We start from the raw sequence: 55,126 nt of genomic DNA on the forward strand, positions 1-55,126 counted from the left end.
ACAAAATTGTGAAAAGGCTTTCATTTTTATTATAAAAAATTAAAAATAGAATTGAAAAAAGAAATAAATATGTGCTATTTTATTTGTGTACCAATTAGACAACTTGTTGTACAAGTTAAATGGTTTATATAAGAGTTGTCTATTTACTTCCTTGAAATGAAAACGCATTAATAATTCCAAGGAAATAGAGCACCTTAGTTTAGAACCTACTTAAAAAACTTATTTAAAAGGAGACTTATTCAATGAGTACAAAGCACAAAGAAACACCACACATAAAACCTAATGGAGTAGAAATTGCAGAAACAATCCTATTACCAGGGGATCCATTACGAGCTAAATTTATTGCAGATAATTTTTTAGAAGATGTAGTTCAGTTCAATGAAGTGCGTGGCATGCTTGGATATACAGGTACTTTTAAAGGGAAAAAAATCTCTGTAATGGGTACAGGTATGGGAACTGCTAGTATTGGTATCTATTCTTGGGAGTTAATAAATGTTTTCGGCGTTAAAAACTTAATTCGTATTGGGTCTGCGGGTTCAATTCAAGATGACCTAAACTTATATGATATTGTGTTTGCAATGGGATCTGCGACAGATTCTAATTACGCACACCAATTTAATCTACCAGGTCATTATTCAATTACTGCATCATATGAATTACTTGAAAAAGCTAAGAAGGTAGCTGATGAAAAAGGATATCCAGTTCGCATTGGGAATGTTCTTGCTAGTGATGTCTTCTACAATGCTGATCCAACAGCAATGGAGCGATGGAGTAAAATGGGCATTTTATGTGCAGAAATGGAGTCTGCTGCACTTTACATGAATGCTGCGCAAGCAGGTGTAAATGCTCTTTGTATCTTAACAATTAGTGACCATATCTTCAAACATGAAAAAACAACGCAATTAGAAAGACAAACAGCATTTACTAAAATGATGGAAATTGCATTGGAACTTGCTGAATAAATAAACTCTATTAACAATTGAAGTCTGTGGGAAAGGAAGTTGTCTATTTTCCCTCATTCTCACAGACTCTTTCATTGACAAAAAAATCTAGAAAAAAATTAATATTTCGAGAAGGAGAGCGCTAAAATGGAAGCAATAAATAATAATGCATCTGAAAATCAAAACTTTAATGCAAAAAAAGCCGTACCTGTTATACTGTTTTTCTTCCTTTTTGCCTTGATTATTGATAATTCGTTTAAACTTGTATCTATAGACATCGCAAAAGACCTTGGAATATCAGCAACTACAGTTAGTTGGCAAGCAACATTAGCAGGTCTAGTAATTGGTATTGGGGCAGTAGTTTATGCTTCGTTAGCAGACTCAATTAATATCCGTACGCTTTTAAGTGCTGGTATTATTTTTATCTGTGTCGGATCATTAGTTGGATATCTATTTAAAGACAATTTTGCAATGATTCTTTTTGGACGAATTATTCAAACAGCTGGTTTAGCATCTGCTGAAACATTGTATGTTATTTATGTTACGAAGCACTTACCTAAAGAGGAACAAAAGAAGTTCTTAGGATTAAGTACAGCTAGCTATGCAATGTCAATGTTAATTGGTTCTTTAACAGGTGGATTTATTTCGACTTACTTACACTGGACAACTTTATTCTTAATTGCTTTATTATCAATCGTTATCCTTCCATTCATCTTGAAGTTATTACCTAAGGAAGAGTCTAGGAAGGTTAATGTTGATGTAATTGGATTATTCTTAATCGCAGCAATTGCTACAACAGTTATGTTATATATTTCAGACTTTAACTGGCTATACCTAATCGGTTTTGCAGTTGCGTTGGTACTATTCTTAACTTATATCAATAAAAGCTCAAAAGCTTTAATTGATGCATCTTTCTTCAAAAACCAATATTTCATTCGTACGCTACCAATTGTATTTATTATTTACTCAGTACAATTAGGTTATATTTTCGTCTTCCCATTCATTTTAGAGGGGATATATGATTTAAAGTTAGATATGATTTCACTGTTATTAATTCCAGGTTATGTGGCGTCAGTTATCGTTGGTTCCCTTTCTGGTAAAATTGGACAGGTATTAAGCAGTAAACAAGCAACGATGATGGCATTACTTGGTATCGCAGTTGCGTTATTAATTCCAGGATTATTTACTGAAAGCAATGTTGTTATCTATGTACTTTCTATGATTATATTCTCAGGTTCATTCGCGTTAATGTATGCACCTTTACTTGATACTTGTCTTAGCACGATTCCTAAAGAAAAATCCGGAACAGCAATTGGTTTCTACAACTTAACAATCAATGTATCTGGTTCTATCGGTATTGCTTACACTGCAGCAATGCTTGATAAAACAGAAATTTCAACTATTCTAATTACCCTTTCAATTATTGTAGTTGCTGCTTTTGGTTTGTACTGGGTGTTATTAAAAAAATTAGCGAAATAAAATGAATATAAATCTTTCTTGTGAATGTGTCACAGTAAAATCTGTGACACATTTTTTACTATATATTTGAGGGATCAGAAGATTTAGTAAGCTTAAAATAAATGTTATAATACATATTAGAGGAAATAATTAGATGATGGTCCATGATCTGAAAATAGTATAGGTGTGTGAGAAGATGGAATTCAAAATCGCAAACATGCAAGAAAGAAAAAAACCATTATATATTAATGTGTATGATGAATTGTATAAGCTAATTATGAATGGTACGTTTTTGCCAGAAAGCAAATTGCCAGCCGAGCCTGAATTAGCAAAAATGTTCAAGGTCAGTAGAATGACATTAAGGCAGGCTCTTTCTCTTTTACAAGATGATGGATTGCTGAAAAGAGTACACGGTAAAGGGAATTACATTGCAAAGATTTCAAAGAATAATCCCAAAATTGGCTTAGAGAAAATAGGGAATCCTATATATAAATCTCATACGAAACAAATTGACGATGTTGAGATGAGTTTTAGAATTGATTTGGATAGTGAATATACTCAGCAAGTATTATGTAGGAAATCTGCAGCAGTTGTTGCATTTGAGCGTTGGTATAAGAGTGAAGGTGAAGTTGTAGCGTATTCCTTTACTTTTATGGCAATTGAAGCAATATCTGAATTGAATTTAGATTTACAAGATAATGATCAATTATTGGAAATGCTTGAAACTCGAATTTATGAGCTTGCGAATAGATCTACAACTGACATAAAGCGTTCCAGTTCTGTTAATTCTTCATCACAGAAACATAAAGTAGTTGGTGGAGAAGACTGTGATTTATTATTAGAGAGTGTTTTTATTCATGAGGAATATCCATTAGTTTATAATAAATACTATATACCTAAAGAATTTAGTCATTTAAGAATAAATGCTGTGAAGTAAAATGATAAGCCTCTGTAAGAAACTTACAGAGGCTATTTTTTATTCATTATCTTCTATAAATGGTTTGTTTACATAGTAGTACATGGAGGCCATAAACAATGTTCCTCCGATAAGATTGCCGATTGTGACAGGAATAATATTATGGACAATTCCAGCTATAGTAACTGCATCTGGATGTTGAGTTGCAATTGAAATTGAAAAGGTAACTAAATTGGCAATACTATGTTCATATCCAGAAATAAAAAAACAAAAAACAAATAATATCATCATGGCTATTTTTGGTCCATCGCCCTTAACTGAATAAGGAAGGAAAAAGGCAAGGCAAACAAGCCAGTTACAAAGAACGCCACGGAAGAACAATTCAAATGTTGGCACTAATGTCTTTCCCTTTGCAACACTAACTAAAAAACTATTTACCGAAGGATCATTGAAAAGTCCAGTAGCATATATCAACAATGCAAAAAGAATGGCACCGAGGAAATTTCCGACGTAACTATATGCCCAAAGCTTGCCTACATCCTTCCAGGCCATCTGCTTGCGTAAGGCAGCATATGTATAGTAAAAGGTATCACCAGTGAACAAGTCGCCACCACCATAATAAATCATGATAATCGCCACCCCGAAAGTCATAGCTGCAACCGGATAGGCAAATGGAGAATGTTCTAGGTAAAAGAAATTACCAGTTTTAAACGCTACAATCACACCAAAGCCAATGAACAAACTCGCAAGGATTGCTCTTAAGAGGTAAATGATAGAACTATGACGGTGAATAAATAATCGTTTTAATGCCAATGCTTCTATCTTTGATAATGGTTCTTTTTCCAATTGAAATCACCACGCTATTTAGTATAGATTGGATTTTGCCAATCTTTTTTACTCGTTTAGTATCTAATTTGTCGGCGCAACTTACGGTAACGCGAATTTTGTCGTTATGTAGAACTATTATTAACAATTAGGGTTGGATTTTATGCATGAAGGATTATTCCAGAGATAATTAAATAGAGGACAAGATTTGATTTTGTTCTTTTTAGTTAATTAAGAAATGCAATATAAAATAAAAATAAATTCACTCTTACTAAATGAAGTTGTTTAATCAAAAATCTTTCAATTTAAATGGGATTCTTATCAATTACAATCAAAAACACCCTGTTCAAAATGAAATTTTTTGAACAGGGTGTTTTTTGATATAGTATAGTGTCCAAATCACAATATCTTTCCTTATATAAAAGAAGTGATTTTTAACATTTTACTTATTTTTTGACGGCGTAAACAAGGTGAAAACAAGGGCTATAATAGCTAAAATTGTCATGAAATAATAAGCATCACTTGAGCCTAAAATGGAAGCAGCTGTTCGAATCATATCAGAACTAGCGCCTGAATTCTCCTGCACTATTGTAAGGGCATGGTCTGCAGACTGCGCAGTATAAATTGTAATTACTACCGCAGTTCCGATTGCTCCGGCTAATTGGCGAACGGTATTATTGACCGCCGAGCCATGTGTTCCAAGTTCTTTTGGTAACGCATTAAGCCCTGCAGTATTCAAAGGCATTGTGAGAAAGCTTAAACCAATGCGAAGGAAAATCGTCCGGATCATTAAATACAAATACGTTGTTGATTCTGTTAAATCTGTCACAGCCCACATGGAAGGAATAATAAACATTAGACCAACAATAAACAAAGGCTTTGCACCAAATCGGTCATATAATTTACCAGTAACAGGTGACATAAAAGCATTCACGAGTGCCCCAGGTAATAACAATAGTCCAGCATCAAATGCTGTGAAACCTCGGCCGTTTTGTAAATAAATTGGAAGTAAAATCATATCCGCATACATTATTATCGTAATTAACACGTTTATCAGAGAAGTTGCTGTAAATACTTTATTTTTAAAGACAGATAAATTTAACAAGGGATCCTCTGAATAGAATTGTCGAATACAGAAAACAGCTGTAATAATCAACCCTAATACTAATGAAAGAATTACAACTACATCGCCCCAACCTTTACTGCCAGCATAACTAAAACCATATAAAACCAAACCAAATCCAATCGTTGATAAGATAACACTGAACACATCCAGCTTAGCCTTAGATGTTTCCGATACATTCATTAAATATTTCAATGCAAGTAAAATAACGATTACTACAAGCACAGATAGTCCTATAAATAACCAACGCCAAGAATAATATTCAATGACAAAACCTGATAACGTTGGTGCAATGGCAGGCGCGAAAATTATTGCTAAACCTAATAGTCCCATGATACTGCCGCGTTTTTCAACGGGGAAAATAACCAACACGACTCCCATCATTAGAGGCATTATTATCCCAGCACCTGCAGCTTGAATCATACGTCCAGCTAAAAGTACGCCAAAGCTTGGTGCCAAAGCACAGATGATAGAACCAATTAATAAAAGTAGCATTGCGCTCAAAAATAACTGACGAGTCGTAAAACGTTTCATTAAATAAGCAGTTGTTGGTACTAACACCCCATTAACGAGCATAAATCCTGTTGCAAGCCATTGTATCGTCGTTGCCGAAACATTAAAAATGTCCATTAAACTACTTAAGGCAACATTTAATAAAGTCTGATTCAATGTAGATAAAAAACAACCAAGAATTAAAACCGTTAATAATATTCCTTTATTGATTTCTTTATTCGTTTGTAGCATTTATGAAATCCTCTCTTTATTGCTTAATTGACACATAGTCGATAAAATATATGATAACAGTATTAAAATAAGTTGCCTATTCACAATATTAATGAATTTGTCGACTAAACAACGAAATAATAATTTTTGTTGATTAAATAAATGATAATCGATAAAGAGGGATAAAATGTCTATGCATAAAAAACAAGATCCACGTGCATTGCGCTCTAAAAAAATGATGAAAGATGCGGTATTTTCGTTACTTTCCGAAAATCAGGATGTTGCTCAACTGACTGTACAAAAAATTACAAATCGTGCGGAGCTCAATCGTGCCACGTTTTATTTACATTATGAGGATATTAACGATTTGATAAGTCAAATTGTACAAGAAATCTTCGACGAACTGTCGTTGAAAACTGAACCATTACTCCAAATAAAGAATTTAGATAAGCAGGAATATTTGCTGGGATTTTTAGATTATATATATGAATATCGGAAAATTTTTGCTGTATTTATAGGGCACACCGAGTTCAAAAACAGCTTATTTGAATTTTTGAAAAATGTAATACACATGCGACGTAGTGAAAGAAACATTGCCACTACAGAGAATACTGTAGCTTTGGAGATCATTGCAGCCTCTCTTTTAGGAATTATTAATTGGTGGATAAAGGATGGAATTCAATATAGTTCAGAATACGTTGCTAAACAAATTACCTCAATGTACAAAAAGAAGCCGTTATAAGTCAAATACAACAATGAACAGTATATACAAAAAGGCGCCAAGTAAATTGGCGCCTTTTCAGCATACAAATTGTTGTTCTCAATAATTAATGTTCATTAATATCTTTGTAAATTTTCTTTTTATAGACATAAAAGTACATACTAAGTGGCCACCACATCACTAAAAAGATTGGGTAAATAGCCCATATTGTTCCAGGGGAGGAGACAAAATTTACTGTTATGAAAAAGATACTAATTAGTATGCTTGCGTAAATAGAAAACGCTACGAAAGTTCTTTTTTTAGCATGATATAAAGCTAATGGCCACCACATTATTAAGAAAGCAGGGTAAATAGCCCATGGATATTGTGGTGAGAGTGTAATGTTTAGTATTGAATAATAGATGATTGTGGTTGCACAGAATATAAGTGCGATTTTTATAGATTTAGCTTTTTCTCCTAAAATCATAAGAATAGGCCAACATATAATTGGATAAACAGCGTACAAAAACCATAAATGGTTTGGTGAATATAAATAATTTTCTATAATGAGGAAAGAAATCAACATAATACTACAGAAAATCGAATGTTGTTTGTACATTTTCTTAGACATGAAGTAAAGGGTAATTGGCCATAGAATAAGCAGTAAACTAGGATAAATAAACCAGATATCATCTGGTGATGTTATAAAATTGGTGATTACTAAAAATAGAATAGTCATAATACTACCAGCTGCGGCAAAACTAATGTAATTTTTCATTTTCTATTTACCTCATTTCTTACGTGACCATACGAAGTACATTGATAGAGGCCACCATAAAATAGCGAAGATTGGATAGATTGCCCAAATTGTATTTGGAGTATAGTACAGGTTGATAAAAACAAAAAAGGCGATAATTAAACCGCTTCCCCAAATGGAAAACTCTAAATTTAATCTAGCCATGTTTTTCTTGGCAGGCTGCTTCACACCTAATTCTTTTTTTAATTCTTCAATATCTCCAAATTCAACTATGGCTTTATTAATTGCATCTTCTTCTTCCTTTCCATGTTCCATTAAATAGAACACTTTTTCTTCGAGATTTTGTATAATTTCTTGCTTAACCATCACTGTTTCGTTATTGCTAGGAATGTCCTTAAATAACTCATCAATATGATTTTTTAATTTCTTCATTCTAAACCCTCCATAAACAAGTTGATAATTTCCTTTACTTCCGTCCATTCACTTACAAGCTCTTTTAGATATGCTTTTCCTAATGTGGTAATGCGGTAATACTTTCTTTTTCCTCCATGAGAGATATCACCATAATATGCTTCAATAAGTTCTCTTTTTTCTAATCGTTGAAACACTGCGTATAAAGTTGCTTCTTTAATTTGAAAACGATTATTTGTACGTAAACTAATTTCCTGAGATATTTCATAACCATAGCGATCTTTCTCTAAAATCAGTCGTAAAATAATTGAATCCAAGTGTCCACGAATGATATCGCTTCTAACCATAAGTCACCTACTTAGATGTTATTGTTCTACCTGATAGAGTAATGTTAGCAAAAAGTACTCTGCCTGTCAAAGTAATTTTATAAAAAGAATTTTTATAGATGTATTCGATACTAGGAGTACTATATGAACAAGTCTTTAAACGGTTTTTATACAAAAAAAACTGAAACAAAACCATGGAGGTATTGTTTCAGTAACACTAAAAGTAGTTATCCAGATTGTTTAATGTATTCGCAATTTCTTTTATCCCACCTTCAATTTTCTCATCTTCTATCGTTGAGACATTAATTTTTAAAATACGCTCACGATAAAAGTCGGTCAAATAGTTATGATCAATTGGGTTAAATAAAATTTGTTTTTGGCTTAAATAATGGATTATTCGATTTAAATCTACTTCTTTAGGAAAGACGATATGGCTATGCATGCATATTTCTGAAGAAGCTTGGTACATAGGTAAATGTGTTTTTATCGAGTGCTGAAGAATTTTTCCACGTTTATGATAGTTTTCATGCACTTGTGCACGATATCGTTCGAACATGCCACTTTTTAAATAAAGTTCAAGTGCAGCTTGTGAAATCATAGAGCTGTCAATATCGGTCGTGTTTTTATGTTGTTGAAAAATGTTAATTAATACACTCGGTAAAATAGCAAATCCAATACGTAGTCCCGGGAACATGATTTTAGAAAAGCTTTTTAAATAGATAACTCTGTCATTTGTATCTATAGCGAACATTGGATCACGTTTTGAATTGTACTCAAAGTCAGCTAAAAAGTCATCTTCAACAATATAGACATCATACTGATTGGCCAAATAAAGAATCGCTTCTTTCTCCTTTTTACTATAAGAAGTACCTAAAGGATTATGGAACCGTGGCATTGTGTAGAAAAACTTAATCTCATTCTTACGGAAGATCTGCTCCAGTTCTTTTAAATCAATGCCATTTGTAGAGCGTTTAATACCGATAGCAGGCAGTTTGTATGTTTTTAGAAAATCCATATATAAATGATAGCTTGGTTGTTCTACTAGTATAGTTTTGTGGTTGTTCGGGAAGGGCATAAGGCTAAGTAAGGAAAGTGCTTGTTGTACACCTGAAGTAATAAAGATATTGCTGTTATCTGTAAATACTTGATACGATTCTAATAATTTCTTTGCCTCTGAGATTAATGAGGGTAATCCTTTAGCTGTACCATATTTAAATAAATCTGTTTGATATGTATCAATGGCTTTGTTCATGCAATGCTGAAAATCTTGATATGGGAATGCATGCCATGTTGGTGATGAAGTGGCGAAATCAATTATATTAGTTGATGTTGGTTTTTGTGCAATTTGATGGTCTACGACGTAATAGCCGCTTTTCGGAATAGCATATATTAAATGTTGGTCTTCAAGTTTTTGTAATGCTGTAAGAATAGTGCTTTTACTGCAAGAAAACTGATGTGCTAATTGCCGAATTGACGGTAACTTTGCACCAGATGGCAGGTCAGCATTATGTATACGGGTGCAGAGATCGTAATAGATTAATTCATATTTGAGCATGTTGTGCCTCCTCGAAAACATATCATTCTACTATTATTCTATTTGATAAGAATTGAAAAAGCACTATATGCCAATAAAACGGCCATAACTATATTAAATTGTTGCCTGTAATGTAATAAGTGCTTTTGAAAAATAGAACCAAATAAACTCCAACTAAATGTACTCATTACACCAACCATTCCTAAAAATACTGAGAAAAGAAAGTAGCTGGAATATGAATTGTAGTAGGGGAGAATGAAAGTTGATACTACTGTAATACCAAAAAGAATACCTTTTGGATTAACAAATTGTAACAAGATACCTATGAAGAAACCTTTACTTTTACCTTCATCATTGCCACTGTCATGATCCTTACTAGTAAGGATTTTATAAGCCAAATATAACATATAAGCCACACCAAAAATCGTCAAAGGAAGTTCAATTATTGGCAGAGCACTTATAAGGATGTTATTTAAAAAAGTACACAATAATGTGATGGCAAAAAATCCAACACCTACTCCTAGACAAAACCTAAATGTCTTTTTATAACCATGTTTATTCGCAAACGCCATTGACATGATATTATTGGGACCTGGAGTGAAACTGGAAATAAAAACAAATAATAAAAATGAAAATATAGGCATATAGGGACCTCCCTTTAAATTCGTATGTTATAATGTTCGAAATAAACAATATAACGACTACGTGCTTTTTATTATACATAAAGGTCGTTATATTGTACACAGAATAGGAGTGAGTTTATGGAAGAAATACAACTTATTCTTGCAAAGAATTTAAAAGCGATTAGAGAGAAAGAAAAATTAAGTTTGGAGAAGGTATCTCAACTAAGTGGAGTAAGTAAAACGATGATAGGGCAAATAGAAAGAGGAGAGTCAAGTCCAACTCTGACTACGATTTGGAAAATAGCTAATGGATTAAAGATATCCTTTACTTCACTAATAAATAATCCACAACCAGATACTAAAGTTGTTTTAAAAAGTGAAATTCAAGTATTGTCTGAAGACAATGGACGTTATAGAGTCTATCCCTCATTTCCTTTCCAAGAGGATAGACGCTTTGAAGTTTACTCGGTTGAAATAGAAAAAGAAGGGGCATTAAGCTCTGATTCTCATAGAGAGGGAACTGAGGAATTTATCACTGTTTTTGATGGAGAAGTAACGATTAGTGTAAGTGACAGTAGTTATATTTTAAAAAGTGGTGACTCAATCAGATTTAAGGCTGACAGACCTCACAAATATCATAATTCGGGGGACACTTTAACACGTTTAAGTATGACAATCTATTATCCGACCTAGCAATACTTTTTTTGAGATCTAAAGTACAGACAGCTCATTTTTCATCTTCAATTAAAAGGACAGAGAAATAAAAAGTTTTTTTCAAAGACAAAAACGAGCCTAAATTGACATGTTTAATTATGGAGGAATGTTTATGTTATCTGAAATAGAATTAATGGAACATCATGTGAATGTGTTATTTAAACATGATTTTGAAAATCGAGTAACAGTCATAAATGAACCACCATACGATGTTGCACCAAGAATTTTCATTGGAGGCACTAACTTGGGAAGTTTAGTGAGATATTCCAATACGCTGGAAGAGGACCTTGTAGAGAAGTTAGAACAGGCAATAGGAACAAAACCAGGTGCTGAACTAGGGGAAGTAATCAATGTTTTAAGTAGTGACCGTCAAATAAATAATTTATGGATAGGTCCTGCATATGTATTTCCAGATGTAAGAGATAGGGCTGATACTCAAGCAATACAAGTAACTCATGAAAACAAAGAAATGTTAAAGCCTTATTTTCCATATACATTTGAGGATTTTGAGTATAAGCAACCTTGTTTTGTAATAGTTGAGGAAAATATGCCCGTTTCGATTTGCTGTAGTGCTAGGAAGACCACAAAAGCAGACGAAGCAAGTGTATACACACTTGAAGATTATCGTGGTAGAGGATACGGTATAGATGTTACAAATGCTTGGGCAACAGAGGTACAAAAACAAGGACGAATTGCTCTATATAGCACTTCGTGGGATAATTTTGCATCCCAATCTGTGGCAAGGAAGCTAAATTTGCTTCAGTATGGAACAGACATTCATATTACTTAAAGTAACCTTAATGCAATAGACATTTTTTCAACAAACGTACTTAAGTTAAAAAAATGAAATATCTATATATGCTAAACACATCTGTATCGGTACAGATGTGTTTTTTTGTAGTCGTCTAAATATGTGTTTTTTAATACGATAGTTGTACCGGCCGGATTAATCGAAAAGAGGTAATATCGTATGAAAGAAATGAGAAAAGCATATATCGCAGCAATTATATATGCCCTAATAATTGGACTTTCCTTTATGTTTGTCAAAATTGCACTAACGGTGGCAAGTCCATTAGAAACACTGGCACATCGTTTTACAGTTGCATGGATTGTAGCAACGATTTTTCTGTTACTTAGTAAAAATAAACTACAAATTGGATGGAAGGATTTACAAAGAATTCTTCCTTTGGCATTACTTTATCCTATTTTATTTTTTGCTTTCCAAGTGTTTGGTCTAGCGCGTACTTCGTCTTCAGAAGCAGGCATTATTCAAGCTACTATTCCGATTTTCACATTACTGTTAGCTAGTATAATCTTGAAAGAAAATACTTCATTTAAACAGCTAATATGCGTTAGCTTATCAGTACTTGGGGTCATCTTTATCTTCATGATGAACGGGGTAGGGACAGCTAAGGTTAGCTTCATTGGAAGTGGATTTATCTTGTTATCAGCCATTACATCAGCACTTTATAATGTTTTTGCAAGAAAGTTAACGCAACAGTATTCATTGTTTACTTTAACGTATATAATGACACTTTTTGGATTTATAGGTTTTAACGGTATTGCCATTAGTATGAATGTTGTCAATGGTACTACGAAACAATTCTTCCAACCTTTTATGCATTTAGATTTTGTTTTAGCAATTGTCTATTTAGGTATTCTTTCTTCACTTATTACTTCGTTTTTATCTAATTATGCGTTATCGAAAATGGCTGCATCTAAAATGAGTGTTTTCAGTAATGTTGCGACGCTCATTACGATTTTAGCAGGAGTTCTTTTTCTACAAGAGGAATTTCACTATTATCATTTAGTAGGAGCACTAGTGATCATAATCGGAGTCATAGGGACGAATTATTTTGGGAGAGTGGTAAAAAAGGTATAGTAGGAGACATATGACCAGTACTATTAATTCAAACCTCAATCGACTTCGTTGATATCAGAAAACTGTATCCAAGGGAAATGTTCTGTTTATACTAAAGAATCAAGTGGTAACGATAGCTTAAATATTCGACTTGGAGAACAATATCTTGAATCTGATAAAGGTCATTTTGATATAAAAGATGGTTCGTAGTATTGTAAAGTAACGCATTATGAAAATACAGAATGGTCTACTGATATAAAAGTTTATAAAAAAAAGGTGGAAGAATTGTAGTTTCTTATTAAGCAGCGATAATATGTCGCTGCTCTTTTATATTCCAATAATTTTATACATATGATATCAACTATTGAAGCATATTCTAATATAAGTAATTATCAATATTTCAATTATATATAAAAAAATATGACGACATCAGCTTTTTTGCCATTGTTTAAAATACTTTTGAAAAAAGGGGAGTTTTATTGAAACGGAAAATGATAAATACCATCGTTTTCTTTTGCTTATCAATCATGTTATTCGGATGTACTAGTGATGAAGAGCGTATTGATGTGTCATTTGAATTATCAAATGATATTAAAGTAAATGTAACTCAAGTAGCAAAAGATTATCTTATTAAAAATAATTGTGGAACTTCAGAATCAATCCAAGTTGAAACAGCCAGTATTACTGACCATTTAGTCAATGCATCAGACGGAATTTCAAAACCAAAAGATATTGGGCAAGTAGTATACAAAGTAACTTTTAAAGACAAATCGCATGTCGCTACTGGTTTACCAGAAGTTTTGATTAAAAAAGATAATAATCGTGTAGTTGGGTTTACTGTAGGGAAATGAACTATATAAGACATAAAGATATAATTTACAGTTTGCAATTCGTTAGATATATGCAAGCTGTTATATTTTATTTTAATTTTGGTAGATAACTAGAATAGTAATCTTAAATTTTTGATTGAACTTTTTGCGTATTATCTGAATTCATATAACAAACAAACTGGTAGAAAACTTTACTGAATTGCCGTTTTCCATGTATATTTAAGAGAGAAATTAAAGGAAAAGGGGCAATGATAGTGGTTTCTTCAAAAGATGTTGCCAAACATGCAGGAGTTTCACAAACGACTGTTTCACGAGTACTAAATACACCTGATCTAGTTAAGCAGAAAACAAAAGATAAAGTATTAAAAGCAATTGAAAAATTAAGCTATGTACCAGATGCTAATGCACGCTCACTAGTACAGAAAAAAACTGGAGTCATCACGCTCTTATCAGGGCCATTACATAATCCTTTCTTTGTAGATACTACAACTGCAATTGTTAACTATGCAAACGAAAATGGATATAGAGTTAATGTTCACTTTGTGAATGATAAAAAGCTATCGGAAGCATATTCATCAGCAATTGAAAACAAAGTTGATGGCATGATTTTGTCATGCATTTTATTAGATGACCCGATTTTTGAAAGATTAAAAAAGATGTCTATTCCATTTATAACGTATAACCGTAAACATAAAAATGAAGAACTCTTTGTAGAAATTGACAATGAGGAGGCAGGTTTTTTAGCTGCGGAGCATTTAATTCAACTTGGCCATAAAGATATTGCATGGGTTGGAGGTCCTTTAACGGTGAGTACATTTAAAAATCGTTTTGAAGGATACAAAAAAGCATTGAAAAAATATCGAATTATTGAGAATCCCTTATATATTTTCCATACAGATTCAACTAAAAATGATATTCAAAAAGCGTTTGAAACATTGCAGAAATGTAAAGAAAAACCAACCGCCATTTGTAGTGGGGCAGACTCAGTAGCATTTAATTTAATGAATAATGCCTTAAGCTCTGGATTAAAAATACCGGAAGATATTAGTATAATTGGAATTGATAATGTGGATTTGAGTAACCATGGAGCTATGCAATTGACAACGGTTGGGAGTATTACAGAAAATAACTTAGGACGTCTGGCCATTGAAAAGCTTATTGAGATGATCGAGCTAGAAAAAAGTACTTGCATACAAATAACTGAATCTGTTAAAGTCTTTTTAAGAAATACAACAGCTAAAAGAAAAGATTGAATCTTTTCTATTTTATAAAATGAATACGTAACCATTTTGGTTAGCTTTTATTTTTGATGTGAAATGGTTACGTATTCATTTGAGCTATTTGTATTTTGAAATGTGTTGGATTTTTTATTTCGTTCAACATGTAAGGGGTTACATAAACAACACAAAGGGGAGAAATGATTCATGCTATGGAAAAAACGTGCGTATGGAGAAGAATCACCGTATATACCAGCTGGACCATTCAAAATTAGAATGCCGTTCATTCACTACAAATTTGAATGGCCGGATTATGTGCAAGGGTTATTAATGTGTGCGGTTGATCTTTCAGCAATACCGTTAATGACAGAAGTATTGGGGATGCCTTTTGAAGTTGCGTTAGCAATTGTTATGGCAAACGGAGTATTTTATTTACTACATCATCTTTTAGGGGACCCAGTAGTACCAGGATGGATTACACCTGCTATTCCGTTACTTGTGTTGTATGTACAAGAGTTTGCAGAGGGACAAGATCGAATACATGCCCTCATAGCCTTCCAGATGACACTCGGGATACTGTCGTTACTGCTCGGAGCAACAGGGCTTGCCACAAAAGTTGTTCGATTAATCCCTCCAGCAATGAAATCAGGCATCATTTTAGGTGCTGGCTTTGCTGCAATTATTTCAGTATTCCAAGTAGGCGGTAAATTTGATACGTTCCCATGGACAATCACAATCGCTGTTGGGATCGGATTTTACTTATTATTCTCGAAACAATTTGCGAAGTTACAAAACAAAAACGGCATATTACGCATCATTGGTAAATTAGGTGTACTTCCAGTTATTTTATTGGCAGTAATCGTTGCGCCAATCTTTGGAGAAGCACATTGGCCAGCAATTGAATGGGGCTTTTCAAAACCAGATTTTATAACACTTTGGAATGAATATACAGTGTTCGGAATTGGGCTACCACCTTTAAAAACATTCTTAATGGCTATTCCAACTGTAATCGCAGCATACATCGTATTATTCGGTGAAATTTTACAAGCTAAAGCATTAATTGATGAAGCACAAGTAGCTAGACCTGATGAGAAAATTGATTACAATGCGAACCGTGCTCACTGGATTTTCGGTATCCGTAACTCTGCAATGAGTATTCTTGGACCAGACGTATCGATGTGTGGACCGATGTGGGCAGCGATGCAAGTTGTCACTGTAGAACGATTCAAAAAAGGCCGAAAAGCGATGGACTCGTTCTTCGGAGGTATTGGTTCATTCCGTTGGGGTACAAATACAGGCTTATTATTACTACCAATTGTAAGTCTTGTACAACCGATTCTTGGTGTTGCCTTAGCGTTAACGATGTTAATTCAAGGCTTTGTAAGTGTTAAAGTAGGTGTTCTAGAAGCGAGAAGTCAACGTGATTTAGGTGTTGCAGGTGTTATAGGTGCAGTGCTTTGTATTAAAGGCGCAACTTGGGGCTTTGCAGTAGGAATTCTTCTATGCTTACTAATTTACGGGAAAGATTTCTTCAAAGGAGAAGTTGATAATACTTTTGTTAAAGATAGTGAAGAAAATAAAGAAATCGCTTAAAAAGGGAGATTTTGCTTTATGGAAAAAAGTTATTATGTGAACGGTGAATGGAAAAAATCAGTACAATACGCAGAATTAGCATCACCACATACAAAAGAGATTATTGCAAAAATTCCACAGGCTACTAGAATTGAAGTTGAGGAAGCTATCAATATTGCTTACGAAGCTAGAGTGGAAATGGCCAAACTAACTGCTTATGAAAGAGCAGCTATTCTTGAAGATATTACGAGATTATTTATCGAAAATAGAGAAGAAGCGGCTGAAATTATATCTATTGAAGCAGCAAAACCGTTGAAATTTGCATTGGGCGAAATTGATCGCACGATTGAAACCTATAAATTTGCTGCTGAAGAAGCAAAACGTCTTACTGGCGAAATGATTCCAATGGATGCTGCCAAAAATGGTGGGAACCGTTTAGGATACACAATTGAGCAGCCAATTGGAGTAGTTGGTGCTATTACACCATTTAACTTTCCACAAAATCTAGTAGCGCATAAGGTAGGACCAGCTATTGCTGCTGGTAATACAATTGTTTTGAAACCAGCATCACAAACACCTCTTTCAGCATTGTTTTTAGCGAAATTAATCGATCAAACAGCTTTACCAAAAGGTGCGTTTAATGTAGTAACTGGTGGGGGTAAAACAGTTGGTGACGCATTAGTGGAAAGCGATAAAGTTAGCATGATTACCTTTACGGGTAGCCCGGCTGTAGGCATTGGAATTCGCAATAAAGCAGGTTTAAAGAAAGTGGCATTAGAATTAGGCTCAAACGCAGGCCTTATTATTGATAAGAATGTCAATATTGATGAAATCGTTTCAAAATGCGTGAGTGGCGCTTTTTCAAATCAAGGTCAAGTATGTATTTCACTACAACGTATTTATGTAATGGATGAGCTTGCGGAAGAATTCCTTTCTAAATTTGTTGAGGAAACAAAAGAGTTAGTCATAGGTAATCCATTAGATTTAACAACTGATGTTTCTGCAATGATTCATGAAAAGGAACAACAACGTGCAACTGACTGGGTAAATGAAGCAGTGGAAGCAGGTGCTTCAGTATTAATCGGTGGTAAAGTTGAAAATGATGTTTTCATGCCAACCATTTTGGGAAATGTAGCAGAAGATGCAAAGCTTTCATGCCAAGAAGTTTTTGCACCTGTAGTTATTGTGAACAGAATTTCTTCCGTTGAAGAAGGCATTCAAGCAATTAACAACTCAAACTACGGTTTGCAAGCGGGCATTTTCACGAGCGATATTAAGACAGCATTTAAAGCTTCGAAAGAATTAGAAGTTGGTGGAGTTATGATCAACGATATTCCTACTTACCGTATTGACCAAATGCCTTATGGTGGTGTCAAAGAAAGTGGCACTGGTAAAGAAGGGTTGAAATACGCCATTCATGAAATGACCGAAACAAAACTTGTTGTCTGGAATCAATAAAAAGGGGAGCGATTGCAATGTCTGAAAAAATTACTTTTGCACCAATTAGCTATACTGGTTGGGGCTCATTAGAACATTTAGAAGAAGAAGTTAAACGATTTAATGCACAAAAAATTCTACTAGTAACAGATCCATTCTTAGAAGAACTAGGGTTAACAAATAATATAGTTGTACCACTTGAAAAAGCAGGTTTGGAGGTTGATATTTACACTGAAGTTGTACCTGAACCACCTTTAGCAATTGGTGAAAAAGTTGTTGCCTATACGAGAGAGCATCAATTCGATTTAGTTATTGGTCTTGGAGGGGGTAGTGCATTAGATTTAACAAAAATTGCAGGTGTGTTAGCTACTCATGAAGGTAAAGTTGAAGACTATTTAAATTTAACTGGGACGAAGGAAATTCAATCAAAAGGTATTCCAACCATTCTTGTGCCAACTACATCAGGTACTGGCTCTGAAATTACGAATATTTCAGTGCTATCATTAGAAACAACAAAAGATGTTATTGCACATGATTATTTACTTGCTGATGTGGCAATTGTAGACCCTGCATTAACAATTTCTTTACCTCCAAAAATTACTGCTGCAACGGGTGTCGATGCACTTACACATGCAGTTGAAGCATATATTTCAAAATTTGCTAGTCCAGTTTCAGATGCATTAGCACTACAAGCAATTCGTTTAATAAGCAATTCTATTCGTACAGCTGTAAAAAATGGTACGGATAAACAAGCTCGTTCAGATATGAGTTATGGTAGCTACTTAGCAGGACTTGCCTTCTTTAATGCAGGCGTAGCAGGCGTACATGCATTAGCTTATCCAATCGGAGGTCAATTCCATATTGCTCATGGTGACTCAAATGCCGTACTTCTTCCATATGTAATGGGCTATATTCGTCAAAGCTGTGAAAAACGTATGAAAGATATATATGAAGCAATGGGCTTTAGCGCTACAAACCTTTCACAAACAGAAGCATCATATAAATGTGTGATTGAGTTAAAACGACTTGTAGAAGACGTTAATATTCCATCTACTTTAAAAGGCTTTAATATTACGGAAGATGCTTTAGAAGGACTTACAAATGATGCGATTGAACAAAAACGTATTCTAGCTAGAAGTCCACTACCATTGTTAAAAGAAGACATCTATGCGATTTATAAATCAGCATTTAATGGTGTTATTGTAGAGAAACAAAAATAGTTTTATATAGAAGGATGTACAGCTGCTAGATGAGCAACAGATCGTAACACGAATAAAAAATGAAGTATATTACCGATATATGGATAAGGGATTTATCGAGTAGTTTTATTGTGGAAATGTGAGTTGTTAGAAATAGCTTTGTTGATTATGGAATTTGTAAGCCGTATCTCTATCACATTTCTGAACAATGAATAAACATCATAAATAGCCTCAAAAAAAGGAAGCAATATATATTGCTTCCCTTTTTTCTGTGCCTTATTTTATTGTAAATTTCTTTACTTTACTTTTATTACCTACTTTATCTTTTGCATAGATCGATAATGTAGTGCCTACTTTTTGGCGAGGTATTTGTACACGTACATAGCCTGATTTTTTCGCTGTTGTTTTCTTCACTAACTTTTTGCCGTTATAAATGTAAACTGTTGCACTGCTTTCAGATTTTACATTCATAACAGATGCCGATGTAATCGATATATTTGATACTGGGGGTGGGGTCGTATCCTTTACAATAATCGTTTTCTTTTTACTTGTTTCCCCAAGTGGGTTTTTAGCATAAAAAGTTACTTTCGCACCTGCTTTTTGTCGAGGGATGTAAAATTGGAATGTACCATCATCGGAAGTCCATGTTACCATTGCTTTTTTACCAGGTATTTTTAAGACGAAATCTACATATGGCTCTGCTTTACCAGAAATCATTACATCCGCATCTCCAAGAGTATGAACTACTGGAGTTTTCGGTGCTTGTTTGTAAATATTAGAAACGGTAAATTTATAGGTCTCTTTTAAGCCTGCATAATCTTCTGCAATGACTTTGTACGTGCCATTTTTTGTAGCAGTAAAAGTGGCATTACTAGATTGTAATATTGACCCATCTGGTAATGTAAGTTTTTTAATACCTACATTATCAGTTGCATTAATTGTCAATGTGACATTCTTTTTAGTTGGTTTTGTTGTGCTTGGTTTTACGTTTAGTTTTGGTGATGAAAAATCAATATCGTCGACAAAAATATCTTCTGTCCGTACATTGCCGAATATATCTTCTATTTCTACCAAATGGCTCCCGTTTTTATTTAACGTAAATGTTGCATAGGCCTTATTTACAACTGTTCCATTCGGTAATGTAATCGATCGAATACCAGTATTATCAGTAGCTTGAATATTGATAGTAACGGTGTTTAGATTTTTATCATAGTTTTTCGTAATGGTAGCGAGTTTTGGCATTTCATAATCAACAACTCTTATCTCCTTTAACAGACCTGTATCGGATAAATTTCCAGAGTTTTTACTACGTGCTTCTACTCTTATGGAATAACTACCTGAACGTGTCGGTTTTAACACGAAGCTACGAGTAGTACTAAATGGTTGGTGAATTGTATAGGAACCTGTTGTCGCAACAGAAAATTGATATTCAACGTCACTACCTTTTGCTGCATTCGCAGTGAAAATATATTTAGTAGGAGCACCATCGTCGTTCACAGATAGGGACAAATCTGAGGCTGGTTGTGCTAGTGTAGTGAAATGGTAGTTTATGGCATTGTCTTGTGTCGCACCTAGATAACCTACTACTGCACCGTTAGCAATATTCAAAGTATAATCTGTGAAATATTGTAATTCTTTTGGTTGAATTGTTACTACATTCTTTTTAATCTTAACATTGATTGGTACTTCTCCATTGGAATCAGTTAGAGTAAATTTGTCTGTATTAGAGTTGGAAATATTATGGTTGAAATAAATCTTAAAAGTACTGTCTAATGGTATATATTTAACACCGTCTTGAAAAATTTCAACATAATGACTGTTATAGCGATTTGTTGCTTCATATGTAGATTTCACGAGTGTTAGTGCATTAGATTGCAATGACTCATTAAAACGAACGGAATATTTAGCCTTTGCATCTTCTGTGATAGTTAGCAATCCATCATCTACAAATACTTCTTTCGCTAATTGTGTGCCGTAGAGTGTATATAAGAATTCATTTGTTTCATAAGAATAAACATCAACACCTGAGTCAGTGCTTGCCGCAAATGTGAATTCGTCATTAAAGGCAAAGTCGTTATACCATTCACCAAAATCAAATTTAAAAGTCATATCACCAGATTCTACGGATGTTAAACTATACGCCGTTCCTAAATTATATAATCTTAATCCATCGGGTGATAAACTTGATGTTTGATCTATTGCATAATCCCCATGATCAGGTGAGTCATAGCTTGCTGTAATAATCCCATGATTTATGTCTTTCGTTTTAATATCGGTGGGTGAGCTACTATTAGAAATTGTATAAAGTTTCGATAATTCTTCATTGTAGACAACAGTCGATTGTTCATATATAGATGAGTTTTTTTTATTTTCCACACGCTGTTTTGTAGCTAAATTATATACGAGAATGTTATTATGTTGCCCTGAACCTGGTGTTATGTATAAATAGTTATCTTTATCCACGGCAATATCATATGGATCAGTTTCAATATCTATAACATCTTCGATTGTAAAGTTCGTTGTCTTTACTACGGCAATGGCTCCGATTTCTGGGCTTTCTGTCGAGTGTGTATGATTTTGTTTTAGTTGTGTGACATAAAGCTTTTCGTTTCTCAATGTCAAACGTTCCGCTGCATAAGGGAGCTTCAGCGACTTTATTTGCCCAGTTTTATAATAGTGTGCATAAATTGTTTTACTCCCCAAATCTGTCATGTAAAGAATATCGTGATCTTTATCTAGTTCTGTATCAAAGGGCGTAAAATTAAGCTTTGTTACTTTTTCAGCTGCTTTCGCTTCATTATTTAGAGAAAACGTAAATATACATAATAACCCTAAAAATGATATTAGAATAATTTTATTAAAAAATTTCAAATAATATCTCCTCCAGTTCACTTTGAAAATTATAACATTTAATAAGTAGATTTACTTATAAATTATCAATTTTTTATCATTTTATTAAAAATTTCAGAAATCTAAACATTTGTTATGGAGAGTAGTATTTTAGAAGGAAACTTGTAATGCTTAAGTTTGAGGACTAATTAAGATGCAGTTTAATAAATATCCGTCATAAAATGATAAAATACTAGTAAGTGTATATTTATATAGGAGGGTTGTTTTGGGGACTGTATTCATCTTTATATGTATTATTCTAGTGGCTTCTATTTTACAATCAAGCACTGGTTTTGGTTTTTCTATAATGGCGACGCCGTTCTTGTTAATGTTATTTCAACCGCAAGAAGCTATACAAATTAATATTATTTTATCTTTAATTATCTCTGTAGCGTTAATTTTGAAAATACGTCATGACATTGATATGTTTCTATTAAAAAGAATTATTTTAGGAAGTATAGTTGGTGTACCAATAGGTATATTCATCTTTATGTCGATGAATATACATGCTTTAAAATTAGGGGTTAGCATACTCCTTTTACTATTGACTTTATTATTGATATGCAATTTCAAAGTGAAAGCAACACCAATTAGGGATTACATAGTAGGGGGTATTTCAGGAGTTTTGACTACAAGTATAGGTATGCCTGGGCCGCCATTATTGCTTTACTTTACAGGAACAGATACTGAAAAAGGAAAGCTAAGAGCAACGACATTAGCCTTTTATCTCTTTATATATTTTATCAGTCTAATAACTCAAATCATCTTTACTGGAACTAGCAAACACATATGGCAATCAAGTCTATATGCGATTCCCATCGTATTTATCGGTTTGTTTATAGGGCAAATTATTTTCAAATGGATAAACCAACGGGTCTTTAGAATATTTACTTATATTCTTTTGATATGTACAGGACTTTTTCTATTAATTGAAAGTTTAAGTTCTTTAGTATAGTAAACTCTATTCCGAACGTTTCAAAAGTCATCTCACTTTTGAAACGTTTTTCAAGTTCTCCAATAGCCAGCCGAACAAATTTTCGGTATGATACGAGTAAGGATATAAATAGAGGTGTTAGTATGGGACTTACAGTGATTTTAGCTGAAAAACCATCGCAGGCGAAAGCTTATGCAGATGCTTTTCAAGTAGCAAAGAAAACAAAACATTACATAGAACTTGCCCCAAATCAGACGTTTCCAGAAGGAGCGACGATTACTTGGGGGATAGGGCATTTAGTTGAATTAAAACAACCCGCAGATTACAAGCCAGAATGGAAGCGCTGGTCTCTGGCACAATTGCCAATGATACCGGATAACTACGAATTCCGAGTGGCGAAAGGCAAGTGGGATCAGTTTCAAGAGGTAAAGCGGTTGTTTAAAGAAGCACATGTGCTTATTAACGCATGCGATGTGGACAGAGAAGGATCTAATATTTTTTATTCTATCTATCGTCAAACAGGTGTGCGTCAGAAGCCAGTTCAGCGACTTTGGATAAATTCACTTGAGGTAGATGAGATACGCAAAGGGTTCGCCAATTTGCGAAATAATGATAAGGATCTACTGTTGTATCATGAAGCGCAGGCACGTCAAATCAGTGATTGGCTCGTTGGGATGAATGCAAGTCGCTTATACACGATGCTGCTGAAGGCAAAGGGTCTAAATGAAACGATGTCGATTGGTCGTGTGCAATCGCCAACAGTTTATATGATTTATCAAAGACAACAAGAAATCGAACATTTTAAACCGACTAATTTCTATGAACTAACTGCTGAATTTTTAGCTGAAAAAGGGCCGTATAAAGGGAAAGCGGCTATTAAGAAGGATAAGCGAGAGGAAGTCGAGCAAATACTGCATCAAGCTTGTATTGCTGAAGGTGAAATTCTGCCGGGTGTGATTCAAGATGTTAAAAAAGCGCGAAAGCACATTAAACCTCCGAAGTTACATGCTCTTTCTACATTACAAGCTAAAGCCAATAAAATATGGAAATACAGTCCAGCAAAAGTGTTGGATGTTGTACAAGGTTTGTATGAGAAAAAGCTAGTCTCTTATCCAAGATCAGATTGTCAGTATATAACTGAAGCCGAATTTAGTTATCTGGTTGACAGAGTAGCGGATTATCAGAAAATCGTTGATAAACCATTTGAGATTGCAAATGCACGTCCTCAAAAGCGTTATGTAGATAATGCACAAGTGGAAGAGCACTATGCCATCATCCCAACAAAAACAATTCCTACGGCTGCAAAAGTACAAGGCTTATCGCCAATGGAACGAAATATTTACTTTGAAATAGTGAAGAGTGCATTGGCGATGTTCCATAGAGATCATGTATATGAAGAAACGACGATCATGACGAATGTGAAGGCAGTCGATTTTAAAACAGTTGGCAAAGTGGAGCTAGATCCAGGATTTAAAACACTATGGAGTGGGAGTGAACCGACAAAGAAAAAGGATGAAGAACCATTATTACCTCGAGTAAGTGTGAATGAGGTAGTAGAGTCAAAAGTTGCTATTCATGAAGGGACAACCCAGCCTCCAAAGCCTTATTCGGAAGGACAGCTTGTGCAAATGATGAAAACCTGTGGAAAGCTCGTGGATGATGAGAGCGCTAGCGATATTTTGAAGGAAGTGGAAGGGCTCGGTACTGAAGCAACACGTTCAGGTATTATTGAGACGATAAAACGCCATGGTTATATAGACGTGACAAAAAATATCGTTTCAATAACAGATAAAGGACGCGTATTATGCCAGACGATTGAAGGGTCACTATTATCAAGTCCTACAATGACCGCGAAATGGGAGACTTATTTGCGGAAAATTGGTAATGGTACAGGTTCAAAAGAAGCTTTCATACAAAATGTCTGCAAGTTTTTAAATCATTTAATAGAAGTAACTCCAAAAATGGTAGAGAAAACGGATATTCAAGCAGCCGCTGAGGGTAGTGCTTCCAATGAACCACTTGGACTTTGCCCAATCTGTAAAAAAGGACAGATGTTATCTCGTAAAAGTTTTTATGGCTGCTCGAATTATAAAGCAGGCTGTAAGTTTACTGTATCTAAAACAGTTGCAGGTAAAAAACTATCACCGAAGCAGGTGTCAGACCTTTGTCAAGACGGTGTGACAAAGGAAATGAAAGGCTTTAAATCGAAGAAAGGTTCAATGTTTAGTGCGAAGTTGAAGCTAGTTGAAGGTAAGATTGTGTTTGAGTTTTAGTACTAAAAAGTAACTTGTAGTAGTTATAATATTGTTGGTTTGTGTGCTAGGGTTTTATGAGGGAAGCCCTTAAAGTTCCATTTAATTAAAGTTCGATACTCCTTTAAGAAAGCTACAGTTCAGCGTGAAAGATTTTAAAATAGAGCGTGTGAAAAGATATAATGAAGAAATTTTTAGAGTGTAAGTAGTATGGAATTGAAATGATATAGGGGTGTATTAAAATGAAGCGAGTATCAATTTTGGTAGCTGACGATGAAGCAGAAATTGCTGATTTAGTTGGGATACATTTAGAAAAAGAAGGCTACAATGTCGTTAAAGTAGCTGATGGAGAAGAAGTTATTCGTGTTATCGAATCTCAACAAATTGATTTGGTGATTTTAGATATTATGATGCCAAAAATGGACGGTTATGAAGTTACGCGTCAAATTCGAGGGCAATATCATATGCCTATCATTTTCTTGAGTGCGAAAACGTCTGATTTCGATAAGGTGACAGGACTAGTAATAGGAGCAGATGATTATATGACGAAACCTTTCACTCCGATAGAATTAGTTGCACGTGTAAATGCTCATTTGCGACGATTTTTCCTGTTGAATCAACCGAAAAAGGATGAAAATAAAGATGTTTTGGAAATTAGTGGAGTGGTCATTTATCCTGAGCAAAGGACAGTTAGTGTTCACGATGAGCATATTGAATTAACTCCAAAAGAGTTTGATATTTTATATTTATTAGCGAGCCATCCGAAGAAAGTATATAGTGTGGAAAATATCTTTCAACAAGTGTGGGACGAGGAGTACTATGAAGGCGGAAATACAGTTATGGTACATATTCGTACTTTACGGAAAAAACTTGGAGAAGATAAGAGGAAAAATAAATTGATCAAAACCGTTTGGGGGGTTGGTTATACATTCAATGGCTAAAATGGTAAGAAGCTTCCGCTCAAAAATGATTGCATTATTTGCTTTAAGCATGATATTAGCTGGTGGCATTACGTATATAATCTACAAAGGGCTTCAGCTCTATTATAAAACTATGGTTCGTTATGAGGATCCTTTGTCTCAATTTCGGTCAACGATTAGAAATATTGGAGATGTTAATTTCTTTTTAATTATATTTATCCCTCTATCTATTTTGTTTTTCTTTTTTCTTACTAGACCATATTCAAAGTACTTTAATGAAATTTCTAATGGAATTCATTATCTTGCTAACGGTGATTTTACAAATCGAGTTCATGTTGATTCAAATGATGAATTTAGTGATATTGCGCACGAAATCAATTTAGCAAGTGAAAAGTTAAAAGAAGCTGTTGAAAGAGGTGATTTTGCGGAAAATAGTAAGGATCAGTTAGTTTTAAATTTGGCTCATGATTTAAGAACTCCATTAACATCTGTTTTAGGCTATTTAGATTTAATTCTTAAAGAGGAGAATTTAACAAAAGAGCAAATTAAACATTTTTCGACGATAGCATTTACGAAGTCTCAACGATTAGAAGGACTAATTGATGAGCTATTTGAAATAACAAGAATGAAATATGGCATGCTAAAGGTTGAGAAAAGGTTGATTGATATAAGTGAATTACTTATACAGTTAGATGAAGAATTATATCCTTTATTAGAAAAGAATGATTTAGTAGCTAGAATGAATATTGCTCCTCATTTAAATATTTATGGAGACGGTAAATTGTTGGCAAGAGTATTTGAAAATCTATTAACCAATGCAATTCGTTACGGCTATGATGGACAGTTTGTTGAATTAAATGGACATATTGATAATGGAGAAGTTGTCGTACAAATTATTAATTATGGAGATAGTATTCCAGAGGAAGAGTTGCCGTATCTTTTCGATATGTTTTATACGGGTGATAAAGCACGAACCCAGAATCAAGAAAGTACAGGGCTTGGCTTATTCATTGCGAAAAATATTGTAGAGCAACATAACGGAACGATTTCTGCTGAAAGTAATTTAATCCGAACAATATTTGAAGTAAGATTACCAGCAGACGATGGTGCGGAATCTTATTTAAAAATTTAATAAAAATTTTAAGTTTACCCCACTTTTTATTTAAATAGTTTTTTCTATCCTATACTTAAGTAAGGTTAAGGAGGAAACTAGTAATGAAAAAGTGGGTATTTTTTTCACTTATATTGTGCACAGTATTTGTTAGTATTTATATGGCATCATTTTATCAAAATGGCGTAGAGGTTAAGGTTGCGGAAAAGGATGAAAAGGTAACTTTAACGAATACCGAAAAGAAAGAAATTACAAAAGAGCAAATTTATAAAGGTGATCTATTACTAGTTAATAAAGATTACCCAGTTCAGAAAGATAGCATAAAATCCGATATTATAAATTTATTTCAAAATAAAGAGTTAGTAAGTGGCTATGTAATACTTGATAGAAATCTTCGCCTATCAAAGGATATTGTAAATAAATTTTTGAAGGTAGTAGAAGCGGCGGAAAAAGAAGGTGTTAGTCATTTTTTAATTAGTAGTAGCTATCGAGATTTTGATGAGCAAAGTGAGCTATATCAAAAAATGGGCTCTAATTATGCATTGCCAGCAGGATATAGCGAACATAATTTAGGTTTATCACTCGATGTAGGGTCTACTCAAATGAAAATGGAGAAAGCTCCAGAAGGAAAATGGATTGAAGAAGAGGTATGGAAGTACGGCTTTGTTCTACGCTATCCGAAAAATAAAACAAACATTACAGGGATTCAATATGAACCTTGGCATATACGCTATGTCGGTTTACCTCATAGTGCCATTATGCATAAAAAGAAACTAACTTTAGAAGAATACTTAGATTTCTTGAAAGAGAATAGGGATATTTCCATTAATGCTGAGGGGAAAAATTATACGGTTTCTTATTATGAAATTTCAAAGAGTAGGACAATTAATGTCCCTGTGGATCAACATTATGAAATATCAGGAAATAATGTGGACGGAATAATAGTGACGGTTCATGAATAGTAGTCTACTTAATAAATGACTATCACATTGTTTGAACTGTCATTATGGCTGTTCAAACAATGTTACTGAAGTAAGGCAGGATAGGAGAAGCTCCAATTAGAAACATCTATTTTGAACTAGTGAAAAATTCTTTATTAATCATTTCGTGAAAATATTGATCCATTTGTTTTGCTGGAACCTTGCGACCATTTTGAACCCACCATGCACTAAGCGAAGAGAGCGCTCCTGAGTAAAATTCCACAATGATTTCAATTGGTACCGAGAAGTTCTCCCCGCGGTTATTTAACTCTAAAAAATCGTGCTTTAGTGTCTCTTTATTACGATAATTCATATAGTTATTGAAAATATCATCATTTTTATTTGATTGCATAATGTTGTCTAACAACTCTAAGTTTGGAACCATTTCAAAGGATTGGAATGGTTTTAATACACGTTCTTCTAAGCTAACCTTCACATATTTTTCGTTAAATTGTTCAATTCCAAAATATAATAAGTCGTATTTATCCTCAAAATGCTTATAAAAAGTAGTACGGTGAACCATTGCCTTTTCGCAAATTTGATTGACAGTAACTGAGCTAAACTCCTGTCCAGGTTGCGATAGCAATTCTTCAAGTGCCTCCCACAATAATTTATATGTTCTTCTAACCCTAAGATCGACCTTTTTATCATTAAAATTCATCTACATTCTCCTTGATTTGTAGTTTATATAGATACTCAATTAAATTTGATTCTTTCAACATTAAAATTAAATGTGTATATTATTTAGTAGACATTAGTAGCTTTATCCTACAAGTGTAGCAAATATTTAGGAATGAGGAAATAAATTTGAACACGACCAATCAAGTATCACCTAGTGATCCATTCGATTTATCGAATATAAAAAAAGGACCGATTATCATTGCTATGATTATTGGTGCTTTTGTTTCTATTTTAAATGAAACACTATTAAGTAATGCATTGCCAGAATTGATGCGTGAATTTAGTGTAACACCTACTACTATCCAGTGGTTAACTACCGTCTATATGTTAGTTGTTGGCGTGTTAGTGCCTGTTACCGCTTTATTACAACAGTGGTTTACAACTAGGCAATTGTTTTTATCTGCGATGATCTTATTTTTAATAGGAACAATTATTGCGGCATTTGCACCAGCATTTAGCTTTTTGCTTGTGGGGCGTATTATACAAGCATTCGGTACGGGTTTAATCATACCGATTATGATGAATACCATTTTAATCATCTTCCCACCGGAAGAACGTGGTGGAGCAATGGGTTTAATTGGCCTAGTTATTATGTTTGCACCAGCTATTGGGCCGACTCTTTCAGGAGTAATTATTGATACTCTTAATTGGCGCTGGTTATTTTACATCGTAATACCACTTGCTCTAATATCAATTATTGTTGGGGCAAAGTATTTAAAGAATGTTTCGGAAATAACTAGACCAGCAGTAGATGTCTTATCAATTATTTTATCAACAATCGGGTTTGGCGGATTTGTCTATAGCTTTAGTAAGTCAGGAGAGCTTGGATGGGGAAATGCAGAAGTATATTGTACTTTAATAATCGGAGTTGCTTCATTAATCTGGTTCATTATAAGACAATTAAAAATTAAGGATCCAATACTCAATTTACGTACATTTAAGTATCCAATGTTTTCAATAACAGTTGTACTAATTGTCATTGTCATGATGGCGATGTTCTCAACTATGACATTACTACCAATGTTTTTACAGGGTGTACTTTTAGTATCAGCTTTTAAATCTGGTTTAATTATGTTGCCAGGAAGTGTGTTAAATGGTTTCATGGCTCCGATTACCGGGAAGCTTTTTGACAAATATGGTCCTCGTACTATTATCATTCCTGGGATTGTGTTAGTAGCTGTTGCAATGTGGATGTTTATAGGGATTGATGTTGCAACGACAACAGGATATATTATTACGATCCATTGTATGCTATTAGTGGGTATCTCGCTTGTCATGATGCCTACACAAACACATGGCCTAAATCAATTACCTAAAGAATTGTATGCACATGGTACAGCAATCTTTAGTACGTTACAGCAAGTAGCAGGAGCCATTGGAACGGCACTATTCATTAGTAAAATGTCATCTGGACAAAAAGATTATTTAACACAGTCTGAAAATCCAAATGACCCAACGGAAATAGTAGCTGCTTTAACAGCAGGTTTTGATTCTGCATTTACGTTAGGATTTATCATCGTTTTACTTGCTATAGTTGTTTCGCTATTCATAAAACGTACGAAATAGGAGATAGCATGGTTGTTCTAAAAGGATAAAATCGATTGATTTAACAAAATAGACAATTCATAATACTTGAATTTGCAAAGGGGTATCCAATAGTCGAGAAATTGACTTTTTGGATTGCCTCTTTTTATTTACACATCTTCATTTTCTTTAGTTAATAATGTTTCTACAACATCAAAAAAGTCACTATCAGTAGCTTTATAATGTCTTCTACCCCAACTTTCAGTATCGCTAAAGATAACCATCTCTTTTTCATCAACAAACAAAAATATAGTAATTCGGTCCAAATCTGTTGTGATAGACATTATATAATTACAATTAAACATATCGTAATCATCTTTTGTAAGACGTAGCTTTACCTTCTTTAGTAATTTTAAAATCGAGGAATTATCATTTTTAAAAGTATAGTTTTTTCCAAATTTTAATTTATTCATTTTTGTTACATCTATAGAGCTAACCTTACTGTCTTCTAAGTGCGTTAGAACATCCGTTATTGGTTTTTCTTTATACTTATTGTATTGAAAAATGCCATATGATCCAGCCACTAATACAATACCGATAATGATGGTGATGAGTGCTTTTTTCATAAAATATAACCATCCCCATTTCTAAAATGTCTTTATATAAGACTAATGGGAATTAAATACAATTGCAAGGTTGTTATTTGAATAATTAAAATATTATATCAAACACTTTATCTTTAATGAAGCCTTGAAATAAAGTCGCAACGTTTACCCCTCTGGTTATGTTTATCCAAGAGGGTTTTTTATGTCCAAAAGTAGAAGAATATCTGAAGCAGAAAATTGGATAGAAAAATTAAAAGTGACATCAATTCGGGATGATTTAGAACAATGTATCTTATTAGCTTAAGTTTACACCATTTCTATTGTATCGCCATATCCTATAGGCATATAAGAAAGAGGTGGAATTTTGGCTAAACTTACTCTTGAAACAGCAAAACGATTATTGAGTGTTGCCGAACAGAAATCCTATCAAATGGGGCTCTCTAGCAATATTGCCATTGTAGATGATGGCGCTCATTTGATTGCTTTTCTTCGAATGGATAATGCGAGAATCGCAGGTATTGAAATCTCTAAAGACAAGGCTTGGACTAGTGTAAGTATGCAGATGCCGACTGCAAATTTATCGCAAGCAGCTCTTCCAGGTAGTCCTTCATTTGGTATAAATACCACAAATAACGGTCATATCGTCATTCTTGGAGGAGGTATTCCTTTAGTTAGTGAAGGGAAAATTGTTGGCGGTATAGGAATTAGTGGAGGCAGTAGTGCACAAGATATCGAAATTGCCAATGCAGTAGTTCAAGCTTTCGAATGGTTAAATAAGAATTAAAAAGGGAGAAGCCATGAAGCAAAACATGGTGATGTTAGTTAAAAATAAGCAGTAATCATTGAAGATTTGGGAAGAGATTCTCAATTCAATACTATTACTCTAGAATATCGGAATAAAATTAGTTGTACTTACACAATTACTAATAGGTCGTCCAGGAAAACTAAAAGAAATTGCCAGCATGGTTGTTTTTTAACATTAAACGAAGCATCATCCAAAGCAGTTCAAGTATTTACAATAGATGCTGGCCAAATTTCTTATAGAAGTAAAAATTGTTTTATTTAATAAGAAGTATAAAAATGAACAATCTAAATTCTAAAGTTACATATTTATATTCTGACAATGAATACTGGGGACAACATCTTGTCTCAAGGTTGAGCTATAATAATACTAAACATTTCAAATATTGTTAAAGAGAAGGTGAATCGTATGTATAGTAATCTAGAAAAACTAACAAGTCATAGAGTATTTCATTTTTTTGCAGAGATATCCAAAATTCCAAGAGGTTCAGGGAATGAGAAAGCGATTAGCGATTATCTAGTTCGCTTTGCAGAAGAGCGCGACCTCGAAGTAATACAAGACTCGGCATTAAATGTCATCATTAAAAAAGATGCTACTACTGGATATGAAAATGTTCCGACAGTCATTATTCAAGGGCATATGGATATGGTTTGTGAGAAAAACCAAGATACGATGCATGATTTTGAAAAGGATCCTCTACAATTAAGAATAGTAGGGGACATGCTGTATGCAACGGATACTACTTTAGGAGCAGACAACGGAATCGCAGTTGCATATGCGTTAGCATTATTAGATGCTAATGATATCCCTCACCCTTCTCTAGAAGTGGTCATTACGACTGAAGAAGAGACAACGATGAATGGTGCGATTGCTGTAGATGCTGCCCATTTCAAAGGTGAAATTTTGATTAATATCGATTCAGAAGAAGATGGTAAATTACTTGTCAGCAGTGCCGGGGGCGTACATGTTACGCAAGTACTGCCGATTAAATGGGAGAATGCTAAGGATCATGAAGTAGCTTACTGCATTCGTATTAAAGGATTAAAAGGTGGACACTCTGGTATCTCTATCAATAAGGAGAGAGGTAATTCTAATAAATTATTAGGAAGAGTATTACATGAACTATCATCGGAATTTCAATATTCTATACAACAGATTAATGGTGGTTTAAAGCCTAATGCCATTCCAAGAGAAGCAGAAGCAATTGTCTTCATTCAAAAGGAAGATGACGAGCAGATAAAAGAAAAAATTGAGAAATACAATGATATATTGAAAAACGAATTACAGTTTTCAGATCCAAATGTATCGATTGTCTTAGAAAAAAGAGAAATAAGCTCTACAAATGTATTCTCTAACGAAACGAAGCATAAAGCTATTACTTCATTGCTATTAATACCACATGGTGTTCAAGGAATGAGTATGGCAATAGAGGGGTTAGTGGAAAGTTCTACTAATTTAGGAGTTGTAACGACAACTGATTCATCTATTACATTCGAAAGTGAAATAAGAAGTTCTATCAAAAGTGCTAAATCCTATATGGTCACTCAAGTAAGATCGATTGCAGAAATGCTTGAATGTGAAGTACTCATTGATTCTGATTATCCTGAATGGCCTTATAATCCTGATTCAAAAGCGAAGAAACTATTTGAAGCGACGTATAAAGAAAAATACGGTAAAGAGATGGAAGTAATTGCTGTACATGCTGGGATTGAGTGTGGTGTATTTATTGAGAAGATTCCAGGTTTAGATGCTATTTCCATTGGACCAGATATATTTCTAGTGCATACCCCAGATGAGCATATAAGTATATCTTCAACCATCAATAACTGGGAATATTTCATTTATACGTTAAAGAGAATGAAAGATCTTCTGTAAATTAATTAAAGTAGCAGGCGTAAAAGTTTCCAAATTAATGCTTGCATTGATTCGTATTGTTTTTTCATCATAGACAGGAGTGGAGATATGGATTGGCAAACGTTGAATACAGATGAAGACATTAGGACCTTCATGAATAAATTTGGCTATTTTCATGATAGTTGTTTGAAAGAAGCTCATGTTCAAACTAAAAGTTTTGTTGGGGAAAATTACGGAATGGCAATTGACCCTACTACATCTGCAAGTCTTTTATTTCAAAGACAAGCTGGACCAATTTCTGCTATTGAAATAGTGTTTGAAGAGATTAAACACTTTTGCATAAGCCCTCTTCCAGCGGATTATACTGCAGAAATTCTTGACGCTACGTTTATAAAACAAAATGGTATTTTCTATTGGGCTAATTGTGAAGGTTTTAATCCTACGAATGTTAGTTTAGAGGAAGGTATAACTTGGATTTCTGCAAAATATGTAAAGTGGAGAGATAGAAGTAATTTGATGGGTGGACAACTGATTTATGGAGAAAAGAATTAACAAAAGATCTAATCAAGATTTATTTTTGTCATCTATTAGCTGATACTTTTCGTATTGTAAAATAGCTTTTTAAAAATTCTTCGATTCTATGAAGATGTATTGGAGGGATATAAGATGGAACAGTATTTAGAATTTAACAAAAGCATAAGAGATGATTTATTGAATAGTGTAAGAAATCTATCGGACGAGCAATTAAATAAGGAAGTTGAAGAAGGTCGTTGGACGATTATGCAAGTACTTCATCATCTGCATATAATTGAATCTGGAGTAGCAAAAGCAATTCAATATACTTTGAAAAAGGGTGAAAAGCAGACTGTTAATACCAAGCCAATTGAGTTAACAGTAAACCGTTCTACAAAGATAAAAGCACCTTCATTTGCAAATCCAGATGCAAGATTTATCACACTTGAAGAGATGAAAGAAAAACTGAAAGAATCACGTCATGTTCTTATTCAGGTTGTCTCAAATAGCAACAAGCATCAACTGAAAGAGAAAGCCTATCCACAGCCAATATTCGGATTAATGAGTCTAGATCAGTGGGTTCCATTTATCGGATACCACGAAAAAAGACATATTGAACAAATAGAGGAATTAAAAGAAAAACTATAAATCAAGTTAATTTTGAACTTACTACAACAATAAGAAAATCAAGGGCCTATTCACATAAGTGGATAGGTCTGTTTTGTAGAATATAAGTAAATGGAGTATTTAACATTCAAATAAGGAGGGATGAAGTGAACAAAAAAAGAATCCTATTATTAAGTATATTTGCTTTGATATTATTTTCAGCTTTATATTTAACAAGTAAACTGACCACTGAAACAGTTACGAGGGAAGTTAAAATAGGCGTTGAAAATAGTGATAATAGTGTTGAAATTGTAAATTAAACGGTTTTGGTAGCGGGAATTGTCACTAATGTTCTAGTTAAGTGAAATGAAAGGTTATAATAAATTGATGGAATTAATATCTTTCATAGTTTTGTTAGTCTTAATTGTGTTCCAACGTCTGAAGCAGCCAGCAAAGAAGTTCATTTTATTGATGTTGGCAAGTAGATTCCATCTAATTTCAAACTGGTAATGAGAATGTATTAATTGACGGAGGAAATAATGGCCAGGAAAATGAAGTAGTAGCATATTTAAAGAACAGAAAGTAAAAATATTAAATGCTGTTGTTTTAACTCATCCGGACGCTGATCATGTAGACGGATTAGCTGAAGTTTTGATACATTGAAAGTTAAAAGTGTTTACGCAACCAAGGCAATCCTTTTATCCTTTATGACTTATTATGCAGATAATTTATTTTAAGAAGGAATGATTAAATGAAAAAAATTATTATTATCCTTTTGGCCGCAGCTGCTATCACGATTGTTTTAGTTATAAATAATACCAAAGCAGAACAGGATAATTCAATATACGTAGCTGTAAATGGAAATGATCAAAATAATGGGACAAAATTAAAGCCCTTTCGAACACTAAAAAAAGCTGCTTCAGAAGCTGTTGCCGGAACTACCGTCTACATACGTAAAGGAACCTATAATGAAAGACTTGTCATTAAACATAGTGGAACAAAATCAAAACCAATTATTTTTAAAGCTTACAAAAACGATAAAGTTGTTCTTAGTGGAAAGGATGTAAAAGATGTTGAAGGAAATACATCCTTAGTTACAATAAATAATAAAAGTTATCTTACGATTAGCGGATTAACTATACAGGATCTATCGACTAATTTAACAGATGAAACGGTAATGGGGATTTATGTAACAGGATCTAGCAGTCATATTACATTAGAGAATAACCATGTGCGGCGAATTGAAACACATGCAGATGACGGAAATGGACATGGAATTGCCATATACGGAACTGGCCCAATGAAAGAGATAAATATTTTTAATAATATAGTAGAGGATTTAAAACTTGGTTCAAGTGAATCTCTTGTACTTAATGGCAATATTGACGGCTTTAAGGTGGAAAATAATCTAGTTCGCCGAAGTGATAATATCGGTATTGATCTGATTGGTTATGAGGGTACCTCTAATGATAAAAAAGCTGACTATGTCAGAAATGGGGTAGTAAAAAATAATAAAGTTTATGAAATATCCTCGTACGGAAACCCGGCTTATGGGGAAGATTATGCTGCTGGTGGAATATACGTAGATGGGGGGAGGAATATAACTATTGAAATGAATACCATTTATAAATGCGATATCGGAATTGAAGCAACGTCTGAGCATGCGAAAAAATATGCTAGTCATATTAATATTAAAAACAATACTATTTATAACAACTATTACACTGGGATATCGATTGGTGGGTATGATAAAAATCGTGGAGGTACGATAAATTCAACAATCTCGGAAAATATTATTTATCGAAATGACACGAAGGGACTAGATGGGGGACAGCTTTTATTACAGCATGATACAAAAAACAATGTGATCGAAAAAAACATTTTAACAGCTGGACCATCTCGCTTGTTTATTGCTAATTATTTCACAACCAATCAAGCAAATAAACTGCAAAATAATGTATTCCATAAGGAAAAAGGAAAAACTGGTATTTGGGTATGGAAAGAGAAAGAGTATACTTCTTTTCCAGAATTTAAAATTACTTCAAGTAGTGATGAGAGGTCCAGTTATTTAAATCCAAAATATGAAAATGAAAACAAGTATGATTTTAGACTAAAAAAAGATTCACCAGCAAAGAATATTATTTTAGAGTAAAAAACAATTATCTCAGAACATGGTACTGAAAAAAGCAGAGCCACTTTATTACCTCTACGGGTTCTAAAATAACTGTAAAGGCGACTAAGAGGTAGATAAAATTAAAAAATTCTTAGACTCCACATTAAAGTTTAAGTAGCAGTACATATGTAGTGAAAGAAAAATAGTAAAGAAAAAGCGTTCCTCTCAACTAATTCGAGTGGATTGCTTTTTTTTATTAAGAAGTTTTTGCATTTACAGTTTTCTTTTTGAAGTAACTCATGGTTTAATCTATCTACGAGAATGTAAAAATCCTATCCAGAAGTTTAAAAGTCTAGTTCATATGTGTAAGCAGATTTATTCTGCATTACACGATAGGCTACTAAATTTTTAATAAATCGCCTTGAGCATTATAAAAGGAGTTAATAAAAGGGCGTTACATATCTTATATGACCAATATGTAACGATCTTTCCTTTTAATTAAACTAAAGCCCCCGTTAGCTTAATAACTATTTTTTATTTTTCAAATTCCTCGATTACAATGTTGGGGCAGTTTATTTCGGATAGCAATTCATCTATGTCAGTTATTTCAAAAGGATAAACTACACCTTTCACATTTTTCTGTTGAGCTATTTTTGCTAAAGAAGCAGTTGCCATTGCTGTTGTATGATAATCAGAAAAGGTGGATAGGGCTAATATTTTTACCTTTTCTTTGTTATCGATTACTCCCTTTACCTCAACAGTAAGAAAAGCATTTTCATTTTTATGAGGTTTATGTTTTACTACCTTAGAAAGAAAATCCTTGTACTTATGAACATTTTTTATGAAGCCAACCTGTCTTAAAAAAGATACCAGCTTATTGAAACCATTAACATTCCAAGAAGTCCAATAATTTATATAGTTAATATCCAACGTTTCTTTTAAAATAGCTTTTTCTGAATGGTCTATACATCTTACCTCTTTTTCTTTAAGGTGATGAAGGAAATCCATTTTTCTTTTATTAGTAAATCCAGATATAACTTTGTTTTCAAACTTTACTGGTTGAGCAATTATATTTAACATATCCAAAATTCCAGATATTCCAGCTTTAGCATTTGTATTTTGTAATAATCCAACATTTATCTCTGTTACTTCTGAAAAATTTGAAATAGCCTTTTTTACCATTAATCCTGATAATCCAGGGAAAAATCCAGACATTACAACTGAACCTATATCATTATTTTCTGCATCTTCATTTTGCTCGTTAACTTTCTCTACAAAGTCATAATATGGTGTAACATCTAGACATAATATTTTATTTTCTATACATGCTTTTTGAATATATGGATTTTTCTGTTTCAATACTACAACTACAATATCAATATTTTTTATTACCTGCTTTACATTTTCTTCTTTATTTGCATCTAAATATTGGAATTGAACATCGGTTTTAATAGAATTCGCTAATTTTTCTCCTCGTTCAGTTTTATAGTCGGTCACTATTAATCTTAATTGATTATCAAATATTCTTAATAATTCGCTACAAACTAATTGACCAAGAACTCCTGATGCCCCAACAACCATAATCTTTTTCATGATTTTAATGCCTTCTCCCTGTATACATTACCAAACTTTAATCTAATTTATTTTATATCTAATTCAACTCGACTACTTCGTTAGCACAAGAAGCGATTGCTCTAATTGAACAATTGCCCCGTTACTTTAAGTTGTAAGTAACTGATTTGGTTCGACAATTCTATTGTCTCATTAGCCCAAACGGGCCAGGTGCTTTCATCATGAATATCTTTCATTTTATTCTCCCCTAGGATTATAATTTTTTCAGTTTCAGAAAAATCTTTGTACCTGCATTCTTTTACAAACCTACCTCATTAGTTTAATTAGTTCAACAGAAAAGAGCTTGGATTAAACTGTCCATTTAGTTCAATAAAAAAAGAGCTGTCTGAATAGGTCAAAGTTCTTCTACTAAATCACCTGTCAGTTGAATATTAGACTTCAAAATATTTAGTTTTTCTTTGAATTAATATTATTTATTATTAAGATAAAAGAAAAGATTAATAAAAAGAAAAAATCTAGACGTGGCAAACCTATTATCTTGAGTAATAAGTTCAGTGAACAACTCATTTAGTTGTTGCGATTTTACATTAGGAATAAATAGTAATCGCCTCTTTCATTCCTATAATTTTTCGAGATTTTTCATTTATTCAAAGACTCTAAATGGTATCTTTATAGTTCCACACCCTACCACAAGACCGTAAAAATACATATTGAGTGGACCTTTTGGAATCGGTGCAGAAATGTAAAAATGTAAGCAAGGGGATGAATTCAGTGTTTAACGATTTTAAGCTAACGGAAGGCCGTCCTTTATATATTCAGCTTAAGGAATATTTAAAAAGAATGATTACAAACGGGCATTTGCTTGAGCACCAAAAGCTTCCATCCACCCGTGAACTCAGCTCATTATTATCCATCAGCCGAAACACCGTTCTAACGGCTTATGCGGATTTGGAGCAAGAAGGCCTGATCTATGCGGTAAAAGGAAAAGGAAACTTTGTAAGTCATGTAGAGACCTTCAAATCCCTATCTATCGAGTTGAATTGGACTAAAAAAATCAATGAGCAAACCTTTTTGGCAGAAAAATTGGACCTCATGAAGCATGGAGTGCGCTGGAATAAGGAAATGATCTCATTTACTAGTATCGCTCCCGATGAAAAGCTATTTGATGTAGAAAATTTTAAAAAGGCCTTTTTAAATCGGATGTCCATTGAAGGAGACATTGTTCTTAACTATGGCTATGCAAAGGGCTATAAACCACTTATCGAATACCTGCTTCACTACATGGAGATTAAGGGGGTAGACATTAGAAACAAAGATATTTTAATTACCAATGGCTTCACGGAAGGTCTGGATATTCTTTTATCCACTTTAAATAAAAAGAGCGGCCGTCTTATTTGTGAAAATCCAACCCATCATTCTGCCCTTAAGCTCTTTCAATTACATGGCTTTGAAATTGATGGAATTGATATGGAGGATGACGGTGTCAATGTTAGGATGCTAGAAAAATGCTTATCAAAAAATGAATATGATTTTGCCTATTTCATTCCGTCTTATCATAATCCAACTGGAATCGTAACATCCTCTGAAAAAAGGAAGAAAATTATGGATCTGTTTTCGGCCTATCAGCTTCCTATCGTTGAAGATGGATTTAATGAAGAATTACGTTACTCGGGATCACATCAGGCTCCATTGGCTGCCTTTGCTGGACTCGGCAATAATGTCATTTATATCAGCAGCTTCTCTAAGATTCTTTTTCCTGGCTTGCGGGTTGGATGGATTTTAGCAGACAAAGAGTTGATTTATTACTTGGAAAGTATGAAAAGAGCTCGAACGGTTCATACCTCAACTTTAGACCAAGCTGTGTTATATCAATATTTAAATGATGGCTACTTTGAGAAGTATATAAAGAAAGCGAAAGCAGTCTATAAGAAAAAATATGAACTAGCTGTCCATTATTGTAAGCAATGTATTCCTTGTAAACGAATAACCGGTGACGGTGGGCTCCACCTTTTTATAGAACTAGATAACAACATTGATTCACAAAAGCTTTTAGAAACATGTTACCAAAAGGGAGTTGTTTTTTCGCCAGGCAATGTTTTTTACACGGACAGTAGAGGAAAGCATACATTACGATTAGGATTTTCTAGGCTAAACGAAAGAGAGATAATTCAAGGAATTAAAATCATAGGGGACACCTTAAAAAAAAATTTTGGAGGTTAAAAAAATGAGAGTTGGCGTCATTATGGGAGGGGTTTCTTCCGAGAAGCAAGTTTCGCTTATGACAGGTGAAGAAATGATGGTTCATTTAGATAAAAATAAATATAAAATTGTACCAATCCACATAGAGAAAAAAGAAGATTTAGTGGAAAATGCGAGGAATCTTGACGTTGCGCTACTGGCGCTACATGGGAAGTACGGTGAGGACGGCACCATTCAAGGTACCCTTGAAACCATGGGAGTTCCCTATACAGGGAGCAGTGTCCTGTCCAGCAGCTTATGCATGGATAAGAATATCTCGAAAAAAATCATCAGGTATGAAGGAGTGCAAACACCGGATTGGATTCACCTTATGAACATGGAAGAACTTAATATGGATGAACTAGACAAGATGGGTTACCCAGTAGTTGTGAAACCTAATTCAGGTGGTTCGAGTGTAGGAGTAAAAATTGTTTATGACAAAGAAACGGTAAAATCTGCGATTACTGAAGTATTCAAATGGGATTCCGAAGTGATAATCGAAAAGCTTATTACGGGCGAGGAAATCACTTGTTCGATATTGGATGGAAAGCTTTTACCGGTGATTTCCATTCGTCATCAGGGTGAGTTTTTTGATTATACCTCGAAATATAATGATGTGGCTACCATTGAAGAGGTGGTCCAGCTCCCGCCCGATACACACAATCGTGTCGCTTTTGCAGCAATTTCTTGCTATAAATCATTGAAATGTAGCGTTTATGCCCGAATAGACATGATGATTAAAAACGGGGTCCCTTATGTGTTGGAAGTTAATACATTACCCGGGATGACGAAAAACAGTCTGTTGCCAAAAAGTGCACAATCAGCAGGTATCCCTTATCATCAGCTACTTGACTTGATCATAGAAAATTCACTTAAAGTAAGGAAAAATGATGTATAGACCAATATGGGCCGAAATTAGCCTTAGCAATATTTCACATAACATTCGTGAATTTCGAAAAATAATTCCAAACTCAACAAAAATAATGGCAATGGTAAAAGCAAATGGCTATGGACACGGAGCATCCCAGGTTTCCAAAAAAGCTATTGATACTGGGGTAGATTATTTGGCTGTTGCAAGTTTAGAGGAGGCAATTGAACTTCGAAAATCAAATATTAAAGCCCCCATACTGATACTTGGCTACACACCACCTTCAGCAGCGAAGCATGTTGTGCATTGGGATTTAACACAATCAATTTTTAATTTAGAACATGCAGAATCTTTATCAAAGTATGGGCAGATCTTAGGAAAAAAGGCAAAGGTTCATGTCAAGGTCGATACAGGAATAGGACGATTGGGACTGCAAGCAGAAGAAGCAAGTGATTTTATCGATACCGTTTCAAAAATGGAAGGGATCTATCTAGAAGGAGTGTTTTCACATTTTGCTACCGCAGATGAAGCCAACAAATCGTATGCAGAAAGACAAACGAACCGATGGAAAAGTCTATTGGCAGAATTGGAAAAACGAAAAGTTTCTATTCCCTTACTCCATATTGCGAATAGTGCAGCAACTATCGAATTTCCAAATATGACCTACGATATGGTTCGTATCGGAATTTCAATGTATGGTCTTTATCCATCTAAAGATGTGAATTACACAAAAGTTAATCTTAGACAAGCTATGCAGTTAAAAACCAAAGTCATCCATATCCAGACACTTGAGAAAGGGTCTGGTGTATCATATGGAGCAACTATGATTAAAAGAGATAAAGCAGTTATTGCAACTATTCCGATTGGGTATGGGGATGGATATTCTAGACGATTATCTGGAATGGCTTACGTTCTTATTCACGGACAAAAAGCTCCTGTTTTCGGTAGAATATGTATGGATTTTTGTATGATCGATGTAACTGATATTAAGGATGTAAATATTGGTGATGAGGTGGTCGTTTATGGGGATCAAGGAAATCACTTTATATCATTAGATGAAGTGGCAAATGTGTTAGAGACTATATCGAATGAAGTTGCTTGTAACTTAGGTCACAGAGTTCCTAGAATTTATAAATAACAAGCTAAAGGCAGCATTCATATTAATAGGAAATATTATAACAAGTTATTTTTATGCTGAACTATTTTTTATATTAGTTCAGCTTTTATTTTTGATTAAAGATATAATCTGGAATATACACGAAATGGAATTATAGTATAAGTGAGATGTTAAATTATATATTATTCAACTAACGGGGCAGGTTAGTTGAAGAAGAGTTTTTTTGCGAATGTGTTGAATAAGTTAATATATGTAAAATATTGAACGGAAAGGGGTTCTTTACTTCAAGTCTGGGGGTGGCACTTTTTTCTTAAACTAACGCAGGACAGTTCAATAATATTTATAGGGGGCATTTTATGATTAAGTCTTTAAAAGGGCAATTTATCTTGTCTATATTTGTTGCTATTGGCTTTGTTTATGTTAATTTTTCTAGTATTGAGTTTATTGCTGACAAAAGGGATCCAACCGTTCGGGTAATATTTTTCTTCATTATGATTTTATCGGTGTTTAATTCGGGATTATTGACGGAAAAATACATTCAAACAAGAAAGAAGAAATAACTTTTACCCAACTAACGGGGCAGGTTAGTTCAATGAGAACCTGCTTAGGTAGTAATCCCATCTCGTATTTCTTAAAAAACATATTATATAAGAAATGTGGAGGTGGAATTATGTCCGAAAAAAAGAAGATTAATAGAATAAAACCTAACAAATGTTGTCCACCGGTTAAGTACACAGCACTTAATAGTTGTTGTTGTCCTCCTGACGACCCACCTTGTTTGAGTCTTTGTGACTGTTGTGTTTCTCCACTTCAGTCCGTCTTACAACAACTTGTTGGGGAAACTGTAATTCTTGCTACTATTGCAGACGCGCCAAATCAACAACCTCTCTTTTTTTTATACACTATTGATGAAGTAAATGATTTTTTAGTTACTGTTACAGGTGTAGAGGGTACCTTTGTGGTAAATATTTCTGATGTATTAGGGGTAGGATTTTTACCACCAGGTCCTCTTATTAACTTGTTGCCACCTGCTTGTTCTGGATGCGAATGTGATTGTCGTGAACGACCAATTAGACAATTACTGAATGCACTTATCGGTTCTACAGTGAATCTCTTAGCAAGTAATGGTTCTATTGCAGTAGGTTTTAATGTGGAACAAACAGGTCTTGGCATAGTGTTAGGTACTTCACCAATAAATTCTGATTTAGTTAGATTTGCAATTTCAACTTGCAAAATTACGGCTGTCCAAACTAATTGAATAAGGGATGATAAACAGGTGCTTTACTTCAAGAAGGAGTAAAGCTTTTTTCTTATTGAACTAACGGGGCAGGTTAGTTGAAGAAGGATTTGAAAGAAGAATAATCTTTAAAAAGAATAGACCTTTGTATGAAGGTTGATTTAAACTAAATCAGTCTTCATTAATGGAATTATTTTAAAAATACAAAAATGTAGAGGAGCATTAAACTATGCAACATCTAAAAAGTGTTTTAGAACTGATTAAACTGGGAGAAAAACTAAAAATGGAATTACGACATAGTTGGTTATCAGATGGTCGTCGAGAAAGTGTTGCAGAACATACATGGCGTGTTGCCTTAATGGCAATGGCAATAGAATCGTCCCTTCCATTAAAAGTAGATAGTGAAAAACTTCTCAAAATGATTATTATCCATGACTTAGTAGAAGCATATGCAACTGATATTCCTGCTTTTGAAACAATGAATAATTCAGAGGCCAAAGAAATTAAAGTAAAGAATGAAATTGCTGCAATTGAAAGAATCCGTGATTTGTTAGGAGGAGAGAGTGGTCAGTTGTTTTATGATTATTGGTTGGAATTCGAGCAAAAAAACACTTACGAAGCTAAAGTTGCGAATGCCTTAGATAAATTGGAAGCGCAAATTCAACATAATGAAGCGGATATAGATACATGGTTACCGATTGAATATGAAATGACTTACATGTTGGGAAAACATACTGACTTTGACCCAGTATTGACCGAGCTAAAAGATTTAATAGAAGCGGATGGTATCCAAAAACTTAAAGAATCTGGTTTGGACACCGATGCTATAAAGTCAAAAGCTTATCCCTCAGCTTATCCCTCATAGGCTTTTAAGCTATTCAACTAGCGTGTGCTTTAGTTTAAGATCGTAGAGCTGCTAAAACGGCTCTTCTTTTCTTATTCAACTAAAGAGGCAGTTTTCTTGAATAAGCACTTAAAAAAGAGACAGTACCTATTTTGGGTACTGCCTCTTTTCCTTAATACATTTACTTTTATAATCTAACTGCAAAGTAGTTACGCTGCCAGGCTTGCTCAACCCCAAAATAGCGACTATATAGAGTGTCAGTAATCAGTGATTGGGGTAGTGATATGGGGAAGAAAATATGGTTATTAATTAATGAGAGTTTGAGTGTCTTAAAAAAGAAGACATATTCCCTTTAGCGCGGGGAATAAGTCTTCTTTGTCTTTTTTTATGCAATAGATGTGCTTTTTGTAAACATGTTGGTGGTACCCCATATAGTAATACAAAAAAGCCTTCAAGAAAAAATAGTAAAGGTAAATGTAAGAGATACATTCTATTTCTTAAATGGAATATTCAACAATTCTGGAACTGTGACAAATTCATAGCCTTGCTCTTTCAGTTTTGGGATAATTTGGTGAAGTGATTCGATCGTATTCGTTCGATCTCCACCCGATTCTGCCCCATCGTGCATGAGAATAATCGCGCCTGGATGAATGTTGTCTACTACATTCGAAGCAATAACTTCCGGTGGGTCTTCCTGCCAATCCAACGAATCAACCGACCAGGCAATCACGTAATAGTTCATTTCCCTAAGCTTCTCGACTAATTCATTGTATAAGAAGCCATATGGTGGTCTAAATAATTTTGTCCGGTAACCAATAATGTCGTTAAGAGCATCTTCCGTTCTAGTTACTTCCCTCTCTAGGGTTCCGAGGTCGGATTCTTTGACAAGGTTAGGATGGGCGTAGGTATGGTTTCCGATTACATGACCCTCGTTTTGCATTCGCTTGACAATTTCAGGGTTAGCAACGGCTTTTGAACCTAACACGAAGAATGTTGCTGGTACATTGTACTGTTTTAATACATCTAATACATCATTTGAAAAACGTGGATCAGGACCATCATCAAAAGTTAAAGCAACTCGTTTTTGATCAGCAGGACCTTGTAAGAAAAATATTTCTGGATACCGTTGTTGTAAAATTCTTAGGTCAACAGGCTGCAGAGGATCCCGCCCGGAATTTTCAGATCCTCCTTTAAGGTCAGGTAAATCTTCTTCCGGATTATCTCGTATGTCCGCTTTCAACCATTGCCTCGATACATCTGCCAAGGGTCCCTCATTCGCATCAACAGTCATGATATCTGTTATATGCAAACAAAATAAAAACCCCGTAACCAACAACCACTTGAATATTCGTTCTTTCATCCATTCATCTCCTTTTTATATTGATACCCGTTTTAGCGATGGCTATTCTAACCTGAATATGTTTTTATTTCTCATAGTTGTTTAGCATAATAAAAATTTCATTTTTTGTTCAACTAACGGTTTTGTTGAACTTATTTAACTAAAGGGGCAGATTAGTTGAACAAACACATGATTTTTATGAACTGGGCAAGCTACCTTGACTGATAAAATAAGGTGGTTATTCAAATATGAAAAAAAAACAAATTACCTCTATTTTGATTTCACTCGTTTTGGTATTAACGTTTATCACTTCGGGAGTGATGTTGTCGAATACAGGTAAAGCTGAAGTTGAAAAAGTAAGTTCTGAAGAAGAGCATCCCGATTTTTATGATGTATTATTAGTTTTATTAGACCCTGAGGCTAGGAAAGTGATTAATAAGGAATATCCAAATCGTAGTTATGCACTCTGGAATGCAGAAATATTAGAAGTAAAACGACAAACTGGCGGGTATTCTCAATATGATTTTACTGTGAAAGTAAAATATGATACGTATACAGGTCCATTTAATCCACCTGAAGGTCCTATTACTATAACCTTTCATGTAACAACAGATGGAGTTTCAGTAGCGAAAATTCAAAAATGAGTCTTGATACAGCTTTGTATCCAATTCAACTAACAGGTGCTTTAGTACAAGAAGGATTACGCTCTTCCTAAGCTTACCTTGCTTTTTGCGAAAGGCTATTGATATCATAAGCTCAAGACGATATACTTGCGATTTTGCAAAAAAAAACATCACACTAAGTAAAGGAGAACTATGTACACAATCAGCAGATTTTCACAACTATGCAAAATGAGTGCTCGCATGTTACGACACTATGACAAGGAAGAACTTTTGAAACCAGTACATGTAGATACAACAAACGGGTACAGATTTTATGAGAAGAATCAATTAGAAACGGCATTACTAATTAAGAAATTGAAAGAATATAGATTTTCCCTGCCTGAAATTAGAACGATTCTCCAGTCGTCAGACAGTACATTGTTTATAGAAATGATATACGCGAAAATAAATGAAATATCAAAAGAGATGAGTCGATATAGACAGATTATTACAGAAATGCATGAGATGATCGAAAAAAATGAGGATTTAATACAAGGAGAAAGAAAATCGTATGATATATTGCTTGGAATGCGAAAAGAGATTAGAGTCGTAAGTCAAAGATTACAGATTAATATTGATGACATGGACAAGTACATTGATTCCTTTTACGATAAGGCAAAAGAGAGTAATATTCAGTTACTTAGTGTTCCGTCTGTCATTTTTTTTGATGAAGAGTTTACCCCTGACCACTGCGATATTGAATTAATGATTCCAATCATTCATAGGAATGACGAAAAAATATCAAGGGAATGGCAAATAAAAAAACTCCCCCAAAAGATTGTTGCTACTACCTTGCATATCGGAAGTTATGACTATATCGGATACGCACATATGGCACTTGAAGAATGGACAGAAAGCAACGGCTACTGCATGGATGGTCTTCCTTATGAAACCTACTTGAAAGGTTCAGAGTGTGACTGTCATGTAGAGGAGTATGTGACGCAAATTAGCCTTCCCGTCATCAAAAAAGAAATGCAATAATTGCTTGACTTTGACACTATGTCAAAGCTTATTCTACTTCCAAGAGAAAGCTATCACAACTTAAGGAGATCTTGGATATGAAAAAGATAATTGTACTTTGCGTAGGGGCTTTATTAACGGCTGGAATCATAATGGGGGGGTGTAATCCAGGTAAAGGTGAGGGGAGACAATTCGTGGAAAAGCAGCAAGTAGGTAAATACACAATGCCCGATGAAAGTAGCAAACATGAAGGTACGTGGTTGCAATGGCCCCATTCCTTTACATATGGTAAAGGCTATGAAGAAAAGATTGAACCAATTTGGATCGAGATGACAGCTGCCCTTAGTGAAGGAGAAAATGTTCATATTATCGCATATGATGAATATGAAAAGAACTATATTAATGATCTTCTGTATGATGAGGGCATAAATATGGACAAAATTGATTTTTATATTGTACCTACTGACGATGTATGGGCAAGAGATACAGCGCCAATTTTTGTATACGATAAAGAAAACAATCTGAAACTCATGGATTGGGGATTTAATGGATGGGGTAAGAAAACGCGATACAAAAAAGATGCATTAATACCAAGTGTTCTTAGCAAGCAGTTAGGTATGGAAAGAATTAATCTAAATAGTGTAGTACTTGAAGGTGGAGCATTTGAACTAGATGGTAATGGCACTTTTTTATCGACACGTAGTGCTGTTACTAATAAAAATCGAAACCCTAAATTATCAGAATTAGAAATCGAGGAGTATATGAAAGAAAATCTTGGTGCTAATAACTTTATTTGGTTAGATGGAGTGCCAAACCTAGATATTACAGATTTTCATATTGATGGTTTTGCAAAATTTCATGATAAGTCTTCAATCATTACAATGAAAAAGGATGATTTAGAAGAATGGGGTCTTTCCAATAAGGATATTAAAAAATTAATGAATGCAAAGAATGCCTTCGACAAGCCTTATCAGTATGTGTATTTACCAATCAGTAAAAATAATGTAATTTTAGATAATGGAACGAATTTAGAATACAAAGGTTCATATGTGAATTTTTATATTGGGAATACAGTTGTATTAGTTCCGAATTATAATGACCCTAATGACAAAATAGCAAACGATACAATCCAAAAACTATACCCTAATCGTAAGGTAGTTGGTATTGATGTAAGGGAACTTTATAAAGATGGTGGTATGATTCACTGTGTTACACAACAACAACCAGTCAATTTAAAGTGATAGAGTTTTTTACAGCGAATCAACATAATTGAAAACAATACTATCATTACAATTAATTCCATTTTTCAATATTGTTTACGAAGCAATAGATCAAAAAGAATTGCTTCTACTTTGCCCCTAGGGACAGCTTTACAGGTAGTATCCCTAATACACAAAATCTCGGTAAATCCTTGGCGTATAGAATACCGGTATTTTTTCTTCAGTATGTCGCTTAGCTTATATTTTCGTTAATATATTAGCGGTTGTAGTTTTGTAAAAAAGTTTGATTAAAATCATGGCACCTCTATAGATTTTTTAGAGGTGCCATGATTTTTTATGGGATCTTTATATTGATATCACTATAAAGATTGTGAAGAAATACACTTAAACTAACGGGGCAGGTTAGTTGAACAAGAAAATACAAATAAAAACCCCTAAATTAACAATTTAGGGATGAAAAATAAAATACAACGAACATTATTAAGATATGCACTTAGTAGATGTCTTTTGGTTCCAAGCAATTTAAGCAAGATGTCACATTACGACGATCTATTTTTACGACCCTTTACACTTAAACTAACGGTATTAGGAAAGTAAATTTTGAACTCAACGTTTAAATGTTTTTTTCAAAAGGAAGCCTAAATGATCTTAATGATTCTGAAGATAGATAATGAATTAAGGCAATGATTCCTCCTATAAAGTTTGAAATTAAATCTAAATCTGTATCTAATAAATTGGGTTGATTCTTGATAACTGGTTTATACAGTTCATCCTGCAAAAACTCAAATATTTCATAAAAACTACCTAATGGGGTACCGTCAGGAAAATGCGGATTTACAACGCTAAGTCTATTTTCCTGACGATTCTCCCGTTTTTAACAACGTTAAGAAAGTTTCAGTGGTCTTAAAGAATCTAATGAGATCACTTTCTCCCAGAATCCTTCAAGGCAATTTCAGTAACTGAACGAAATCGGAATGGATATTATTTTTGAAGAAAAAGTTTCCGGAGCAACAAAAGATCTTGTGCAACTTCAAAAAATGTTAGAGGATATACAAGAAGGTGACATCATTTATGTTACGGACTTAACTCGGATTACTCGTAGTACACAAGATTTATTTGAATTAATCGATAACATACGGAGTAAAAAGGCAAATTTAAAATCCTTAAAAGATACATGGCTAGATTTATCAGAAGATGATCCCTACAGTCAATTCTTAATTACGGTTATGGCGGGTGTAAACCAATTAGAACGTGATCTTATACGTATGCGGCAGCGTGAAGGAATTGAACTGGCTAAGAAAGAAGGAAAGTTTAAAGGTCTGTTAAAGAAGTACCATAAAAATCATGCAGGAATGAATTATGCAGTAAAGCTTTATAAAGAGGGAGATATGACTGTAAATCAAATTTGTGAAATTACAAATGTGTCTAAGGCCTCATTATATAGAAAGCTATCGGAAAGGAACAGTTGATGAGTTATACCAAAAAACGGAAATATATAATAGAAAATAAATTTCATATAGAGGTGGAATTATATGCCTAAAATTGACAATATGTTAGCAATTCTATGGATGCTTCGTTCAGGTGAAAAAATTACTGCAAAACAAATTTCAGAAAAGTTAGAGATGAATATAAGGACTGTGTATCGTTATATTGATACAATTTCAACAAGTGGCGTACCTATAATTTCAGAACCAGGACATAACGGTGGATACACTTTATTGAACAATTTTATTGAGGCTCCTCTTTTTTTTGATTTTGAGGAGCAAACTTCACTATTTCACGCTGCTGTTTTTGCAGAAGAAGCCGGATATTATGGAGGTGAAGCACTAAATAGGGCCATTTCAAAACTAAGTAAATACTCAAATCAAGAGCAGGAAACAAAGATAAACCAACATTTAACTAGTCTTGAAGTAATAAGTCGATTAAGTTCACTCTCTATGGAACTTTTTTTGAAGGAGTTGGAGCAGGCCGTAGCTGACGGGTACTCAGTAAAAATTCTTTACCATAAAAGTGGCGAAAAGCAATTAAATCATAGATTGGTCGATCCGTACAGAATTATCTATTGGAATAATAAGTGGTATGTGATTGGATTTTGTCATCTTAGGAATGATATCCGTAGTTTTAGAGTAGATCGAATTGAAAGTCTAATGCTAACCGAAAATAAGTTTAACCGGCCAGAAAATTTTTCAGCACGTGACTTTTTTATAAAAAGTCTTCTTCCAACTATAGAAGATAAGGAAGGGATTATTTCTTTAGTTATTGATGGGGATAAAAGTGTATTGGCTGATATTTGCCAACATTGGTTTTTAGGACATTATTTACAAGAACGGACTTCAAATCAAGCAGTTTTTCTTCTTGAAAAAGATATGATACATACATATGTACCTTATTTACTTTTACCGTACAATAAATCTATTAAAGTTATTGAGCCAATAAGTCTTAAGAAAAGACTTATTGAAGTTCTGTCGGAATTAATAAAATTTCATCAAGTATGATAACTTCCCTGACGTTAACTGTCAGGGAAGTTATATTATAATAGCTATATCAATTGTGATTGGAGTGTTATTGGATGCAAACAAAAAAAGTTTTTCTATATGTATTTAATACAATGTCGGACTGGGAATATGGATATTTAATTGCTGAACTAAACTCAGGAAGATATTTCAAAAAAGATTTAGCACCTTTAAAAGTAATTACAGTAGGAGCTAATAAAGAAATGATTACTACTATGGGAGGACTGAGCATAAAACCAGATATTTCCCTTGATGAATGTACTCTTGAGAGTAAAGATCTTTTAATTTTACCAGGAGGGACTACTTGGAGTGAAGAAATTCATCAACCTATCTTGGAAAGAATTGGCCAAGCTTTAAAGCTTGGCACTATTGTTGCTGCAATTTGTGGTGCAACTGAGGGCCTCGCGAATATGGGATACTTAGATACTAGAAAGCATACAAGTAATAACTTAGAATATACTAAAATGGTATGTCCTAACTATAAAGGAGAAAAGTTCTATGAGTTAGGATCTGCGGTATCTGATGCGAATTTAGTTACTGCATCAGGAATAGCTCCTTTGGAATTTGCAATGGAGGTACTGAAAAAAATAGATGTATTTACACCAGATGCATTACATTCATGGTATAACCTAAATAAGACTCATAAACCTGAATACTTCTTCCAGTTAATGAATTCAATAAATAAATGAAGTAACTGAAAAGCTCAATTTCTCTATTTTGATTTGTAGAGAAGTTGGGCTTTTTAATTTGGAATTTCCTTATCGTTGTAAATCCGCATTTTCCTGACGATACCCCTATTAAGAAAGACATTAGAGGAATCTGGAAAAATAGGTAACAAAGTTGTACTGTTTATAAAAAAGTTGCATCGTTTTGCCCCTTTAGATATGTTTTGTCTAAAGGGGTTTCTGCTACAATATCTTTTTTAATCAACATGTTCTAGTTTAATAATTACTTTACGATTTATTACTAGGAATTATTTACACAGTACTTTTTACTCCTTATAAGTTTAAGTTCATATTTGATTTGCCACGCCCCATTTGCACATTTCCTCTAATATTGGCATTAAACTCTTTCCTTTTGGCGTTAAGGAGTATTCCACTTTTGGAGGAATTTGAGGGTATTCTTTTCTGTGAACAATTCCAGAGTTCTCTAGTTCGCTTAACTGAGAACTTAACATTTTGTGAGTGATAGCAGGAATTTTCTGTTTTAACTCTCCATAACGTAAAATCGTATCGGAAGATAATTCATACATTATTTTCATTTTCCACTTGCCACCGATTAACGATAATGTGAAGTCAAATGGTCTTTGTTTGTTGCGCCTCATAAAATTATTACTTGATTCTGGCAATAACATCACTCTCCTTTAAGTAAGTATCTAACAAAAAAGTGCATACTAGTTTTATTTGTATTCGAGTTTATAATTTAGGATGGGTTCATGAGTGATTCAGAATTCTATAATAATTCTATTATAGATTCGACATATTACTTAATCAAATATAGTTGAAGGAGAATGAATAGATGTCTAAAGAACAGAAACTCATATTTAATACAATTGATTTGAGCGAGGATGAGATGTATAAATTGTTAATTGGCTCTGTGATACCAAGACCGATTGCATGGGTTTCATCAAAAAGTAAGGATGGCATTTTAAATTTAGCGCCATTCAGCTTTTTTACTGTGGCTTCTCGAAATCCACCAATACTTTTAATCTCAATAGGACCGGGCGTTAATGAACGAAAGGGAAGCATTAAGGATACGTTAACGAACATTCGTGAAGTGAAAGAATATATAATTAATATGGTACCTGAGCCGCTTGGGGAAGCGATGTATCGTTCATCGGCTAGTGTAGAGCCAGAGAAAAATGAGTTTGAGCTTGCAGGAGTGACTGTTCAGAATGGTAAACTTTTGAATGTACCAGCAGTGCTAGAAGCGCCAATCTCAATAGAACTTAAGTTAGACCAAATTATGCCTGTCGGTGGAGATTATCTAGTGCTTGGAAAAGTTGAATGTGTCCAAATAGATGAAGCAATCTATGCAGGAAACTATAAAATAGCAATCGATAAATGGAAGCCGCTTGCTAGTTTGGCAGGAGACTTTGCCGGACTAATGCCTTCATTTTCATATGGGCAGAAAGGTACATAAATCATGGTGCAGCATTAATTGTTATACTTAATTCACTTCGCTTACTAAGAATTAAGTAAAAAAGAGTGTGTAGCTAGACATTGGACAGAACCATAGTTAACGGTTCTGTCTTTATTTTTTTCGAGATATATTAAATAGTTATTATTATTTTTAGAGACTTTTCTATAGATCACTCGGAAAAAATGTAAAAAGACAATAAAGTTTAGACCTTTAATTCATTCACCTCTTTTGTTTTTAAATCCCTTTTAGAATAATGGTTTCCAAATGTCCTTGCTAATATTTTTTTAACTCTTCTTGTACTAAACTGCCCCGTTAGTTGAAGAAGGAAACAGTTTTACTAACTTCTTGAAGTAATACTATTGAAGCGATATAGGTTAGTTGAAGAGTGTTATTTAATTTATGTTCAACAATGGTCCAGTTTGTTTAGAATCCCTCTCAAAGAGAGTTAGTTATTTATATTAAGATATTCCGAGTGGTTCTTAACCATTTATCAAATATCAGTAAAATAATTTAGAAACGAAAAAAGGAAAGTACTAAAATGGAAAACGTATCAAATATAGATAAATTGGAATCAATAAAATCTTTACAATCGACAATCAGTAAACTCGAAAATGCCTTATAGTTTTGTCGACGTAACATTTGGTTAACATTCGCATGATAATTTACACTAAGAGATGAAGAGATGAAGAGATGAAGAGATGAAGAGATGAAGAGATGAAGAGATGAAGAGATGAAGAGGTGAACGTTATGGTGAAAATTGTTGTCGTGGACGACGAACAATCAATTCGCGCATTGATTAGCTTATATTTAGAAGATGAAGGCTTTACAGTTATTGAAAAAGAATCTGCGCAAGAGGCCCTCGAATTTATGCTTGGTAATCCGGTCGACTGTGTCATTACCGATATTATGATGCCCGGCATGGACGGTTATAGTTTGAGCAAGGAAATCCGGGCGTTTTCCAACGTGCCGATGCTCATGATTACTGCGAAATCGGAGCAACAAGATTTAGTGCGAGGTTTCCACGCAGGCACCGACGATTATTTAACGAAACCGTTTGATCCCGTTGAAATGGTGGTGCGTGTCAAAGCATTGCTGCGCCGTGCAAACGTTGAGATGCATCAACAAATTCAGCTCGGTGATTTTACGCTTAATCGGAAAAACTACACACTAAGTGACGGCCTGCAAAGCGAAGTATTGCCACTAAAGGAATTTGAGTTATTATTTTTATTTGCAACGAATTGCGAGCTAGTATTTACACGCGACCATTTACTCGAAAAAATATGGGGCCTTGATTACGAAGGAACGGAGCGTACAGTCGATGTGCATATTCGGAAAATTCGCAAGCGTTTAGAGAGTCTCGCTATCCCACTCGAAATTCAGACGCTGCGTAATATCGGCTATCGCTTAGGTGAACGCCATGAATAATCTCACGACACGCCTATTGTTAAACTTTATTATTACGC

General features: G+C 34.0%; 49 protein-coding genes and 3 pseudogenes. 38 read left to right on the plus strand and 14 right to left on the minus strand.

The annotated features are described in order from the left end of the window. The first annotated feature begins 242 nt into the window (after positions 1 to 242). The 3 genes from deoD (at position 243) to BK137_RS19950 (ending at position 3,336) form a co-directional block, all read left to right on the plus strand. Positions 243 to 962, plus strand: coding sequence for a purine-nucleoside phosphorylase (gene deoD, locus BK137_RS19940; protein ID WP_038182374.1), 720 nt, complete (start codon positions 243 to 245; stop codon positions 960 to 962). Between the two features lie 126 nt (positions 963 to 1,088). Further along, on the plus strand, positions 1,089 to 2,420 hold the full coding sequence (locus BK137_RS19945) for an MFS transporter (RefSeq protein WP_038182372.1): 1,332 nt from the start codon (positions 1,089 to 1,091) through the stop codon (positions 2,418 to 2,420). A 175-nt stretch (positions 2,421 to 2,595) separates the two neighbouring features. After that, complete coding sequence (locus BK137_RS19950) at positions 2,596 to 3,336, plus strand: GntR family transcriptional regulator (protein WP_038182369.1); 741 nt, start codon at positions 2,596 to 2,598, stop codon at positions 3,334 to 3,336. Positions 3,337 to 3,375: 39 nt separating this feature from the next. On the opposite strand, the gene BK137_RS19955 is transcribed toward BK137_RS19950, so the two are convergent. Next, positions 3,376 to 4,161, minus strand: a complete 786-nt coding sequence (locus tag BK137_RS19955) for a formate/nitrite transporter family protein (protein WP_038182366.1) — start codon at positions 4,159 to 4,161, stop codon at positions 3,376 to 3,378. 421 nt (positions 4,162 to 4,582) lie between these two features. Further along, complete coding sequence (locus tag BK137_RS19960; protein WP_038182363.1) at positions 4,583 to 6,007, minus strand: DHA2 family efflux MFS transporter permease subunit; 1,425 nt, start codon at positions 6,005 to 6,007, stop codon at positions 4,583 to 4,585. A 166-nt stretch (positions 6,008 to 6,173) separates the two neighbouring features. On the opposite strand from BK137_RS19960, the gene BK137_RS19965 reads away from it, so the two are divergent. Next, positions 6,174 to 6,728: a TetR/AcrR family transcriptional regulator gene (locus BK137_RS19965; protein ID WP_038182360.1), complete on the plus strand. Its 555-nt coding sequence runs from the start codon at positions 6,174 to 6,176 to the stop codon at positions 6,726 to 6,728. Positions 6,729 to 6,813: 85 nt separating this feature from the next. On the opposite strand, the gene BK137_RS19970 is transcribed toward BK137_RS19965, so the two are convergent. The 5 genes from BK137_RS19970 to BK137_RS19990 form a co-directional block, all read right to left on the minus strand. After that, entirely contained in the window at positions 6,814 to 7,464 is a 651-nt protein-coding gene (locus BK137_RS19970; protein ID WP_038182358.1) for a hypothetical protein, read from the minus strand. A gap of 12 nt (positions 7,465 to 7,476) precedes the next feature. Continuing rightward, positions 7,477 to 7,875 (minus strand): permease prefix domain 1-containing protein, encoded by a 399-nt coding sequence (locus BK137_RS19975; protein ID WP_038182345.1) that lies wholly within the window; start codon positions 7,873 to 7,875, stop codon positions 7,477 to 7,479. Beyond that, positions 7,872 to 8,201 (minus strand): PadR family transcriptional regulator, encoded by a 330-nt coding sequence (locus BK137_RS19980; RefSeq protein ID WP_038182342.1) that lies wholly within the window; start codon positions 8,199 to 8,201, stop codon positions 7,872 to 7,874. The genes BK137_RS19975 and BK137_RS19980 overlap by 4 nt, the downstream gene beginning before the upstream one ends. Positions 8,202 to 8,397: 196 nt before the next feature. Then, complete coding sequence (locus BK137_RS19985; protein WP_038182339.1) at positions 8,398 to 9,735, minus strand: aminotransferase-like domain-containing protein; 1,338 nt, start codon at positions 9,733 to 9,735, stop codon at positions 8,398 to 8,400. 38 nt (positions 9,736 to 9,773) lie between these two features. Beyond that, positions 9,774 to 10,358 carry a LysE family transporter gene (locus BK137_RS19990; RefSeq protein WP_038182336.1) on the minus strand — a complete coding sequence of 195 codons (585 nt, stop codon included), beginning with the start codon at positions 10,356 to 10,358 and terminating at the stop codon, positions 9,774 to 9,776. A gap of 117 nt (positions 10,359 to 10,475) precedes the next feature. On the opposite strand from BK137_RS19990, the gene BK137_RS19995 reads away from it, so the two are divergent. From BK137_RS19995 to BK137_RS20030, 8 genes are all read left to right on the plus strand, one after another. Further along, positions 10,476 to 11,030, plus strand: a complete 555-nt coding sequence (locus tag BK137_RS19995; protein WP_038182335.1) for a helix-turn-helix domain-containing protein — start codon at positions 10,476 to 10,478, stop codon at positions 11,028 to 11,030. A gap of 133 nt (positions 11,031 to 11,163) precedes the next feature. Beyond that, on the plus strand, positions 11,164 to 11,841 hold the full coding sequence (locus BK137_RS20000; RefSeq protein WP_038182334.1) for a GNAT family N-acetyltransferase: 678 nt from the start codon (positions 11,164 to 11,166) through the stop codon (positions 11,839 to 11,841). 180 nt (positions 11,842 to 12,021) lie between these two features. Then, positions 12,022 to 12,933 (plus strand): DMT family transporter, encoded by a 912-nt coding sequence (locus BK137_RS20005; RefSeq protein ID WP_038182333.1) that lies wholly within the window; start codon positions 12,022 to 12,024, stop codon positions 12,931 to 12,933. 458 nt (positions 12,934 to 13,391) lie between these two features. After that, positions 13,392 to 13,763: a hypothetical protein gene (locus BK137_RS20010; RefSeq protein ID WP_038182332.1), complete on the plus strand. Its 372-nt coding sequence runs from the start codon at positions 13,392 to 13,394 to the stop codon at positions 13,761 to 13,763. Positions 13,764 to 13,990: 227 nt separating this feature from the next. After that, positions 13,991 to 14,995 carry a LacI family DNA-binding transcriptional regulator gene (locus BK137_RS20015; protein ID WP_412104679.1) on the plus strand — a complete coding sequence of 335 codons (1,005 nt, stop codon included), beginning with the start codon at positions 13,991 to 13,993 and terminating at the stop codon, positions 14,993 to 14,995. A 171-nt stretch (positions 14,996 to 15,166) separates the two neighbouring features. Beyond that, on the plus strand, positions 15,167 to 16,552 hold the full coding sequence (locus BK137_RS20020) for a membrane protein (protein ID WP_038182322.1): 1,386 nt from the start codon (positions 15,167 to 15,169) through the stop codon (positions 16,550 to 16,552). Between the two features lie 18 nt (positions 16,553 to 16,570). Next, on the plus strand, positions 16,571 to 17,989 hold the full coding sequence (locus BK137_RS20025; protein ID WP_038182319.1) for an aldehyde dehydrogenase family protein: 1,419 nt from the start codon (positions 16,571 to 16,573) through the stop codon (positions 17,987 to 17,989). A gap of 17 nt (positions 17,990 to 18,006) precedes the next feature. Then, positions 18,007 to 19,188: an iron-containing alcohol dehydrogenase gene (locus BK137_RS20030; protein ID WP_038182315.1), complete on the plus strand. Its 1,182-nt coding sequence runs from the start codon at positions 18,007 to 18,009 to the stop codon at positions 19,186 to 19,188. Positions 19,189 to 19,443: 255 nt separating this feature from the next. On the opposite strand, the gene BK137_RS20035 is transcribed toward BK137_RS20030, so the two are convergent. Beyond that, the gene (locus tag BK137_RS20035) at positions 19,444 to 22,038 is read right to left on the minus strand and encodes an Ig-like domain-containing protein (protein WP_038182314.1); all 2,595 of its coding nucleotides are present in this window, start codon (positions 22,036 to 22,038) and stop codon (positions 19,444 to 19,446) included. 244 nt (positions 22,039 to 22,282) lie between these two features. Here BK137_RS20035 and BK137_RS20040 point away from each other — a divergent pair, with 244 nt between their 5' ends. From BK137_RS20040 to vanY, 5 genes are all read left to right on the plus strand, one after another. Then, positions 22,283 to 23,011, plus strand: coding sequence for a sulfite exporter TauE/SafE family protein (locus BK137_RS20040; RefSeq protein ID WP_038182311.1), 729 nt, complete (start codon positions 22,283 to 22,285; stop codon positions 23,009 to 23,011). Positions 23,012 to 23,133: 122 nt separating this feature from the next. After that, the gene (locus BK137_RS20045; protein WP_038182308.1) at positions 23,134 to 25,263 is read left to right on the plus strand and encodes a type IA DNA topoisomerase; all 2,130 of its coding nucleotides are present in this window, start codon (positions 23,134 to 23,136) and stop codon (positions 25,261 to 25,263) included. A gap of 221 nt (positions 25,264 to 25,484) precedes the next feature. Then, positions 25,485 to 26,183 carry a response regulator transcription factor gene (locus BK137_RS20050; protein ID WP_038182305.1) on the plus strand — a complete coding sequence of 233 codons (699 nt, stop codon included), beginning with the start codon at positions 25,485 to 25,487 and terminating at the stop codon, positions 26,181 to 26,183. Next, the gene (locus tag BK137_RS20055) at positions 26,176 to 27,294 is read left to right on the plus strand and encodes a HAMP domain-containing sensor histidine kinase (RefSeq protein ID WP_038182304.1); all 1,119 of its coding nucleotides are present in this window, start codon (positions 26,176 to 26,178) and stop codon (positions 27,292 to 27,294) included. Before BK137_RS20050 ends, BK137_RS20055 begins: the two co-directional genes overlap by 8 nt. Before the next feature lie 83 nt (positions 27,295 to 27,377). After that, a complete protein-coding gene (vanY, locus tag BK137_RS20060; protein WP_038182303.1) occupies positions 27,378 to 28,235 on the plus strand; it encodes a VanY-A/VanY-F/VanY-M family D-Ala-D-Ala carboxypeptidase in 858 nt (285 codons plus the stop codon). 106 nt (positions 28,236 to 28,341) lie between these two features. Here vanY and BK137_RS20065 read toward each other — a convergent pair whose 3' ends face one another. Continuing rightward, positions 28,342 to 28,914, minus strand: coding sequence for a TetR/AcrR family transcriptional regulator (locus tag BK137_RS20065; protein ID WP_038182302.1), 573 nt, complete (start codon positions 28,912 to 28,914; stop codon positions 28,342 to 28,344). A gap of 197 nt (positions 28,915 to 29,111) precedes the next feature. Between BK137_RS20065 and BK137_RS20070 the strand changes: the two genes are divergently transcribed. Continuing rightward, positions 29,112 to 30,500, plus strand: coding sequence for a DHA2 family efflux MFS transporter permease subunit (locus tag BK137_RS20070; protein WP_412104685.1), 1,389 nt, complete (start codon positions 29,112 to 29,114; stop codon positions 30,498 to 30,500). Positions 30,501 to 30,628: 128 nt separating this feature from the next. On the opposite strand, the gene BK137_RS20075 is transcribed toward BK137_RS20070, so the two are convergent. Beyond that, positions 30,629 to 31,084: a hypothetical protein gene (locus BK137_RS20075; protein ID WP_038182294.1), complete on the minus strand. Its 456-nt coding sequence runs from the start codon at positions 31,082 to 31,084 to the stop codon at positions 30,629 to 30,631. A gap of 343 nt (positions 31,085 to 31,427) precedes the next feature. Here BK137_RS20075 and BK137_RS20080 point away from each other — a divergent pair, with 343 nt between their 5' ends. The 6 genes from BK137_RS20080 (at position 31,428) to BK137_RS20100 (ending at position 36,990) form a co-directional block, all read left to right on the plus strand. Next, a complete protein-coding gene (locus tag BK137_RS20080) occupies positions 31,428 to 31,847 on the plus strand; it encodes an ATP--cob(I)alamin adenosyltransferase (protein ID WP_038182290.1) in 420 nt (139 codons plus the stop codon). A 426-nt stretch (positions 31,848 to 32,273) separates the two neighbouring features. Further along, a complete protein-coding gene (locus BK137_RS20085; protein WP_038182285.1) occupies positions 32,274 to 33,740 on the plus strand; it encodes an aminoacyl-histidine dipeptidase in 1,467 nt (488 codons plus the stop codon). Between the two features lie 87 nt (positions 33,741 to 33,827). Next, on the plus strand, positions 33,828 to 34,271 hold the full coding sequence (locus BK137_RS20090) for a hypothetical protein (protein ID WP_038182279.1): 444 nt from the start codon (positions 33,828 to 33,830) through the stop codon (positions 34,269 to 34,271). A 114-nt stretch (positions 34,272 to 34,385) separates the two neighbouring features. After that, the gene (locus BK137_RS20095; protein WP_038182274.1) at positions 34,386 to 34,880 is read left to right on the plus strand and encodes a DinB family protein; all 495 of its coding nucleotides are present in this window, start codon (positions 34,386 to 34,388) and stop codon (positions 34,878 to 34,880) included. 125 nt (positions 34,881 to 35,005) lie between these two features. Beyond that, a complete protein-coding gene (locus tag BK137_RS22445; RefSeq protein ID WP_155981172.1) occupies positions 35,006 to 35,158 on the plus strand; it encodes a hypothetical protein in 153 nt (50 codons plus the stop codon). Between the two features lie 431 nt (positions 35,159 to 35,589). Continuing rightward, positions 35,590 to 36,990 (plus strand): right-handed parallel beta-helix repeat-containing protein, encoded by a 1,401-nt coding sequence (locus tag BK137_RS20100; RefSeq protein WP_038182260.1) that lies wholly within the window; start codon positions 35,590 to 35,592, stop codon positions 36,988 to 36,990. Between the two features lie 495 nt (positions 36,991 to 37,485). Here BK137_RS20100 and BK137_RS20105 read toward each other — a convergent pair whose 3' ends face one another. Beyond that, positions 37,486 to 38,544 carry a saccharopine dehydrogenase family protein gene (locus tag BK137_RS20105; protein ID WP_038182256.1) on the minus strand — a complete coding sequence of 353 codons (1,059 nt, stop codon included), beginning with the start codon at positions 38,542 to 38,544 and terminating at the stop codon, positions 37,486 to 37,488. A 750-nt stretch (positions 38,545 to 39,294) separates the two neighbouring features. Between BK137_RS20105 and pdxR the strand changes: the two genes are divergently transcribed. The 6 genes and pseudogenes from pdxR to BK137_RS20135 all read left to right on the plus strand — a co-directional run bounded on the left by pdxR (position 39,295) and on the right by BK137_RS20135 (position 44,848). Continuing rightward, entirely contained in the window at positions 39,295 to 40,743 is a 1,449-nt protein-coding gene (gene pdxR, locus BK137_RS20110; protein WP_038182253.1) for a MocR-like pyridoxine biosynthesis transcription factor PdxR, read from the plus strand. Between the two features lie 4 nt (positions 40,744 to 40,747). Then, complete coding sequence (locus BK137_RS20115; protein ID WP_038182249.1) at positions 40,748 to 41,659, plus strand: D-alanine--D-alanine ligase; 912 nt, start codon at positions 40,748 to 40,750, stop codon at positions 41,657 to 41,659. Then, positions 41,652 to 42,767, plus strand: a complete 1,116-nt coding sequence (gene alr, locus BK137_RS20120; protein WP_038182247.1) for an alanine racemase — start codon at positions 41,652 to 41,654, stop codon at positions 42,765 to 42,767. The genes BK137_RS20115 and alr overlap by 8 nt, the downstream gene beginning before the upstream one ends. A 335-nt stretch (positions 42,768 to 43,102) precedes the next feature. After that, the gene (locus BK137_RS20125) at positions 43,103 to 43,306 is read left to right on the plus strand and encodes a hypothetical protein (protein WP_038182244.1); all 204 of its coding nucleotides are present in this window, start codon (positions 43,103 to 43,105) and stop codon (positions 43,304 to 43,306) included. A 224-nt stretch (positions 43,307 to 43,530) separates the two neighbouring features. Further along, a pseudogene (locus tag BK137_RS20130) lies at positions 43,531 to 44,004 on the plus strand (hypothetical protein); the annotation flags it as partial. Positions 44,005 to 44,212: 208 nt separating this feature from the next. Next, positions 44,213 to 44,848: an HD domain-containing protein gene (locus tag BK137_RS20135; RefSeq protein WP_038182241.1), complete on the plus strand. Its 636-nt coding sequence runs from the start codon at positions 44,213 to 44,215 to the stop codon at positions 44,846 to 44,848. Positions 44,849 to 45,317: 469 nt separating this feature from the next. Here the strand turns inward: BK137_RS20135 and BK137_RS20140 are convergent, their stop codons facing one another. Continuing rightward, positions 45,318 to 46,187, minus strand: coding sequence for a polysaccharide deacetylase family protein (locus BK137_RS20140; RefSeq protein WP_038182238.1), 870 nt, complete (start codon positions 46,185 to 46,187; stop codon positions 45,318 to 45,320). Between the two features lie 227 nt (positions 46,188 to 46,414). Here BK137_RS20140 and BK137_RS20145 point away from each other — a divergent pair, with 227 nt between their 5' ends. From BK137_RS20145 to BK137_RS20155, 3 genes are all read left to right on the plus strand, one after another. After that, entirely contained in the window at positions 46,415 to 46,810 is a 396-nt protein-coding gene (locus tag BK137_RS20145; RefSeq protein WP_051448644.1) for a DUF3888 domain-containing protein, read from the plus strand. A 171-nt stretch (positions 46,811 to 46,981) separates the two neighbouring features. Next, positions 46,982 to 47,809 carry a MerR family transcriptional regulator gene (locus BK137_RS20150; RefSeq protein ID WP_038182235.1) on the plus strand — a complete coding sequence of 276 codons (828 nt, stop codon included), beginning with the start codon at positions 46,982 to 46,984 and terminating at the stop codon, positions 47,807 to 47,809. A 77-nt stretch (positions 47,810 to 47,886) separates the two neighbouring features. Continuing rightward, on the plus strand, positions 47,887 to 49,029 hold the full coding sequence (locus BK137_RS20155) for an agmatine deiminase family protein (RefSeq protein WP_038182233.1): 1,143 nt from the start codon (positions 47,887 to 47,889) through the stop codon (positions 49,027 to 49,029). 592 nt (positions 49,030 to 49,621) lie between these two features. Here the strand turns inward: BK137_RS20155 and BK137_RS23080 are convergent. Further along, positions 49,622 to 49,804 (minus strand): annotated as a pseudogene (locus BK137_RS23080) (hypothetical protein); the annotation flags it as partial. Between the two features lie 124 nt (positions 49,805 to 49,928). On the opposite strand from BK137_RS23080, the pseudogene BK137_RS20160 reads away from it, so the two are divergent. The 3 genes and pseudogenes from BK137_RS20160 to BK137_RS20170 all read left to right on the plus strand — a co-directional run bounded on the left by BK137_RS20160 (position 49,929) and on the right by BK137_RS20170 (position 52,210). Then, positions 49,929 to 50,477 (plus strand): annotated as a pseudogene (locus BK137_RS20160) (recombinase family protein). A 63-nt stretch (positions 50,478 to 50,540) separates the two neighbouring features. Next, positions 50,541 to 51,503 carry a helix-turn-helix transcriptional regulator gene (locus tag BK137_RS20165; protein WP_038182227.1) on the plus strand — a complete coding sequence of 321 codons (963 nt, stop codon included), beginning with the start codon at positions 50,541 to 50,543 and terminating at the stop codon, positions 51,501 to 51,503. A gap of 74 nt (positions 51,504 to 51,577) precedes the next feature. Next, a complete protein-coding gene (locus tag BK137_RS20170; protein ID WP_038182224.1) occupies positions 51,578 to 52,210 on the plus strand; it encodes a type 1 glutamine amidotransferase family protein in 633 nt (210 codons plus the stop codon). Between the two features lie 323 nt (positions 52,211 to 52,533). Here the strand turns inward: BK137_RS20170 and BK137_RS20175 are convergent, their stop codons facing one another. Beyond that, positions 52,534 to 52,845 carry a winged helix-turn-helix transcriptional regulator gene (locus BK137_RS20175; protein WP_038183171.1) on the minus strand — a complete coding sequence of 104 codons (312 nt, stop codon included), beginning with the start codon at positions 52,843 to 52,845 and terminating at the stop codon, positions 52,534 to 52,536. A 194-nt stretch (positions 52,846 to 53,039) separates the two neighbouring features. Here BK137_RS20175 and BK137_RS20180 point away from each other — a divergent pair, with 194 nt between their 5' ends. Next, entirely contained in the window at positions 53,040 to 53,663 is a 624-nt protein-coding gene (locus BK137_RS20180) for a flavin reductase family protein (RefSeq protein ID WP_038182221.1), read from the plus strand. Between the two features lie 747 nt (positions 53,664 to 54,410). Continuing rightward, positions 54,411 to 55,088, plus strand: coding sequence for a response regulator transcription factor (locus BK137_RS20185; protein ID WP_038182219.1), 678 nt, complete (start codon positions 54,411 to 54,413; stop codon positions 55,086 to 55,088). Positions 55,089 to 55,126 lie beyond the last annotated feature (38 nt).

The sequence above is a fragment of the Viridibacillus arenosi genome (assembly GCF_001955655.1).
Classification (GTDB): domain Bacteria; phylum Bacillota; class Bacilli; order Bacillales_A; family Planococcaceae; genus Viridibacillus; species Viridibacillus arenosi.

Excerpts from the sequence above, each read along its gene's own strand:
- BK137_RS20155 (WP_038182233.1), top strand. The coding sequence starts at position 47,887 with ATGAAAAAGATAATTGTACTTTGCGTAGGGGCTTTATTAACGGCTGGA.
- BK137_RS20015 (WP_412104679.1), top strand. The coding sequence starts at position 13,991 with ATGATAGTGGTTTCTTCAAAAGATGTTGCCAAACATGCAGGAGTTTCA.
- BK137_RS20005 (WP_038182333.1), top strand. The coding sequence starts at position 12,022 with ATGAAAGAAATGAGAAAAGCATATATCGCAGCAATTATATATGCCCTA.
- BK137_RS19970 (WP_038182358.1), bottom strand. The coding sequence starts at position 7,464 with ATGAAAAATTACATTAGTTTTGCCGCAGCTGGTAGTATTATGACTATT.
- BK137_RS19975 (WP_038182345.1), bottom strand. The coding sequence starts at position 7,875 with ATGAAGAAATTAAAAAATCATATTGATGAGTTATTTAAGGACATTCCT.
- BK137_RS20140 (WP_038182238.1), bottom strand. The coding sequence starts at position 46,187 with ATGAAAGAACGAATATTCAAGTGGTTGTTGGTTACGGGGTTTTTATTT.
- BK137_RS19995 (WP_038182335.1), top strand. The coding sequence starts at position 10,476 with ATGGAAGAAATACAACTTATTCTTGCAAAGAATTTAAAAGCGATTAGA.
- BK137_RS20180 (WP_038182221.1), top strand. The coding sequence starts at position 53,040 with ATGTCTAAAGAACAGAAACTCATATTTAATACAATTGATTTGAGCGAG.
- BK137_RS20065 (WP_038182302.1), bottom strand. The coding sequence starts at position 28,914 with ATGAATTTTAATGATAAAAAGGTCGATCTTAGGGTTAGAAGAACATAT.
- BK137_RS20050 (WP_038182305.1), top strand. The coding sequence starts at position 25,485 with ATGAAGCGAGTATCAATTTTGGTAGCTGACGATGAAGCAGAAATTGCT.
- BK137_RS20090 (WP_038182279.1), top strand. The coding sequence starts at position 33,828 with ATGGATTGGCAAACGTTGAATACAGATGAAGACATTAGGACCTTCATG.
- BK137_RS20125 (WP_038182244.1), top strand. The coding sequence starts at position 43,103 with ATGATTAAGTCTTTAAAAGGGCAATTTATCTTGTCTATATTTGTTGCT.
- BK137_RS20170 (WP_038182224.1), top strand. The coding sequence starts at position 51,578 with ATGCAAACAAAAAAAGTTTTTCTATATGTATTTAATACAATGTCGGAC.
- BK137_RS20025 (WP_038182319.1), top strand. The coding sequence starts at position 16,571 with ATGGAAAAAAGTTATTATGTGAACGGTGAATGGAAAAAATCAGTACAA.
- BK137_RS20095 (WP_038182274.1), top strand. The coding sequence starts at position 34,386 with ATGGAACAGTATTTAGAATTTAACAAAAGCATAAGAGATGATTTATTG.
- BK137_RS20185 (WP_038182219.1), top strand. The coding sequence starts at position 54,411 with ATGGTGAAAATTGTTGTCGTGGACGACGAACAATCAATTCGCGCATTG.
- BK137_RS20135 (WP_038182241.1), top strand. The coding sequence starts at position 44,213 with ATGCAACATCTAAAAAGTGTTTTAGAACTGATTAAACTGGGAGAAAAA.
- deoD (WP_038182374.1), top strand. The coding sequence starts at position 243 with ATGAGTACAAAGCACAAAGAAACACCACACATAAAACCTAATGGAGTA.
- BK137_RS20085 (WP_038182285.1), top strand. The coding sequence starts at position 32,274 with ATGTATAGTAATCTAGAAAAACTAACAAGTCATAGAGTATTTCATTTT.
- BK137_RS20020 (WP_038182322.1), top strand. The coding sequence starts at position 15,167 with ATGCTATGGAAAAAACGTGCGTATGGAGAAGAATCACCGTATATACCA.
- BK137_RS19990 (WP_038182336.1), bottom strand. The coding sequence starts at position 10,358 with ATGCCTATATTTTCATTTTTATTATTTGTTTTTATTTCCAGTTTCACT.
- BK137_RS19985 (WP_038182339.1), bottom strand. The coding sequence starts at position 9,735 with ATGCTCAAATATGAATTAATCTATTACGATCTCTGCACCCGTATACAT.
- BK137_RS20150 (WP_038182235.1), top strand. The coding sequence starts at position 46,982 with ATGTACACAATCAGCAGATTTTCACAACTATGCAAAATGAGTGCTCGC.
- BK137_RS20045 (WP_038182308.1), top strand. The coding sequence starts at position 23,134 with ATGGGACTTACAGTGATTTTAGCTGAAAAACCATCGCAGGCGAAAGCT.
- alr (WP_038182247.1), top strand. The coding sequence starts at position 41,652 with ATGTATAGACCAATATGGGCCGAAATTAGCCTTAGCAATATTTCACAT.
- BK137_RS20145 (WP_051448644.1), top strand. The coding sequence starts at position 46,415 with ATGAAAAAAAAACAAATTACCTCTATTTTGATTTCACTCGTTTTGGTA.
- BK137_RS19960 (WP_038182363.1), bottom strand. The coding sequence starts at position 6,007 with ATGCTACAAACGAATAAAGAAATCAATAAAGGAATATTATTAACGGTT.
- BK137_RS19950 (WP_038182369.1), top strand. The coding sequence starts at position 2,596 with ATGGAATTCAAAATCGCAAACATGCAAGAAAGAAAAAAACCATTATAT.
- BK137_RS20115 (WP_038182249.1), top strand. The coding sequence starts at position 40,748 with ATGAGAGTTGGCGTCATTATGGGAGGGGTTTCTTCCGAGAAGCAAGTT.
- BK137_RS20165 (WP_038182227.1), top strand. The coding sequence starts at position 50,541 with ATGCCTAAAATTGACAATATGTTAGCAATTCTATGGATGCTTCGTTCA.
- BK137_RS20105 (WP_038182256.1), bottom strand. The coding sequence starts at position 38,544 with ATGAAAAAGATTATGGTTGTTGGGGCATCAGGAGTTCTTGGTCAATTA.
- BK137_RS20030 (WP_038182315.1), top strand. The coding sequence starts at position 18,007 with ATGTCTGAAAAAATTACTTTTGCACCAATTAGCTATACTGGTTGGGGC.
- BK137_RS20075 (WP_038182294.1), bottom strand. The coding sequence starts at position 31,084 with ATGAAAAAAGCACTCATCACCATCATTATCGGTATTGTATTAGTGGCT.
- BK137_RS20100 (WP_038182260.1), top strand. The coding sequence starts at position 35,590 with ATGAAAAAAATTATTATTATCCTTTTGGCCGCAGCTGCTATCACGATT.
- BK137_RS20055 (WP_038182304.1), top strand. The coding sequence starts at position 26,176 with ATGGCTAAAATGGTAAGAAGCTTCCGCTCAAAAATGATTGCATTATTT.
- BK137_RS19945 (WP_038182372.1), top strand. The coding sequence starts at position 1,089 with ATGGAAGCAATAAATAATAATGCATCTGAAAATCAAAACTTTAATGCA.
- BK137_RS19965 (WP_038182360.1), top strand. The coding sequence starts at position 6,174 with ATGTCTATGCATAAAAAACAAGATCCACGTGCATTGCGCTCTAAAAAA.
- BK137_RS20175 (WP_038183171.1), bottom strand. The coding sequence starts at position 52,845 with ATGAGGCGCAACAAACAAAGACCATTTGACTTCACATTATCGTTAATC.
- vanY (WP_038182303.1), top strand. The coding sequence starts at position 27,378 with ATGAAAAAGTGGGTATTTTTTTCACTTATATTGTGCACAGTATTTGTT.
- BK137_RS19980 (WP_038182342.1), bottom strand. The coding sequence starts at position 8,201 with ATGGTTAGAAGCGATATCATTCGTGGACACTTGGATTCAATTATTTTA.
- BK137_RS20000 (WP_038182334.1), top strand. The coding sequence starts at position 11,164 with ATGTTATCTGAAATAGAATTAATGGAACATCATGTGAATGTGTTATTT.